Here is a 56632-nt window from a genome sequence, read left to right on the forward strand (position 1 = left end):
CATCAGGCACAAGATCATCCGACACACACAGAACTCTGCCGCCCACCGGCCCAACTGCCAAGCCTGTGAGCCAAACTCATTCTGAAATGATCAGTAAGAACATCGAGGTTCAGGCTCCCGCCTCCGTTGTCCAGGATCTTTCCGACGGCGGCGAGCAACGCCTGGCGGTAGAACTGAGCAGCCTCGATCAGGGCGGTTGCCGCGTCTTCGAGCAGAAGGTGACCAGAGAACGCACGTGTGACCAGGCCGTTCAGTGCGACCACCTGCTTGGGAAAGTCGGTGCGGTCATGCCGCCGCTGAGTACGAATCAGCTCGTCCAGAGTGGCGTTCGCCACCTGTCGCTGTAGGTCGAGCGCGAACACCAGCAGACCGTGCCGGCAGTCCTGTAGTGCCTCCAATGCCATCGCCGGGTCGGGATCAGCGAGCTCGAATAGTTCGCGGGTGCGGTCCAGCAATCCGACCAACTCGTCCACGCCGCCGTACAGCGACAGCCGTTCGGCCGCGAAGGCGCCTGCGAGACCGGCCGGGCGCACAACGTAGCGATCCTGGTGGGCCTTAAGCAGGTACGGTTCCAGGAAGCCCATGTCGATCAGCAGACTGAGGCGGGACTCAACCACGGGCACGGGCCAGCCTCGGCCCGCCGGGCCGAGGAGGTCCAGCAGCTGGGCACGGGTGAGCCCGCTGAGGGCGGAGTGCTCGGCAAAAACCGCCACCACATCTCTCGCCAGTCGCACCGCCTCCGGGTCCTTGACGACCACCTCACGGTGTGCTGCCAGTGGAGCCACAAACGCACGCCAGTTGGCGAACCGGTCGGCCGGCGCGAGCATCACCTCATCGCCTTCGGTGTCGTCCCAGGAGAGCTGGATCCCGCTCACCCCGCAGCCTCCTGGCTGAGCCGGAGCAGGGGCCGCTGAGCGAACTGTTCCAGGACCGAGGGAAGACCAGGAAGGACCGAGGTGTACTGGGTCTCCTGCTCCCGGGACTCTCCACTCGCGGCGATGGCGAGCGCGAGGTCGCGGAGGTCACCGTCCACCCGCTCGGCGAGCTCGGCGGCGAGAAGGCGGTCGCGTTCCCTGTCCTCCTTCGGCTTCTGGCGCTGCCGATAGGGGCCTGCCTCCCACTCGTCGACATGCATCCCCACGGCGTGCACTGGTCTACCCAGCCGCCGCGACAGGTTGTCGACGATCGCGATGCCGTCGGCGTCCAGGTCGCACCACGCAGCAACCGGAAGTGGCGAAAGCCAGTCGAGGACAGCCACTAGCTGGTCCGTGGCGTACCCGCTGCCCCACACACAGAGCCAACGCGACGTCAGTTCCGGCAGACGGCGGCAGACCACTCCGAAGGTGTCCGAGTTTTCCACCACCAGCACGCCCACGGCATCGCAGACAGCATTCCCGAGCAGGCGCAGGCTGTTGGCGGGAAGGCCGACCCACGGCTGGGCCACCGCCGCGGCGGCGGCCACTGAACCGATGTGCCATGACAGCGGGCCTTTGACGCGGAGCGCGGTGTCCTCCTCGTGTACCGCCTCCTCGAACTCCGACCCCACCAGGTTCGCGAACGCTGCCTGCTGCTGTGCGGTCCACCGTTTGGAGCCACCCAGGGCGAGCGCCGCAAGCTGCTTGAGGGTCACCTCCTCCTCTCCCTGGGCCTGGAGAGATCACCAGGAGGCGCCCGCTCGGATCGCGGCCTCGTATACAGACCACGCCTTCGCCGCCGTCTGGCTGCCTGCGGGCACCACGAGTCCGGCGGCCGGGTCCACCGCTGCCAGCAGTTTGCGCTCCGCGGTCAACTGCTCCAGCGGCTCCATCACCTCCATGAGATCGGCTCGGGCACGTCGGGGTTCGCGGGCGCCGCGAAGCTCGGCGATGCGATCCTCTGCCTGGAGTGACCACGCCTGGGACAGCCGCCACTGGGTGGGGGCACCGAGCGCCACCCACTCGTCCACCTCACAGCGCAGCACCACACCGCCGCATCGCACCAGCTCGGTCGCCACCTGCAGGGCGGCCTCTCCGAACCGACCCACCACCGTGCTCCACGCGCGGCGCTCCGCCGCGAGCACCCAAAGCAGGTCGGCAGAGGACAACACGGACGGGGGCTCGAACAGGTCGGCAGGACAGCCCGGGACGAGGTCGACGGCGTGCACCCGCAGGCGCCCGCGACGGTCACGAGGCAGCCGGTCCTCCCTGGACCGCCTGACCGGTACCGTGACTGCACTGACACCGGCTGGAAGGCCGCCGACTCCAATCGAAATACGGCCGTACGCCTCGCCGAACAGCATTCCCTGTCCCGTGTGCTGCCCCACAAGATCCCCCCGTAGCTGCAGTGATCGTCCACGGCACCCAGGAAGTCAGGGCGATCAGCGCACGATATGACACCAAGGGTAGACAGTCAGTGACTGAATTTCACACGATCTGCATCACTGGAACCCGCGAAGGGTTGCAGTCGTCTCACTCTGAGCAACATCTGACGTGGAGTCCGGAGCGGTGGTCGGTGCAGTGCACACGCCCCCAGGGCAGGTGCCGAGCGACTGAGCGCAGTCGTTCGCCCGCCCCGCCACGGACGACCCGAACCGACTGTGGAGCGACAACGGCGGCCCGCCGTCTATCCCCGGTCCAGAACCTGGTCCACGGCGAAAGGGATCCATAACCTGATAGAGGCTCTGATCGCGGGGACCGCCGCCCGAAGTCGGTGGGGCTGGAACTGGTCGGTGTGGACTCGGCTGGCCACGCGCGCACCACGGCTCTGCCGGGCCGGCGGTGGCCCGGCAGACTCTTGAGGCCCTCCAGCAGGCCCTGACCGAGGAAAAGCACTCCGCTTCCAGCGGCAGTTGCCCGTGTGGAGCGTGGTCCAGCGCCAGACCGCGAGTACACCGCCACACCGCAGGGGCGGGCCGGGGCTCAACGTCGGAACGTTCTCAGTTCTTGTGTCCCGCCGCGAAGATCGACGGGACATCTGACCAGCCCCTCAGCTCAACTGACGAACCATCAAGACGAGCGTCAAATGAGCGTCGAGATACCTCCGCGAGCGTCATCTGAGCGTCAAGATATCGCCCGTAACGCTCACACGGCGCATACCGCGTACCCGCGAAACTGCAGGTCAGGCATCCTTCTTCACCGGCTCCAGGATGGCGACACACTCCACATGGTGCGTCATCGGAAACAGATCGAACGCCCGCAGCGTCCGCACCCGGTACCCGCCCTCCCGGAAGTACCCCAGGTCCCGGGCCAGCGCGGCGGGGTCGCAGGCGACGTAGGCGATGCGGCGGGCGCCGAGGGTGGTGAGGTGGGCGACCGTGTTGCGGCCGGCGCCTGCCCGCGGGGGGTCGAGGACGACGAGGTCGACCTCGGTGATTCCGGTGCGCGGCAGGACCGACTCGACCTTGCCCTGCTCGATGCGGACCCGCGGGAAGTCGGCCAGGTTGTGCCGCGCGTCCTCCACCGCCCGCTTGCCGGACTCGATGCCGAGGACCGCGCCCTGCTCGCCGAGGCGGTCGGCGAGGGCGCCGGCGAAGAGGCCGGCGCCGCAGTAGAGGTCCAGCGCCATCTCGCCCTTGCGCGGCAGCAGGCCCTGCATGACCGCCGTGACCAGGGTGTCCGCCGCCTTCGGGTGGACCTGCCAGAAGCCACCGCCGCCCACCCGGTACGTCCGGTCGTCCGCCCGCTCGCGGACGAAGGGGCGGCCGTGGACGCGGTGCACGCCGCCGGACTTCTCGTCCACCCGCAGGACCGACACCGGCCGGTCCAGCTCGACCAGCGGCAGCCGGCCGCCGGGACGCGGGGTGAGGACCACCTGGCGGTCCTGCGAGCCGGTCGCCGCGATCGCCTCGACCGACTCCATGCCGGTCCAGTCCCGCTTCTCGATGCCCAGCTCGCTGACGCCCGCCGCCGCGATCATGCAGTGGTCGATGCGCTCGACCTCGTGCGAGCGGTGCCGGCGCAGACCGGCGTGGCCCTCGGCGTCGACGGCGTACTGAACGCGGGTGCGCCACTGCGGGACCTGGCCTGCGGGCAGCTTGTCGCCCTCGGCCGGCACCACCGTGCCGTCCCAGCCCGCCTCCTCGGGAGTGAGGCCGGCGAGCCGCTGGAGCTGTTCGGCGATCACCTCGCCCTTGAGGCGCCGCTGGGCGCCCGGCTTGGCGTGCTGCCAGTCGCAGCCGCCGCAGCGGCCGGGGCCGGCGAAGGGGCAGGGTGCCTCGATGCGGTCCTTGGACGCCTCCAGGATCCGCACGGCGTCCGCGCGCAGGAAACGCGCGCCCTCCTCGCCCTCGGTCACCCGGGCCACCACCCGCTCGCCGGGCAGCGCGTGCCGGACGAACAGCACCTGGCCCTCGGACGTGCGGGCGATGCAGTGGCCGCCCTGGGCGACGGGGCCGATCTCGACCTCGTACTCCTCACCCACCAGAGACTTGGTCGGTTCTGCCTGCATGGTGGGATTACTCCAGATCGAAGAGGGTGCGGGGGAGGACGGGGTAGGACGGGAGGGGCCGGCAGCCGGTGGGCCGGTCGGCAGCCCACCAGTCTACGTCCTCCCCGTCTCCCCCCGGTCCCTGCCGGACGCCCCGCCTCACTCCTTGCCCGAAGGCTCCTTGGGCCGCTCAACGGCCGGGCCCCGGCGGACCGCGCCGGGGGCGTTCCACTCCTGCCGCTTGCGGGCGCGGGCCCGGGCGGCCTCGGAGGAGGCGAGCTGGTAGGGGACGGAGGTGACCATCACGCCGGGCGTGAAGAGCAGGCGGCCCTTCAGGCGCAGGGCGCTCTGGTTGTGCAGCAGGTGCTCGTACCAGTGGCCGACCACGTACTCGGGGATGATCACGGAGATCGCGTCGCGCGGGGATTCCTTGCGCAGGCTCTTGACGTACTCGATCACCGGCCGGGTGATCTCCCGGTACGGCGAGTCCAGGACCTTCAGCGGTACGTCGATCCCGCGCCGCTCCCACTCCTCGCGCAGCGCCTTCGTCTCGGCCGGGTCGACGTTGACGGTCAGCGCCTCCAGGGTGTCCGAGCGCATCAGCTTGGCGTAGGCCAGGGCGCGCAGCGTGGGGCGGTGGATCTTGGAGATGAGGACGACGGAGTGGACGCGGGAGGGGCGGACCATGTCGTCGCTCGGGCCCTCGGGCGCGGCGATCTCCTCGGCGACCCGGTCGTAGTGCTTCCGGATCGCGGTCATCGTCGCGTAGAAGATGCACATGCCGAGCAGGGCCACCCAGGCGCCGTGGGTGAACTTGGTGACCAGGACGACGACGAGCACCAGGCCGGTGAAGAAGGCGCCGAACGCGTTGATCGCGCGGGAGCGGATCATGTGGCTGCGCTTGGCCGGGTCCTTCTCGGCGGCGAGGTGGCGGTTCCAGTGCCGGACCATGCCGGTCTGGCTGAGCGTGAAGGACACGAACACGCCGACGATGTACAGCTGGATCAGGCGGGTGGAGTCCGCGCCGTAGATGAACACCAGCAGCATGGCCGCGCCGGCGAGCAGCACGATGCCGTTGGAGAAGGCGAGCCGGTCGCCGCGGGTGTGCAGCTGGCGGGGCAGGTAGCGGTCCTGGGCGAGGATCGCGCCGAGCAGCGGGAAGCCGTTGTACGCGGTGTTGGCGGCCAGGAACAGCACCAGCGCGGTGGCGGCGGCGAGCAGGACGAACAGCAGGCTGCCCTTGCCGAAGACCGCCTCGGCGACCTGGGAGATCACCGGGTTCTGGACGTAGTCGGGGCCGACCGGGATGCCGTGGTGCAGCAGGTCGGTGGCCGGGGTCTCGGCCATGCGGACCTTCGTCGTCATCGCGAGGGCGATGATGCCGCAGAACATGGTGACGGCGAGCAGGCCCATCATCGCGAGCGTGGTCGCCGCGTTCTTCGACTTGGGCTTGCGAAAGGCCGGGACGCCGTTGGAGATGGCCTCGACGCCGGTGAGGGCCGCACAGCCGGAGGAGAAGGCGCGCAGCAGCAGGAAGACGAGCGCGAAGCCGGCGAGGCCCTGGTGCTCGGCCTTGATGTGGTAGTCGGCCGTCGGGGCGCGCATGGTGTCGCCGAGGACCAGGCCCCGGAAGGCGCCCCAGAGGATCATGATGAAGACGCCGCCGACGAAGACGTAGGTCGGGATGGCGAAGAGTTTTCCGGACTCCTTGACGCCGCGCAGGTTCATCAGCGTCAGCAGCACGATGACGGCGGCGGCGCAGAGCACCTTGTGCTCGACCACGAAGGGGATCGCGGAGCCGAGGTTCTCGATGCCGGAGGCGATGGAGACGGCGACGGTCAGGACGTAGTCCACCAGCAGGGCACTGGCCACGGTGAGGCCGGCCTGGGGGCCCAGGTTGGTGGTGGCGACCTCGTAGTCGCCGCCGCCGCTCGGGTAGGCGTGCACGTTCTGCCGGTAGGAGGCGACCACGGTGAACATCAGCACGACGACCGCGACGGCGATCCAGGGGCTGAAGTGGTACGCCGACACGCCCGCGATGGACAGGACCAGCAGGACCTCCCCCGGCGCGTAGGCGACGGAGGACAGCGGGTCGGAGGCGAAGACGGGCAGTGCGATGCGCTTCGGCAGGAAGGTCTCACCCAGCCGGTCACTGCGCAGTGCGCGCCCGATCAGGATCCGTTTGGGCACGTCGGTCAGTTTGGACACGAGAGAGGATCGTAAGCCTTCGAACTGGCACCCGCCCACCCGGCGTGCTGCATCTGCCTCACGAGTGAATTCGGGGGCACGCGGAACTTCGGAATCCGTGGTGTGGGTGCCCGCCGCCCGCGGGTGGCAAACACCGTCTGCCGCCGCAGTCCCGGGGTGTGCCGTCCGTGCCCGTGGTGCTGTTCGGGGCGCCGCCCGTCCCGGCGGGCCTCGGAATCCTGACCGTGCGGGGCGTGCGCAGTATCACTTCGCGGTGGCGCGCACCACGCCGGGGCGGGGGGTGCCGGGTGCGCGCCGCCCGTGTGTAGCTTTGGGCCCCGGTCTGAGACCCTGATGCTTGAGCAGTAACTTTTGGACACCGGAAGGACGGTCGTGCACATCGTCATCATGGGCTGCGGAAGAGTGGGTTCCGCTCTTGCCCAGACCCTGGAGCAACAGGGCCACACGGTCGCCGTGATCGACCAGGACCCCACCGCCTTCCGCCGGCTGGGCCCGGGCTTCGGGGGCCGCCGGGTCACCGGCGTCGGCTTCGACCAGGACACCCTGCGCGAGGCGGGCATCGAGGAGGCCGGCGCCTTCGCCGCCGTCTCCAGCGGTGACAACTCCAACATCATCTCCGCGCGCGTGGCCCGGGAGATGTTCGGCGTGCAGAACGTGGCGGCCCGCATCTACGACCCCCGTCGCGCCGAGGTCTACCAGCGCCTGGGCATCCCCACCGTGGCCACGGTCCGCTGGACCGCCGACCAGATGCTGCGCCGGCTGCTGCCCTCGGGTGCCGAGCCGCTGTGGCGTGACCCCACCGGCGGGGTGCAGCTCGCCGAGGTGCACGCCTCCCCGAAGTGGGTCGGCCACAAGATCAGCAAGCTGCAGGAGGAGACGGGCGTCCGGGTGGCGTTCCTGACCCGGCTGGGCGAGGCGGTCCTGCCCACCTCCCAGACGGTGCTGCAGGAGGGCGACCTCGTGCACGTGATGATGCGGACGGACGACGTGGACAAGGTCGAGGCGGCGTTCGCCGGTGGCCCGGAAGAGGAGGGCGGTCACTGATGAGGGTCGCCATTGCCGGGGCCGGCGCGGTCGGCCGCTCGATCGCGGGCGAGTTGCTGGAGAACGGCCACGAGGTCCTGCTGATCGACAAGGCGCCGACCGCCATCTCGGTCGAGCGCGTCCCGCAGGCGGAGTGGCTGCTCGCCGACGCCTGTGAGATCACCTCCCTGGACGAGGCGGCGCTCCAGCGCTGCAACGTCGTGATCGCCGCGACCGGCGACGACAAGGTCAACCTGGTCGTCTCGCTGCTCGCGAAGACGGAGTACGGCGTCCCGCGCGTCGTCGCCCGGGTGAACAACCCCAAGAACGAGTGGCTGTTCAACGAGGCCTGGGGCGTGGACGTGGCCGTCTCCACCCCGCGCCTGATGTCGGCGCTGGTCGAGGAGGCGGTGAGCGTCGGCGACCTGGTCCGGCTGCTGCGCTTCAGCCACGGCGACGCCAACCTGGTCGAGCTGACCCTGCCCGAGGAGTCGGCCCTGGCCGGCACCCAGGTGGGGGACGTGGAGTGGCCGGAGGACACCTCCCTGGTCACGATCATCCGCGGCACCCGTGTGCTGACCCCCTCCAAGGAGGACTCCCTGGAGCCGGGCGACGAGCTGCTGTTCGTGGCCGCCCAGGCGCGGGAGGAGCAGCTGGAGGAGCTGCTCTCGGTGCGGCGCGAGGGCTGATCCCCAACACGCGGAAGGGCGCCCTTGGCGACAAGGGCGCCCTTCTCGTCGTGGGACGGCTGCCTGCCGGCGACCGGCGCCGCCGTACGACGGCCGCTCGTCGCCGTACGACCGTCGCGCCCGGTACGGCGGCCGCTCAGGCCTCCCGGCGGTGCCGGCCCCCGCTCGCGTCGCCGGTGCCGGTGTCGGCGGTCGTCGCGGTCCCGGCGGCGAGGGCGGCCTTGCGCTCCTCCTCGGCCTTCTCCTCCGCCTCCATCTCCGCGAACACGTCGATGGGCGCGGGCGCCTTCGCCAGGAAGACCCAGGTGAGCCATACCGCGAGCAGGAACGGCGGGATCTTCAGGGCGACCAGGACCCAGCCGAGCTGGGTGGTGTCGGCCCACCAGTACAGCGGGAAGAGGATCGCGCACTTGGCGAGCAGGATCAGGCCCCAGGCCCAGCTCGCCTTGGCGTAGGCCTTCTTGCGGCCCGGGTTGCGCGTGCGCCAGGAAAGGTTCTCCTTGAAGACCGGGCCCAGGATGAGGCCGATCAGGGGCACCCCGGCGAGGGTCGTGACGATGTACGCCACCGCCAGGCCCAGGGTGTAGAGCATGCCGGGGAGGTAGAAGTCCTTGGCGTTGCCGGTGAACATCGCGAAGACGACACCGAAGACCACGCCGAAGACGCCGCTGAAGGCGTGCTTGACGGTGTCGCGCATGGCCAGCCGGACCACGACCAGCAGCAGGGACACCGCCAGCGCGGCGATCGCGGACAGGTGCAGGTTCTTGTTCAGCGTGAAGATCGTGACGAAGAGCAGACCCGGCACGACCGTCTCGACCATGCCGCGGACCCCGCCGAAGGCCTCGAAGAGCGCCGCCTCGGTCACCGCTCGGGCGTCGCCGGGCTGGGGCTGGTCGGTGTCTTCGGTCGGCTTGTCGAGGGACGTCACCGGCTACTCCCGTCCGAGGGGTCGCAGTTCGTATTTGGGGTTGAACAGCACCCGGCGGCCCCGGCTCATGGAGATCCGGCCCGATGCGATCAGCTTGCGCCCCGGTTCTATCCCCACGATGGAGCGCCTGCCGAGCCACACCACGTCCAGCGCGGCGGAGCCGTCGAAGAGTTCGGCCTCCAGGGCCGGGACTCCGGCGCGCGGGCGCAGGGTGACCGTGCGCAAGGTACCAGTTACCGTGACGATCTGCCGGTCGTGGCAGTCGCCGATCTTGATGCAGCCCGCCGTCTCCGCGTCTTCGCGCAGCTCCTCCGACTCCAGGTCCTCCTGCGAAGAGGAGAGCCGGTCGAGCATGCGCCGGAACCGGCCGGCCGGCTTTTCGGAACGAGGAACAGCAGTCATATGTGAAGCGTACCGGGGGCGCCGAGGGGGCCGACAGGGCGCTGGGAGCGCCCGCCGGCTCACTTCTCGAACCGGTATCCCATCCCCGGCTCCGTGATGAAGTGCCGCGGGCGCGACGGGTCGGTCTCCAGCTTGCGCCGCAGCTGGGCCATGTACACGCGCAGGTAGTTGGTCTCGGTGCCGTACGACGGCCCCCACACCTCCTGGAGCAGCTGCTTCTGGCCGACGAGGCGGCCGGTGTTGCGCACCAGCACCTCCAGCAGGTGCCACTCCGTCGGGGTGAGCCGGACGTCCCTGCCGCCGCGGTGGACCTTCTTCGCGGCGAGGTCGACGGTGAAGCCCTCGGTCTCCACGAGCGTCAGGTCGTCCTCGCCCGGCCCGGCCGGTTCGGCCCGGCGCACCGCGGCCCGCAGCCGGGCCAGCAGCTCGTCCATGCCGAACGGCTTGGTCACGTAGTCGTCGGCGCCCGCGTCCAGCGCCTCGACCTTCTCGTCGGAGGAGTGCCGGGCGGACAGCACCAGGATCGGCACCCGGGTCCAGCCGCGCAGGCCGCGGATGACCTCCACGCCGTCCATGTCGGGCAGGCCCAGGTCGAGCACGACCACGTCGGGGTGGCGGGAGGCGGCGAGTTCGAGCGCGGTCCTGCCGTCGGGGGCCGCGTCCACCTCGTACGCGCGTGCCTTGAGGTTGATCACGAGGGCGCGCACGATCTGCGGCTCGTCGTCGACCACGAGCACCCGGGTCATATGGTGTGCCTTTCCGGTTCGGTGCGGGGCTCCCCGGCGGGGAGCGGCTCGGGGCGCGGGCCCGCCGCGCGCAGGCTCAGCACCATGGTGAGCCCGCCGCCCGGCGTGTCCTCCGCGGTGAGGGTGCCGCCCATGGCCTCGGCGAAGCCCCGGGCGACCGCGAGGCCGAGCCCGACGCCGGCCCCGCGCGGAGCGTCTCCGTAGCGCTGGAAGGGCTCGAAGATCCGCTCCTTGGCCTCGTCCGGCACGCCCGGCCCGCGGTCCACCACGCGCACCTCGACCCGGTCGGCGATGGCGCTCGCGGCCACCAGGACGCGCCGTCCGGGTGGACTGTACTTGACGGCGTTCTCCACCAGGTTGGCCACCGACCGCTCCAGCAGCCCGGGGTCGACGGCGACCATCGGCAGCGTCTCGGGCACGTCCAGGCCGACGCTGTCCTCGGGTACGCCGCCCAGGGCCATGGGGACGACCTCGTCCACGTCGATCTCCCGGATCAGCGGGGTGACCGTGCCGGTCTGGAGCCGGGACATGTCCAGGAGGTTGCCCACGAGGTGGTCGAGCCGGTCGGCGCCCTCCTCGATGCCCTCCAGCAGCTCCGCGCGGTCCTCCTCGGACCAGGCCACGTCGTCGGAGCGCAGGGAGGACACGGCGGCCTTGATGCCGGCCAGGGGGGTGCGCAGGTCGTGGCTGACGGCGGCGAGCAGCGCGGTGCGGATGCGGTTGCCCTCGGCGAGCGCGCGGGACCGGTCGGCCTCCTCCTGGAGGCGCCGGCGCTCCAGGACGACGGCGGCCTGGGCGGCGAAGGCGGCCAGGACCCGGCGGTCCGCGGCGGGCAGCACCCGGCCGGTGAGGGCGAGCGCCATGTGGTCGCCGACGGGCATGTCCACGTCGGCGTCCTCGGGGCGCTCCAGCGGCGGCCCGAAGCCGGCCCGGCCCGCGCAGGTCCAGGGCGCCACGTCGCCCTCCCGCTCCAGCAGGGCGGCCGACTCCATGGCGAAGGTCTCGCGGACCCGTTCCAGCAGTTCCTCCAGGCTGGTCTCGCCGCGCAGCACGTTCCCGGCGAGGAAGGAGAGGATCTCCGACTCGGCGCGCAGCCGGGCCGCCTGGTCGGTGCGCCGGGCGGCGAGGTCCACCACCGAGGAGACCGCCATGCCGACCCCGAAGAAGATCGCGATGGCGACGATGTTCTTCGGGTCGGCGACCGTCAGCCGGTGCAGCGGCGGGGTGTAGAAGTAGTTCAGCAGCAGGGAGCCGAAGGCCGCCGAGGCCAGCGCGGGCAGCAGGCCGCCGAGCAGGGCCGCGGCGACGGTGACGGCCAGGAACAGCAGCATGTCGTTGGCGAGGCCGAGGCCGGCGGTGTTCAGGCCCAGCGCGAGGACGACGGGACCGGCCAGGCCGACCGCCCAGCCCCACAGGATCCGGGCCCGTCCGAGCCGGCCGCCGCGGGCCACGGGCAGTCCCCGGCCCTTGGCGGCCTCCTCGTGGGTGACGATGTGCACGTCGAGGTCGGGGCCGGAGTCCCGGGCGACCGTGGCGCCGACGCCGGGCCCGAAGACGTACTGCCAGGCCTTGCGGCGCGAGGAGCCCAGCACGATCTGGGTGGCGTTCACCCCGCGCGCGAAGTCGAGGAGGGCGGCCGGTATGTCGTCGCCGACCACATGGTGGAACGTTCCGCCTAGGTCCTCCACCAGGGTGCGCTGGACGGCCAGCTCCTTCGGGGAGGCCGAGGTCAGCCCGTCGCTGCGGGCTATGTAGACGGCCATGACCTCGCCGCCGGCGCCCTTCTCGGCGAGCCGGGCGGCCCGGCGGATGAGGGTGCGCCCCTCGGGGCCGCCGGTCAGGCCCACCACGATCCGCTCCCGGGAGCCCCATATCGCCGAGACCCGGTGGGCGTTGCGGTACTGGGTCAGGTACTCGTCGGCCCGGTCGGCCACCCACAGCAGCGCCAGCTCGCGCAGGGCGGTGAGGTTGCCGGGCCGGAAGTAGTTGGACAGGGCCGCGTCGACCTTGTCCGGCGCGTAGATGTTGCCGTGCGCCATGCGGCGGCGCAGGGCCTGCGGGGACATGTCGACCAGCTCGATCTGGTCGGCCCGGCGTACGACCTCGTCCGGGACGGTCTCGCGCTGGCGCACCCCGGTGATCGACTCGACGACGTCGCCGAGTGACTCCAGGTGCTGGATGTTGACGGTGGAGACGACGTCGATGCCGGCGGCGAGCAGCTCCGCCACGTCCTGCCAGCGCTTGGCGTTGCGGGAGCCGGGGACGTTGGTGTGGGCCAGCTCGTCCACGAGGGCGACGGCAGGGGCCCGGCGCAGTACGGCGTCGACGTCCATCTCCTCGAAGACGGTGCCCCGGTACTCCAGCCGTCCGCGCGGCACCTGCTCCAGGCCGTGCAGCAGCACCTCGGTGCGCGGCCGGCCGTGGTGCTCCACGAACGCGACCACACAGTCCGTGCCCCGCTCCACCCGGCGGTGCGCCTCGGCCAGCATGGCGTAGGTCTTGCCCACGCCCGGTGCCGCGCCGAGGTAGATCCGAAGCGTGCCGCGTGCCATGCCCATATTGTCTTTCCGTGCCTGAGGTGTACGCAGCGTCGACCTTACGGCCGGCCGCCACCGCGATCAGGGCCGGAGCGATGAGTGGGGACCAACCTTGACGCAACCCTGACGGGACGCGCCCCCGAAGGGCGCGGGGAACCGCGCGCGACCACGACGGCCCCGCGCCCCGCGGCGGACGGGCGTCCCGTCGGCGCCGACACGCGAAAAACGGGCCGCGCCCCTCGAAGGCACGGCCCGTCCGTCCGGCGAAGCCGTCAGCGGACTTCCGTGATCTCCGGACCCCGCTGCAGCTGCCCCATGCCGCCGGAGAAGCGCGAGCCCTCCTCCTGCTGGACGCCCTCGGGCACCATCTGCGCGTCGTTCGGCAGCTTCAGGACGATCGGGTCGCGCGGAGCCATCGGACCCTCGCCGCGGACCACGACCGTGTCGCGGAAGATCTGCTCCAGCAGTCCGGCGGCCTCCGGCTGCACCGCGCCCTGCCCGGAGATCACACCGCGCAGGAACCAGCGCGGGCCGTCCACGCCGACGAACCGGACGACCTGGAAGCCGCCGGTGCCGTCGGGCAGCTGCACCGGCACCCGGGCGCGCAGCTCCCAGCCGAGCGGGCCCTCGACCTCGTCGACGATGCCACCCTGCTGGGTGATGCCGGAGGCGATCTCCTCGCGGACCTCGCCCCAGATGCCCTCGCGCTTGGGCGCGGCGAACGCCTGGAGCTGGACGGCGCTGTCGCGCAGGACGACAGTCGCGGCGACGATGGCGTCACCGGCCACCTCGACCCGCAGCTCCATGCCGTCGACGCCCGGCACGAACAGCCCGCCGAGGTCGACGCGGCCCTCGGCCGGGTCGCGGACCTCGCTGCTGTCCCACGGCCCGTCGGGGCGGGGTCCGGGCTCCAGCCGGAGCCGCTCGCGCCCGCCCTCCTCCTCGTCCGCCTCGGTGTCGACGCTGTCGACGACCTGCTCGGCCTCGCCGGCCGCGTCCTCGGCGGCACCCTTCTTCTTGCGACGTCCGAACACGTCACTGTCCTTCCCGGTCGGATACGACCGAAGCGTATCGATTCCCACCCGTCGGACCGCCTACGGCGGCCTGACCGCTTGTGCCGCTGTCGCCGCCCACCGCGGCATGGCCGCCGGTGGACCCGAAGCCCCCCTCGGCCCGGGCCGAGCCGGGAAGTTCCGCGACCTCCTGGAAGCGGACCCTCTCGACCTGCTGGACGACCAGTTGGGCAATCCGGTCGAAGCGCTCGAACCGCACGCTCTCGCGCGGGTCGAGATTCACCACGATCACCTTGATCTCCCCACGGTACCCGGCGTCAACCGTCCCCGGGGCATTCACGAGGGCGACACCGCAGCGGGCGGCCAGACCGGATCGCGGGTGCACGAACGCCGCGTACCCCTCCGGGAGGGCGATCGACACCCCGGTGGGCAGTACGGCCCGCTCCCCGGGCGCCAGCTCGCACGCCTCGGTGGTGCGCAGATCGGCTCCGGCGTCGCCCGGGTGCTCGTACGCCGGGAGCGGTACGTCAGGGTCCACCCGGCGGATCAGCACGTCGAGGGGGCTACGGCTCACGGGTTCACCTCGAAGGCGCGGGTGCGCCGGATCTGGTCCGGGTCGTTCATGGCGGCCTGGATCTCCTCCCGGCGGCCGTGGGCGACGAAGTGGTCCACCTTGACCTCCACGAAGAGGGCGTCGGCGCGGACCGCCACCGGTCCGTCCGGGCCGCCGACGCGCCCGGTGGCGGTGCAGTAGATCTTGCGTCCGGCGACGGCGGTGACCTCGGCCGCCAGGAACAGCGTGGCACCCACGGGCACCGGCCGCACGAACTCCGTCTCCAGCCGTCCGGTCACGGCGATGGTGCGCAGCAGCCAGTTCAGCGAGCCGAGGGTCTCGTCCAGGGCCGCGGTGAGCACTCCGCCGTGCGCGAGGCCCGGGGCGCCCTGGTGCGCGGGCCGCACGGTGAACTCGGCGGTCAGCGAGACGCCCTCGCCGGCCCGCGCCGCCAGGTGCAGCCCGTGCGGCTGACCGGGTCCACAGCCGAAGCAGTGTTCGTAGTGGGCGCCGAGGAGTTCCCCGGGCGCGGGCGCGTCGGGGTGCCGTATGGGCTTGCCCGCGTCGGCGGGAGGCTGAAGAGCTGCGGAACTACCACTCACAGGCGCAGACCTTACCCGCGCATCGGCCGACTGCGGATCCCATGCCAAGCTAGGTTTCATGCAGCTCTCCGCCACCCCCTACGAAGAACGTCTCACGGCTCCCCGCTCGTGGTGGGTGATCAGCCTCCTGGTGGGCGTCTCGTTCGCCCTGATCCTGCTGCCGTTCGGCACCCTGCCCCTGCTCGGCGGCCTGGTCGGCGGTACGGCCGCGGCGGCGGTGGTGGCCAGCGCCTACGGCGCCCCGCGCATCCGGGTCGTGGGGGACTCACTGATCGCGGGCGAGGCGAAGATCCCGGTGTCGGCGCTGGGCACGGCGGAGATCCTGGACGCCGAGCAGGCCCGCGCCTGGCGGACGTACAAGGCCGACACCCGCGCCTTCCTGCTGCTGCGCGCCTACATCCCGACGGCGCTGCGCGTGGAGGTCACGGACCCCGAGGACCCGACGCCGTACCTGTACCTGTCGACGCGGGAGCCCGAGAGGCTGGCGGCGGCGATCGACGCGGCCCGCGAGGCCGCCGTCTGAGGCACGCCCCGGCGCCTACGGGTTCTCGGAGGTCCCCGGCGCCTCGGGAAGCTCCGGCAGTTCCAGCGGATCCGCCGGCCTCTCCAGCGGCGGCAGCTCCGGCAGCTCCTCCCAGGGCACCTGCGTCTTGCGCAGATCGGCCCGGATACGGGCGGCGAGCTTTCTGGTCTCCCGGCGGTTCATGACCGCCCCGACCGCGGCTCCGACCAGGAACGGCATCAGGTTCGGCAGGTCGCGGACCATCCGCTTCATGATCCGCTGGCGCAGTTCGCGTTTCATGCGGCCGCCGAGGGCCGTGTCGTACGTCGACGGCTTCATCACGTCGATCCCGCGCTCCCCCGACCAGGAGGACAGATACGCGGCGGTACGCGTCTTGAGGCCGCCGGGCGGGCGTACGCCGTAGACCTCGTGCAGTTCGGCGATGAGCTTCAGCTCGATCGCGGCGACCCCGGTGATCTCCGCGGCCAGCTCCGTCGGCATGGCCGGGGGCACCGGCAGCATCGCCGCCGCCCCGACTCCGGCGCCGACCGTGGAGGTGCCGGCCGCCGCGCCCGCCACCAGCTTGTCGGCCAGTTCCTCGGGTCCCAGGCCGGGGAACTGGCGGCGCAGGGCCGCGAGGTCGCGTACGGGGATCCGCGGGGCGATCTCGATGATGCGGTCCGCGAGGTACGTCAGGCCCGCACGGGCCCGGCTGCCGCCCCTGCGGGCGCCTTCCCGGGCCAGGTCCCGGGCCTTCTCGCGGATCACCGCCACCCGGCGCCGGGCGACGGGTGCGGGGTGCTGGGACGGCGCCGGGAGGCCGTCCCGGTCCGCCGCCGGTCCGAGTGGGGCTCCCGTTCCGGGGGAGCCCCGCTCGTCGTCACGCGCGCCGTGCGGGCCGTCGAGCGGCCCTTGGTCCGCTTTCCCCAAGGGGAAGCGGCGCTTCCGGGGAGGGGTCGAGCCAGACACGGCCGACCCCGCCTCAGTCGCAGTCGCGGCAGATCGGCTGGCCGTTCTTCTCCCGGGCCAGCTGGCTGCGGTGGTGCACCAGGAAGCAGCTCATGCAGGTGAACTCGTCCTGCTGCTTGGGCAGGACCCGGACGGCCAGTTCCTCGTTGGAAAGGTCCGCGCCGGGCAGTTCGAGGCCCTCTGCGGCCTCGAACTCGTCGACGTCCACGGCGGAGGTGGACTTGTCGTTCCTCCGGGCCTTCAGCTCTTCAAGGCTGTCCGAGTCGACGTCGTCGTCGGTCTTGCGTGGAGTGTCGTAATCGGTTGCCATATCGCTCTCCCCCTCTGGGTGTCTGCGGTGTCTCCAGCGCACGTAACGCGTGAGAGGCCGGACTTGTGCCCGACCTGAAGCGGAGATTTTGCCTCACATCAAGGTCTGTTACTCAATCGACACCCAATCCGACCCCTCAGGAGTGATCGGCTTGGATGGCGGTGAGGACCGTACACGGTCCGAACGCCGCACCTCAAAGGCGCCTCCCCGTGTACTTCCCGTGATCAAGTGCCCTGAAAACCAGGACATTCCCGTCTTTCCACCCTCTGTCATGATCACTCTGCGTACATGGCCGGAAATCCGCCCATGTGATCGATCACACAGGAAGACGTCCGTTCGGCCGCCGGAAAATTCCGCGTAGAGCGAACAGCGGCCGCGTGTGTCCTCCCGTGTCACATGGGCAGAGTGACACGCATCTCCAGTCCGCCCCCCTCCCGGGGACGGGCGTGGATGTGGCCGCCGTGCGCCCGGGCCACGGACCGGACGATGGACAGGCCGAGGCCCACGCCCTTGTCGCTGCCCGTGCGCTCGGTGCGCAGCCGGCGGAAGGGCTCGAAGAGGTTGTCGATCTCGTACGCCGGCACCACCGGTCCGGTGTTGGAGACCGTCAGTACCGCCTGCCCGTGCTCGACCTCGGTATTCACCTCCACCCATCCTCCCTCCGGCACGTTATAGCGCACCGCGTTCTGCACCAGGTTCAGCGCGATCCGTTCCAGCAGCACGCCGTTGCCCCGCACCACCGCCGGTTTGCGCTCCCCCCGGACGCGCACGCCCTTGGCCTCCGCCTCCGCGTGCACCTGGTCGATGGCCTGCGTGGCGACCTCGGCCAGGTCGACCGGTTTGCGCTCGACGATCTGGTTGTCGCTGCGGGCCAGCAGCAGCAGTCCCTCGACCAGCTGTTCGCTGCGTTCGTTGGTGGCCAGCAGGGTCTTGCCGAGCTGCTGGAGCTCCACCGGGGCGTTCGGGTCCGACAGGTGCACCTCGAGGAGCGTGCGGTTGATCGCGAGCGGGGTGCGCAGTTCGTGCGAGGCGTTGCCGACGAAGCGCTGCTGGGCGGTGAAGGCCCGCTGGAGCCGCTCCAGCATGTCGTCGAAGGTGTCCGCCAGCTCCTTCAGCTCGTCGTCGGGGCCGTCCAGCTCGATCCGGCGGGACAGGTCCGAGCCGGCCACCTGGCGGGCGGTGCGGGTGATCCGGCCGAGCGGGGACAGCACGCGGCCGGCCATCGCGTACCCGAACGCGAAGGCGATCACGGCGAGGCCCAGCAGGGCCAGCAGGGAGCGGCTGAGCAGATTGTCCAGGGCCCCCTGGCGCTGCTGGTCGACGCAGTGGGCGATCGCCTCGTTGAAGTCCGACAGCGGCAGGCTGGTGGTGTTGATCGCGGTGATCGCGGGGCAGTTGTCGCTGGCGACCCGGATCGACGTACCGCTCACGATCTTGAACAGCGGCTGGTTGCCGGTGCTGATCGCCTGCGCGGCCAGCAGGTAGATGATCGACAGCAGCAGGATGCCGGCGATCAGGAACATGCCGCCGTACAGCAGCGTCAGCCGTATGCGGATGGTCGGTCGCAGCCACGGGAAGGGGGGCTGCGGCCTCCTGGGGTCCCAGGTGGGCTTCGGCGGCGCCTGGGGAGGCGCGGGTGTCGCGGCCACCGGGATCAGATCCGGTAGCCGGAGCCGGGGACGGTGACGATGACCGGCGGCTCGCCGAGCTTGCGGCGCAGGGTCATCACCGTCACCCGCACCACGTTCGTGAACGGGTCGGTGTTCTCGTCCCACGCCTTCTCCAGCAGCTGCTCCGCCGACACGACGGCGCCCTCGCTGCGCATGAGCACCTCCAGCACCGCGAACTCCTTGGGAGCCAGCTGGACCTCCTTGCCGTCGCGGAAGACCTCGCGGCGGTTGGGGTCGAGCTTGATGCCGGCGCGCTCCAGGACCGGCGGCAGGGGCACGCTGGTACGACGGCCGAGGGCCCGCACCCGCGCGATCAGCTCGCTGAACGCGAACGGCTTGGGCAGATAGTCGTCGGCGCCGATCTCCAGGCCCTCGACCCGGTCGCTGACGTCGCCGGAGGCGGTGAGCATCAGCACGCGCGTGGGCATGCCCAGCTCGACGATCCTGCGGCAGACGTCGTCGCCGTGCACGAGCGGGAGGTCGCGGTCGAGGACGACCACGTCGTAGTCGTTGACGCCGATGCGCTCCAGGGCGGCCGCACCGTCGTACACGACGTCGACGGCCATGGCCTCCCGGCGCAGTCCGGTGGCCACCGCATCGGCGAGCAGTTGCTCGTCCTCGACGACGAGTACGCGCACGTCGCTTGTCCTTCCTGTGTCCGCCCGCGGGGCGCGCCGCGGGCGCGTGCGGGCAGGGGTCTGCGTTGGGGTGTGGCCCCCATCCTGCCCTTTTCGGCCATAAGTCGGCTGTAAGGCGGCCCCGGGGCCGAAGGGACTGGAGTTCCGGGGCGGGAATCCAAGAATTTCTCCTCCGGTCAGGTTTCCCCGGAGGGGAGCTTGGGGAGGACGGCTTTACACCCCGCGATCACGCTCTGCATGTGCCGCAGCACCATGCGGCACTCCGCCTTCCGCTTCCGCAGAGCGGGCGTGGGTGTCCGGCACCGTCGCCGCCCGGCCGGGCAGCGCTGGGCACCCGCGAGAGACGTGATCGCCCCTTCCATACGGCACACCCCCGTGCCACCGACCCACGACCCAGGACGAGGGGGCGCAGCATGGACGCTTTCACCTCAGGACTTCTGCAGCGCATAAGGGCGACCGAGTCCGACCTTTCGCGGGCTCGTGACGAGGGCGACGACTTCCTCGTCGAAGTGGAGCAGGCGGAACTCGACGACCTGCGACGCCTCGCCGCCGAACACGGTGTGGAGGTCGGCGCGTCACGCGTCTGATCGGCCCGAGCGCGACGAGGGACCCCGGCGAATCCAGCGCCGGGGTCCCTTCGCGTGCGGCCGGTGTCCCGGTCAGTCGTGCCAGGCCCCGAAGTCCTCCAGCAGCCGCTGGAGCGGCTCGAAGACGCCCGGCGTGCCCGCGACCGCCAGCTCCCGCGAGGGCCGCTCACCGGGCCGTCCACCGGTCAGCGCGCCCGCCTCCCGGGCGATGAGGTCCCCGGCCGCGTAGTCCCACGGGTGCAGGCCCCGCTCGTAGTACCCGTCCAGCCGGCCGCAGGCCACGTCGCACAGGTCGACGGCCGCCGAGCCGCCGCGCCGGATGTCCCGCAGCAGCGGGATCAGCCGGGCGGCCACCTCGGCCTGGTGGGTGCGGACCTCGGCGACGTAGTTGAAACCGGTGGAGACCAGGGCCTGGTCCAGTGGGGGCGCGGGCCGGCAGGCGAGCTCCCGTTCGCCCTCCCACGCGCCCGTGGCCCACGCGCCGCCGCCCCGCACGGCGTGGTACGTCTCGCCGCGCATCGGTGCCGCGACGACCCCGACGACGGTCCGGCCGTCCTGCTCGGCGGCGATGGACACCGCCCAGGTCGGCAGCCCGTACAGGTAGTTGACCGTGCCGTCCAGCGGGTCGATCACCCAGCGGACGCCGCTCGTGCCCTCGGCCGAGGCGCCCTCCTCGCCGAGGAAGCCGTCGTCGGGGCGCCGGCCGGAGATCAGGTCGGTGATCAGCTTCTCGGCCGCGATGTCCATCTCGGTGACGACGTCGATGGGGCTGGACTTCGTCCGGGCCACGGCCAGGTCGCTCGGGCGGCCGTCGCGCAGCAGTTCGCCGGCCCGGCGGGCGGCCTCCCGGGCGAGTGCGAGCAGGTCCCGGTGCAGGGGGTCGGTCACGGCTCTCCTCATGCGTAGGGGCTGTCGGCGCCCGCGGCGGCGGGGCGGGGGGCGCGGGCCGGGCAGCAGCCGACCGGGCACAGGTCGTGGCTCGGGCCGAGGGCGCCCAGGGCGCAGGGGGCGACCTCCTGGCCGCGCTCGGCGGCGGCCCGCTCCAGGATCAGCTCGCGGACGGCGGCGGCGAACCGCGGGTCGGCGCCGACGGTGGCCGAGCGGCGCACGGGCAGGCCCAGTTCCCCGGCCTTGGCCTTCGCCTCGGTGTCGAGGTCGTAGAGGACCTCCATGTGGTCGGAGACGAAGCCGATGGGGGCCATGACCACGGCGGGGACGCCGGCCGCGTGCCGCTCCTCCAGGTGGTCGCAGATGTCGGGCTCCAGCCACGGGATGTGCGGGGCGCCGGAACGGGACTGGTAGACGAGCTGCCAGGGGTGGTCGACGCCGGTGCGCTCGCGGACGGCGTCGGCGATCAGCCGGGCCACGTCCAGGTGCTGGGCGACGTAGGCGCCGCCGTCGCCGTGGGCCTCCACGGGGCCGGAGGTGTCGGCGGCGGAGGTGGGGATGGAGTGGGTGGTGAAGGCGATGTGGGCACCCGCGCGGACGTCCTCGGGCAGGTCGGCGAGGGCGCGCAGCACGCCGTCGATCATGGGCTCGACGAAACCGGGGTGGTTGAAGTAGTGCCGCAGCTTGTCGACGGCCGGCGGCTCCAGGCCCTCGGCCCGCAGGGCGGCCAGCGCGTCGGCCAGGTTCTCCCGGTACTGGCGGCAGCCCGAGTAGGAGGCGTAGGCGCTGGTGGCGAGGACCAGGACGCGGCGGCGGCCGTCGGCCGTCATCTCCCTCAGGGTGTCGGTCAGATACGGCGCCCAGTTGCGGTTGCCCCAGTAGACGGGCAGGTCCAGGCCGTGCGCGGCGAAGTCCTCGCGCAGGGCCCCGAGCAGGGCGCGGTTCTGGTCGTTGATGGGGCTGACCCCGCCGAAGAGGAAGTAGTGCTGCCCCACTTCCTTGAGGCGTTCCTTGGGGATGCCGCGCCCGCGCGTGACGTTCTCCAGGAACGGGACCACGTCGTCCGGGCCTTCGGGACCGCCGAAGGAGAGCAGGAGCAGGGCGTCGTACGGGGTGGGATCGAGCGCGTCTGGCATGGGTCGATCCTGCCACCCGGCACCGACAGCCGGGCAACAGCGGGGTGACGAGTCGGACCGGCACCGTTTCGGGCGGTTTGTCCCCGCACTCGAATCGGCGCTTTCCGGGCTGTCGCCCCCAGGTCGATTAGGGTGCCCTTATTTGTAAGCTGTATCGGCGATATTCGCGCCTTACCGAGCCGCTTCGGAGACCCCGTGCCCAGCCCTTACAGAGCCTTGTTCGCCGCGCCCGGCACCAAGGCCTTCTCCGCCGCCGGATTCCTCGGCCGGATGCCGCTGTCGATGATGGGCATCGGCGTGGTCACGATGGTCTCCCAGGTCACCGGGCGGTACGGCCTCGCGGGCGCCCTGTCGGCCACCCTGGCGCTGTCCGCCGCCGCCGTCGGGCCGCGCGTCTCCCGGCTGGTGGACCGGCACGGTCAGCGCCGGGTGCTGCGCCCCGCGACCCTGGTGGCCCTGACCTCGGCGGCCGTGCTGCTGTGCGCGGTCCGCTTCCGGTGGCCGGACTGGGTGCTCTTCGTCTGCGCCGCCGGGACCGGCTCGGTGCCGAGCCTCGGCGCGATGATCCGGGCCCGCTGGGCCGCGCTGTACCGGGGCACGCCCCGGCTGCACACCGCCTACTCGTTCGAGTCGGTGGTGGACGAGGTGTGCTTCATCTTCGGGCCGATCATCTCCATCGGCCTGTCCACGGCCTGGTTCCCGGAGGCGGGCCCGCTGCTGGCGGCCTGCTTCCTCGCGGCCGGCGTCTTCTGGCTGACCGCCCAGCAGGCCACCGAACCGGCGCCGCACCCGCGCGAGGCGCACGACGGCGGCAGCGCCCTGCGCTCGGTGGGGCTGCGGGTGCTGGTGGCCACCTTCGTGGCGACCGGATCGATCTTCGGCGCCGTGGACGTGGTGACCGTCGCCTTCGCCGACGAACGCGGCCACAAGGGCGCCGCGAGCGTGGTCCTCGCGCTGTACGCGGCCGGTTCCTGTGTGGCGGGCGCGGTCTTCGGGCTGCTGCGCTTCGGCGGGGCGCCGGAACGCCGCTGGCTGCTGGGCGTGGCGGCGATGGCCGTGAGTATGATCCCCCTCCTACTGGTCGGAAACCTGCCGCTTCTGGCCGTGGCGCTGTTCGTTGCGGGGCTGTCCATCGCGCCGACGATGATCACGACGATGTCCCTCATCGAAGAGCACGTACCTCGCGCGCGGCTCACCGAGGGCATGACCTGGGTGAGCACCGGCCTGGCGGTCGGTGTCGCGCTCGGCTCCTCCGCGGCCGGCTGGGCGATCGACGCGGCCGGGGCACGGGCCGGGTACGGGGTTCCGGCCGTGTCCGGGGCCGTCGCGGTCGTGGTCGGTTTCCTCGGGTTCCGCCGGCTGCGCAGGCCGCCGGCGGCGGGGCGGGGAGGCACCGTTGAGCAGCACGGCGAGCGGGACGTACGGAACCTGGCGTAACTGGGGCGGCAACGTCTCCGCACGGCCCGCCCGGCAGGTGGCGCCGGCGTCGGTGGAGGAACTGGCCGCGGCGGTGCGCCGGGCACGGGAGGACGGCCTGAAGGTGAAGGCGGTCGGCACCGGGCACTCCTTCACCTCGATCGCCGCCACCGACGGCGTCCTGATACGCCCTCACCTGCTGACCGGCATCCGCGGGATCGACCGGCGGTCCATGACGGTCACGGTGGAGGCGGGCACCCCGCTCAAGAGACTCAACGCCGCCCTGGCGCGCGAGGGTCTGTCGCTCACCAATATGGGCGACATCATGGAGCAGACCGTCTCCGGGGCCACCAGCACCGGCACCCACGGCACGGGCCGCACCTCCGGCTCCCTCGCCGCGCAGATCAGGGGACTCGAACTCGTCACGGCCGACGGTTCCGTCCTCACCTGCTCCGAGCAGGAGAACCCCGACGTCTTCGCCGCCGCCCGGCTGGGCCTCGGCGCCCTGGGCGTCGTCAGCGCGATCACGTTCGCCGTCGAACCCCTCTTCCTCCTGACCGCGCGGGAGGAACCGATGCCCCTGGAACGGGTCCTGTCCGAGTTCGACCAGCTGTGGGCGGAGAACGAGCACTTCGAGTTCTACTGGTTCCCGCACACCGGGAGCACCAACACCAAGCGCAACAACCGCAGCGCCGGTCCCGAGCGCCCCGTGGGGCGGCTGGCCGGCTGGTTCGAGGACGAGTTCCTCTCCAACGGCGTGTTCCAGGCGGCCCAGTGGGTCGGCCGCGCCGCGCCGGCCACCGTCCCCGGCATCGCGCGGATCTCCAGCAGGGCCCTGTCCGCGCGGACGTACACCGACATCCCCTACAAGGTGTTCACCTCGCCGCGCCGGGTGCGCTTCGTGGAGATGGAGTACGCCGTCCCGCGCGCCGCCCTGGTGGAGACCCTGCGCGAGCTGCGGGCCGTGATCGACCGCTCCGGGCTGCGGATCAGCTTCCCGGTGGAGGTGCGCACCGCCCCGGCCGACGACATCACCCTGTCCACCGCCTCCGGCCGGGACAGCGCCTACATCGCCGTGCACATGTTCCGGGGCACGCCCTACCAGGCGTACTTCACCGCCGCCGAGCGGATCTTCACCGCGCACGAGGGGCGCCCGCACTGGGGCAAGGTGCACACGCGGGACGCGGAGTACCTCTCCCGGGCGTATCCGCGCTTCGGCGAGTTCACGGCGCTGCGGGACCGGCTCGACCCGGATCGGCTGTTCCGGAACGACTATCTGCGGAGGGTGCTGGGGGCGTGACGGGCGTCGTGGCGGACGTGCCGGGCGCGCTGGGCGTGGGGCTCGGGGTGGCGGGAGCGGACGGGGCGGTCGGGGTGGCCGGGGTGCTGCCCGGAGTGCCGTCCGAGCCGGTGCCCGGCCCGGCGCCCGCCGAACCACCGGGCGTCGGGGAGGACGTGCCGGGGGCCGTCGCGCCGCCGCCGGCCGGTGTGTGCCGCGGGGACGGCGTGTCCGACGGGGACGGGGTGTCGCCGGGCCGCGAGCCGGAGGAGTGCCGGCCGGTGACGGCGTCGCTCACGGTCGTGCCCTTGCCGCCGCTGAAGCTGTCGCCGGAGACCAGTTCGTACACCGTGATGCCCGCCATCGTGACCCCGAAGACCAGGGCCGCGGCGACCAGCGGGCGGCGCCGGCTCCGCACCCGCGCGCGGTAGACGGTGCCCTCGGTGAACTCGCCCGGCGCCTGTGCCGGTGACGCCCGCTCCCGCGGCCGGGCCGCCACCACCGTCTTCTCCCTCAGCTGCTCCCCGGTCCGCTTGAAGAAGTGCTGGAACACGGAGCCGCCGCAGGTGGCGAGGACGCTGACGACCCCGGCGCCGAGGATCGTGCCGTACACCCCGAAGTACGAAGCCAGTTTGGCCGCCACGACCGCCGCCAGGGCGCTGCCCGCGACCTGGGGGACGTTCAGATCGATCCGCTTCCGCCCCGTATCGGGTGTCTCACGCATACCCGGACCTTGCCTGCCTTTCCCGTACTTGATCGACATTGACCGACCGACTGCACGAGAAGGGGACGTACGGACGAAACCATTAGTTCCGTTTCTGGCGATTGCGTGAACTTCACCACGTTCATGATCGACAAAACCGGTTGCGAACGGCCAAGTCGCACCCCTTGCGAGAAGTTGGCCAGCGCGCCAATCCACGCACGTGGCCCGAATGGAGTACTGTTGCCAGCCCTGGGTCAGGTCTCCCACCAGGGTGTCCGTGACCACGCGGGATCACCGGGAGGGAACTAGTTGCACAGGGTGACGGAGTTGGTCACTTAGCGTGGCGAACAGGTAACCGTGCCATAACGGCGATCCCGGGCCCGCGCCCGACACGCCGGGCAACTCGGCAAGGTTGTGGCAGGCTGCACCCGGGCAGGCCACACTCGACTAGCGGAAGCAGCGACGCACGTGACGTCGGCAGGCACCACCCGGGAGGTCCCCATGCCCGAACTGCGTGTCGTGGCCGTCTCGAATGACGGCACACGGCTGGTGCTGAAGGCTGCCGACTCCACGGAGTACACACTTCCGATCGACGAACGGCTGCGCGCCGCCGTGCGCGGCGACCGGCCGCGTCTCGGCCAGATCGAGATCGAGGTCGAGAGCCATCTGCGCCCGCGCGACATCCAGGCGCGGATACGGGCCGGAGCCACCGCGGAAGAGGTCGCGCAGCTCGCCGGCATCCCCGTCGACCGGGTGCGGCGCTTCGAGGGGCCCGTGCTCGCCGAGCGCGCCTTCATGGCCGAGCGCGCCCGCAAGACCCCGGTCCGCCGGCCCGGCGAGAACTCCGGCCCGCTGCTCGGCGAGGCCGTGCAGGAGCGGCTGCTGCTGCGCGGCGCCGACAAGGACACCGTGCAGTGGGACTCCTGGCGCCGCGACGACGGCACCTGGGAGGTACTCCTCGTCTACCGCGTCGCGGGCGAACCGCACTCGGCGAGCTGGACGTACGACCCGCCCCGCAGGCTCGTCCAGGCCGTCGACGACGAGGCGCGCTCGCTGATCGGCGAGTCCGACGACCTCGCCGCCCCGGAGCCGAGCTTCCCGTTCGTCCCGCGGATCGCCCGGCTGCCCCGCGAACGCTCGATGGACCGTGCGCTCGAACGGGTGGACCGGGAGCGGCCCGGGCTGCCCGCTCAGCCGTCGGAACCGGCCGAGGAGGGCGCGGGCGAACGCGACTCGCTGACCAGTCTGCTGGAGGCCGTGCCGAGCTTCCGGGGCGATCTCGTCGTCCCGGAGCGCCCGTCGGAGTCCGCCGAGGAGCCCGGCGACGAGCCCGCCGCCGAGGAGCCGCCGGCGCCCGCCGCCTCGGCGGGTTCCGCCTACGCGGACGTCCTCATGCCGCGCTCCGTCGGCAGCCACCGCGACCGGCTCGTCGGCGCGACCGACCGCCAGGCCGAGGCCGACGGCGTCCGCCCCGGCCGCCGTGCCGCCGTGCCGAGCTGGGACGAGATCGTGTTCGGCACCCGCCGCAAGAAGCAGGAGTAGGCGGACGAGAAGGGGGGCACGCGCGCGTGCCCCCCCTTTTTTCCGGCCAGGACGGTTATCGCGGGTCCGCGCCGACCGCGACCGGACGCGACGGGTCCGCGGACCACTGCGACCAGGAACCGACGTACAGGGCCGCCGGGATGCCCGCCACGGCCAGCGCGAGCACCTCGTGGGCGGCGGAGACGCCCGAGCCGCAGTACACGCCCACCTCGGTGTCCTCGCGGACCCCGAGGGCCTTGAACCGGTCCCTCAGCTCCGCCGCGGGCAGGAAACGGCCGTCGGGGCCCACGTTCTCCGTCGTCGGCGCCGACACGGCGCCCGGGATGTGCCCGCCGACCCGGTCGATCGGCTCCACCTCGCCCCGGTACCGCTCCCCCGCGCGGGCGTCCAGCAGCACACCCGTGCGGGCCAGTGCCGCGGCCCCGTCCGCGTCCAGCAGCCCCCCGGCCGCCGGCACCGGGACGAAGTCGCCCTCGGCCGGGACCGGCACCTCGGTCGACAACTCACCCCGCCAGGACGGCAACCCGCCGTCGAGGACCCGCACGTCCGGGTGACCCGTCCAGCGCAGCAGCCACCACGCGCGCGCCGCCGCCCAGCCCTGCCCGTCGTCGTACACGACGACCGGCCGGGCCGCCGACACGCCCGCGCGGCGCATCGCGGCGCCGAACTCCGCGAGGTCGGGCAGCGGGTGCCGGCCCCCCGCGCCCGGCGTGCCGGCCAGATCCCGGTCCAGGTCGACGAAGACCGCGCCGGGGAGGTGTCCGGCCGCGTACTCGGCCCGGGCGTCGAAGGCCGGCGCCCCGGCCGCCCGGGCCAGGCCGAGCTGCCAGCGGACGTCCAGAAGTAGGGGCGGGTTGTCGCCGGCCAGCGCGGGCGCCAGGTCGGATGCGGTGATGATGACTGTCATGGCGTCCATCCATACGCCAGGGGTGGCCGCGGCGTCCAGGTCCGGCTACTCTGCTCGGCCGGACAGGCTCGATCACGGGGCGTGCGGGATCGGGCACGTGGTGTACAAACGGCGGACACCCCTCGGCCATCGTCGAGAAGCGGTGAAAGACGGCAGATCGGGCATCCTCTCGTGGGTACGGCGAGCGGCGCGGTACGACCCCGCGGCACCCGGAGGATGCGGGAGCGGCACGGGCGTACGCGCCGACGGCGTGGACGCCCCTTCCGGACGGCGGAAGCGACACGGCCACCGCGAGGGGCCGGGGAGAGAGTGATCGATGACCGAGGCACGGGAGCCGGCCGGTCCGCATGCGCGGCGTCTGCCCGGCACACCCTGCTGGGTGAGCCTGATGGTGCACGGGCTGGAGGCCACCGAGGAGTTCTACGGCGAGCTGTTCGGCTGGGAGTTCCGGCCGGGTCCGCGGCAGCTCGGCCCGTATGTGCGGGCGCTGCTCGACGGGCGGGAGGTGGCGGGCGTGGGCCGGCTGCCGACGGGCCGCCGGCTGCCGGTCGCCTGGACGCCCTACCTCGCCTCGGACGACGTGAACCGCACGGCCGACACGGTGCGGCTGTGCGGCGGCACGGTGGCCGTCGGCCCGCTGGACGCCGCCGAGGCCGGGCGGATGGCGATCGTCTCCGATCCCTCCGGGGCGGTGTTCGGGATCTGGCAGGGCGCCGCGCATTCCGGAACGGCGGTCACCGGCGTGCCCGGCACCCCGGTGTGGAACGAACTGCTCACCTTCGAGACGGAAAGCGTCGCGAAGTTCTACAAGAGCGTCTTCCGCTACGAGGAGGAGCCGGTGGCCTCACCCGGCGTCGACGCGCTGACCCTGCTGCTGGACGGCCGTCCGGTGGCCGGGCTGCGCGGGGTGGGCCAGGGACTGCCCCCGGGCCGCGGGCCGCACTGGCGGACCTGGTTCCGGGTCGACGACCTCGACGCGGCGCTGCGGCAGGTCGCCGGGCTGGGCGGACGGGTGCTGGCAGCGGCGCACGACGGCCCGCACGGGCGGGTGGCGACGGTGGCGGACCCGGAGGGCGCGGAGTTCTCCGTGGTCCAGGATCCGCGCTGAGGTCTCAGGGGGCCGGGACGGGCAGCACGTCCGGGGACAGGGCCGCCGCCCGGGCCGTGGCGGCGGTCATCCGGCGCCGGTGGTGACGGCGGCACAGCACCTCGTAGCCGACCTCGCCCGCAGTCTGGTTGACGTCGCCGACGACCACCTGGGCGCCCTCGACCACCATCTCGCCGCCGATCGTGCGGGCGTTGTGCGTGGCCCGGGCGCCGCACCAGCACAGCGCCTCCACCTGGAGCACCTCGATCCGGTCGGCCAGCTCCACCAGCCGCTGCGAGCCGGGGAACAGCTTGGAGCGGAAGTCGGTGGTGATGCCGAAGGCGAAGACGTCCAGACCGAGATCGTCCACCACGCGCGCGAGCTGGTCGATCTGCTCGGGCGCGAGGAACTGCGCCTCGTCCGCGATCACGTAGTCGGCCCGGCCGCCCTGGGAGAGGTGGTCCACGAGGTACGCGTACAGGTCCTGGCCGTCCTCGACCTCCACCGCGTCGGTGACCAGGCCCAGCCGGGAGGACAGCTTGCCCTCGCCCGCGCGGTCGTCACGGGTGAAGATCATGCCCGCCAGACCGCGCGCGGACCGGTTGTGCTCGATCTGCAGAGCCAGCGTCGACTTCCCGCAGTCCATCGTTCCGGAGAAGAACACCAGCTCGGGCATGAGGAGTTGAGCACCTTTCGGCGAAGGGGGGCAGGGGGTCAGGAGCGTACTTCGAGCAGCGGGACGAGCTGTTCCGCCGGGGTCATCGAGCCGTGGTTGCCGACCAGCGCCGACTCCTTGGGCTCCCGCTCGGAGGCGATGATCAGCACGTCGTCGTGCGCGGCGGCGACCACGTCCCCGATCCGCGGGTACACGCGCTCGTCGCATTCGCCGGGCCGCCCGAACCAGCCCGCCGCGATCGCCTCGTCCCGCGACGCCACCCAGAACTGCTCCCCGAGCACCTCGCGCCACACGGTGAGCACGTCGTTCCCGGCGCCCGGGACCGCGTACACGTGCCGGGCCCGGCCCTCGCCGCCGAGCAGCGCGACGCCGGCCCGCAGCTCCCAGTCCTCGTCGAAGTCGATGCGGTGCCGCTCGTCGAACGGCACGTCGACCATGCCGTGGTCGGCGGTGACGTAGAGGGCGCTGCGCGGGGGCAGTTGCTCGGCCAGCCGCTGGGCGAGCCGGTCGACGTACATCAGCTGGCCGCGCCAGGTGTCGGAGGCGATGCCGTAGCGGTGTCCCGAGCCGTCCAGCTCGGCGTAGTACGTGTACACCAGCGAGCGGTCGCCCGCGGCCAGCTGCTCGGCCGCGAGGTCCATGCGCTCCTCGCCGGTGAGCCGCCCGTGGAAGGTACCGCCGCTGAGCGCGACCTTGGTGAGCGGGGTGTGCTCGAAGGCGGGCGAGGTCACCTGGGCGGTGTGCACGCCGGCGTCGTGGGCCAGCCGGAAGACGGTGGGGTACGGCTGCCAGGCGGCCGGGTCGGTGTACGGCTGCCAGCGGAGCTGGTTCATCAGCTCGCCGGTGGCCGGGTTGCGCACCGCGTATCCGGGCAGGCCGTGCGCGCCGGGCGGCAGGCCGGTGCCGACGGAGGCGAGGGAGGCCGCGGTGGTCGCCGGGTAGCCGGCGGTGAGCGGGCGGCCGGTGCCGCCGCGGGAGCTGCCGAGCAGGGAGGTCAGGAAGGGCGCCTCGTCCGGGTGGGCGGCGAGCTGCTCCCAGCCGAGGCCGTCGACCAGGAAGACGCAGACCCGGTCGGCCGGGGTCAGCTCCCCGATCGAGGCGGTCAGGCCGGGGACGCCCAGGCCGGCGGCGAGGGTGGGCAGCAGGTCGGCCAGGGAGCCGCTGCCGTACTCGGGCAGCGGCGCGGTGGCCAGGGCGAGGGGCTCCGGGTGGTCCCAGGCGGAGAGCGAGGACATCAGCGGGTGAGGTCCGCGGTCGCCTCCGAGATGGCCTGCGCGAAGGCGAGCGCCTGGCGCACCGTCTCCGGGCCGTCCCCGGCCTCGCTGACGCGCAGGCTCAGGTCGTCCGCCGTGGAGCTGCCCGTGTAGCCGTGGTCGGCGTCGCAGTTGGGGTCGCCGCAGGCGGCGGGCTCCAGGTCGATGCGGTTGACCGCGCCCCAGCCGATGGTCAGCACGACCTCGCGGGGCAGCGTGCCCGGCGTGTACTGCTCCGGGTTCGCGACCACCCGGCTGACCACGACGGACGAGATCCGGTCGAGCTTCACGGACTCGGTGGAGGTGGTGGCGTAGGGCGTCGGGGAGGTGCTGTCGGCGGCCTGCTCGTCGGTGTGGCTGACGATGAAGCGGTTGCCGGTGAGGACCAGCACGGTGACGTGCCGGCGGACCTCGTTCTGGTCGAACGTCGTCTCCTGGTGGACCAGGTACGACCGGACGGGCTCGCCGCCCACCGCGGCCTCCACCGCCTCGGCCACGAGGGCCGGGTAGTAGCCGCTGCGCTCGATCGCCGCGCGCAGCCCCTGGGTCGTCGTACTGGTCTTGGCCATGGCGTCCATCCTAATCCGTGGGCAAGGGCACTCCGGGCCAGTCGGACGGACCGGGGGCGGGACGGCGCACCGGTCCGGGGGCGGGCCGGGGCGCACCTGCGGAGCCCCGGGGACGGGTCCCGGCGGGGCCGCCCGCCGGTACGGGCGCGAGCCGGGACGCGCCTGCGGAGCCCCGGGGACGGATCCCGGGCGGGTCTCCGGCTGAGCGCGGGGGCGCTCGGGCGGGGGACGGGGCCGCGAGCCGGTGCTCGGGTGCGGGAAACCCGGGGAACGGGCCCTGGGCGGGACTCCGGATGGACGGCGGCGGTCGGGCAGGGGGGCGGGGCCGGGGCCGGCTGCGTCCGTCTCGCGGGCGGTGCCGACGGCGGGGGTCCCGCCCGGCGCCTGCCGTGACAACGCCTCCCCGGCGGTGTGCTCGCGGAAGACACGGGGGTCCGGACGGCGGCGGTCGGGCAGAGGGCGGGGCCGGGGCCGGCTGCGTCCGTCTCACGGGCGGTGCAGACGGCCGGGGTCCCGCCCGGCGCCTGCCGTGCCCCTGCCTCCTCGACGGTGTGCTCGCGGAAGACACAGGGGTCCGGGGGGCGGCGGGCACGTGGCGCAGGCCGGGCCGGGGAAGACCGCCTCCGGGCCGGAGCGGCGGGGAGGTCGCGGCCGGCGGCGAGTCCGAGCCGGCCGGCGCCCCCGCCGGTCACCTCCCGGCCCCGCCGCGGGCAGCGGGCGGCCCGCGCTCCCGACGGGGTCCTGCGCCTCGTCAGTAGGCCGGCATCGTGCGCGGGCCGAGGTCGTCGCGGGCGGGCGGGGGCGCGAGCCGTACCGTGGCGCCGAGGACGCTCGCCCCGTGCGGGGCGACGACGACGGGCTCCAGGGTGACCGCGACCACCTCCGGGTGGTCGTCGACCAGCCGGGACACCCGCAGCAGCAGCTCCTCCAGCGCCGGGGTGTCCACGGGCGTGGAGCCGCGCCAGCCGAACAGCAGCGGCGCGGTGCGGATGGACCGCACCAGCGAGGTCGCCTCCCGGTCGGTGACGGGGATCAGCCGGTGGGCCATGTCCCCGAGCAGTTGGGAGGCGGCGCCGGCCAGGCCGAAGGACAGCACGGCGCCGGCCGCCGGGTCGATCACCGCGCGGACGACGGTGTCCACGCCCCGGGGCGCCATCGCCTGCACCACCGGCCGCAGTTCCTCCGGCCGGCCGAACAGCTCGGTCAACTCGGTGTACGCCCGCAGCAGTTGCTCCTCGTCCGCGAGATCGAGGCGGACGCCGCCCAGGTCGGCGCGGTGCCTGAGGTGCGGGGCGGTCGCCTTGAGGGCCACCGGGTAGCCGAGCGCCCGGGCGGCCTGCACGGCGGCGTCCGGGCCGGGCGCGGGCAGGGCGCGGCGCACGGGGACGCCGTACCGGCCGAGCAGCTCGCAGGTGTGCTCGGCGGACAGGGTGAGCCCCTCGCCGCGCGCGAGCAGCTCGCCGATCAGCCGGGCGGCGCCCTTCTCGTCGATGTCGTCGAACTCCGGCACCTTCCCGGGGTCGGCCGCCTCCCGCCGCCACTGCCCGTACTTCACGGCCTCGGCGAGCGCCCGCACCGCGCGTTCGGCGGCGGGGTAGGCGGGGATGAGCCGGGTGCCGTCCTCGGGGCGTGCCCGGGGTTCCCCGCCGGGTGCGGGCGGGGTGGCGGGCCGTATGCGCGCCGCTTCCGGGCCGGCCGGGCCGGGCGCCCTGTCCGCGGCCCCGGGCGCGGTGCTCGTCGCGGCCGACAGTGCCTGCGCCAGTCCGCCCAGCTCGACGTGGACCACCAGCACCGGCTTCCCCGGCACCGCCGCCGCGGCCGACCGCAGCGCCTTTGCCAGCTCCGCGTCCCCCGGCGAGCCTTCCCCGATCGCGGGGATCGCCGTGACGACGACGGCGTCGTTCGTGTCGTCGGCCAGCGCGGCGGCCAGTGCCCGGTGGAAGTCCTCCGCCGTCGCCCCGGTGGTCAGGTCCACCGGCCGGTCCGGCCGCAGCCCCTCCGCCACACACCGGTCGTACGTCAGCACGCCCAGCGACTCGGAGTTGCCGAGGATGGCCACGCGCGGCCCGGCGGGCAGCGGCTGCCGGGCGAGCAGCAGTCCCGCGTCGACCAGCTCGGTGATCGTGTCGACCCGGATCACCCCGGCCTGCCGCAGCAGCGCGGACACGGTCGCGTGCGGCAGCCGGGTGGCGCGCACGGCGTGCCCCTGCGGGGCGGCGCCGGTGCCCTGCACGACGACCAGGGGCTTCGCCGCGGCCGTCCGCCGGGCGAGCCGGGTGAACTTGCGGGGGTTGCCGATGGACTCCAGGTACATGAGGACGACGTCGGTGTCCGGGTCGTCGTACCAGTACTGGAGGACGTCGTTGCCGGAGACGTCGGCGCGGTTGCCGGCGGAGACGAAGGTGGAGACGCCCGTGACCCCGGTCACCCCTCCCCCGCGCCGGTGCAGCCGGGACAGCAGGGCGATGCCGATGGCGCCGGACTGGGCGAAGAGCCCGATGCGGCCGGGGCGGGGCGGTTCGGGCGCGAGCGAGGCGTTCAGGCGGACGCCGTCGGCGGTGTTGATGACGCCGAAGGCGTTGGGGCCGATGAGCCGCATGCCGTAGGCCCGTGCGGCCCGGACGAGCGCGCGCTGCCGTTCGCGTCCCTCGGGCCCGCTCTCGGCGTACCCGGCGGAGAGCACGACCAGCCCCTGGACGCCGTGTTCGCCGCACTCGGCGACCACGGCGGGCACGTGCTCGGCCGGTACGGCGACGACGGCGAGGTCCACGTGCCCGTCGATGTCGCGCACCGAGCGGTGCGCGGGCACCCCGTCGATCTCCTTGAGGTCTTCGGGGAAGGCCTTGTTCACGGCGTGCAGCGGGCCCGGGTAGCCGGCCGCACGGATGTTGCCGAGGACGCCGCGGCCCACCCCGCCGGGGGCGCGGCCGACGCCGACGACCGCGACCGAGCCGGGTGCGAGGAGCCGCCGTACCGAGCGGGCCTCGGCGCGCTGTTCCCGGGCCTGCTGCACGGCCACGGAGCGGTCGGTGGGTTCGAGGTCCAGTTCCAGGCGTACGACGCCGTCCTCGAAGCTGCGCTTCTGGGTGTAACCGGCGTCCGTGAACACCTTGATCATCTTGGTGTTGGCGGGCAGCACCTCGGCGGCGAAGCGGCGGATGCCCCTCTCGCGCGCGACGGCCGCGATGTGCTCCAGGAGGGCGGAGGCGACCCCGCGGCCCTGGTGGGCGTCCTGGACCAGGAAGGCGACCTCGGCCTCCTCGGCGGGCGCGGTGGCGGGCAGGCCGTCCGCGCCTGTGCGGTCGTAGCGCACGGTGGCGATGAACTCGCCGCCGATGGTGGCCGCGAGTCCCACCCTGTCCACGAAGTCGTGGTGCGTGAAGCGGTGGACGTCCTTGGCGGACAGGCGGGGGTACGGCGCGAAGAAGCGGTAGTACTTCGACTCGTCCGAGACCTGCTCGTAGAAACTGACCAGGCGGTCGGCGTCATCGACGGTGATGGGCCTGACGCGCGCGGTGCCGCCGTCGCGCAGCACCACGTCCGCCTCCCAGTGCGCGGGGTACTGGTGCCGCTCCTGCCGGTCCGCCGAGGTCTGCATGGGCCCCAGCGTAAGGCTCGCGTACGACGACGGCGCGAGGCAGTCTATGGGGGGCGAACGCCGGACCGAGGCCGCGGTCCGGTGTCGCTCCGGGGCGGGTCCTCGAGGTCTGCTCCGGGCACGCTCCACGGTATGGGAAACTGGTCTAGACAACCCTGAGCACTGAAGGGCAGCAACACATGGCTGAGCGCCGCGTCAACGTCGGCTGGGCCGAGGGTCTCCACGCCCGCCCCGCCTCCCTCTTCGTCCGAGCCGCCACGGCCACAGGCGTCCCGGTGACGATCGCCAAGGCCGGGGGCGACCCCGTCAACGCGGCTTCGATGCTGGCCGTCCTGGGCCTGGGTGCCCAGGGTGGCGAGGAGATCGTCCTCGCCTCCGACGCCGAGGGCGCCGACGCCGCCCTCGACCGTCTGGCCAAGCTGGTCTCCGAGGGCCTGGAGGAACTGCCCGAGACCGTCTGAGCGCAGACCGGGAAGCCGCGTCGCCCCTGCCGGGCGGCGCGGCTTTCGCGTATGCGCGGCCCCGCGCGCCCCGAGGCTTCCCGCCGGCCGAATTCGTTGTCGCCGGTTGAAGGGCGCGAGCCGATAATTCCCGGCATCGCGAAAGGGCAGCGGAAAACGCCCCGCCGCCGAATAACACCTTGTTTGTATACGGCGGCTGTTAATGCCGCGCACCCTACATGTTTACGGCATGTTGCGAAGTCCTCACACGTTCCCCGGGGCCGGAGAAGCGGAGCCGGTGCGCGCCGGTCGCGCGTTCGGCGTGCAGGGCGGTCAGCACCCGCGCGCGTTCACCGTCGCCGCGCGCCACCGCGTCCACGATCGCCCCGTGCTCGGCCCAGGACTCCACCGGGCTCACCGGCGCCTCCACCGCGTACATCCACGCGACCTTGTGGCGCAGCTGGGTCAGCACCGAGGTGAGCGAGGGGCTGCCGCAGGCCTGGGCCAGCGTCTCGTGGAACCAGCCGCCCAGCGAGCGCAGATCCTCGCTGTTGCCCTTTCTGGCCCGCTCCTGGCCCAGCCGGACCAGGCCGCGCAACACCTTCAGATGGGCCTCCGTGCGCCGCTGGGCGGCGCGCGCGGCGCCCAGCGGCTCCAGCAGCGTCCGCATCTCCAGCACGTCGGCGGCCTCCTGCTCGGTCGGCTCGGCCACGCACGCGCCCGCGTGCCGGCGCGTCACCACGAAGCCCTCGGCCTCCAGCGTGCGCAGCGCCTCGCGCACGGGGACGCGCGAGACGCCGTAGCGGCGGGCCAGGACTTCCTCGGTCAGCCGGCTGCCGCGCTCGTAGACACCGGCGACGATGTCGTCCCGGACAGCGGTGCACACCGAGTGCGCCGGAATACGCATGACCGACCTCCGCCTTAATCCCCGTTAAACGCCGATGATGGACGTGTGTTCCGTGACTCTATTCCAGTCGGCCGGAATTTCCGATGGCGGGCCGTAATCCATGGATATTTTTTGGACAACGGGTCCCGCGGAGAACATGGAAAACGGCGAAAGCCCCGGCTCGGGGAGCCGGGGCCGTCGGGGAAGGCGCGAGTGCGTCAGATGCGCACGCCGTGCGAGCGGAGGTAGGCGACGGGGTCGATGTCGGAGCCGTAGTCCGGGCTCGTGCGCGCCTCGAAGTGGAGGTGCGGGCCGGTGACGTTGCCCGTGGAGCCGGAGAGCCCGATCTGCTGGCCCGGCACGACCTTCTGGCCCACCGTGACGCCGATGGACGACAGGTGCCCGTACTGCGTGTACATGCCGTCGGCCATCCGGATCACGATCTCGTTGCCGTACGCGCCGCCCCAGCCGGTGGAGACGACCGTGCCGGAACCCACCGCGTGCACGGTGGTGCCGGCGGCCGCGTGGAAGTCGATGCCGGTGTGCGAACCGGAGGACCACAGCGAGCTGGACGCCTGGTAGGCCGTGGAGACGTAGGAGTGCTCGATGGGGGCCACGAAGGCGTTCAGCCGGCGGCGCTCGGCCTCGCGCGCGGCGCGGGCCCTGGCCTCGCGCAGCTCCTCGGCGCGCTCGGCGGCGGCCTTCGCGGCGGCCTCCTCGGCCGCCTTGCGGTCCGCGGCCTGCTGCTGGGCGGTGGCCTGCGCGTCGATCTGGGCGGCGACGTCGTCCGTGGCGGCGAGGACCGGGGTGAGGCCGGTCTGGTCCACGGGGTTGCCGGCGGCGAGGGCCGGGGAGGCGGCGAGGGTGCCGATGACACCGGTGGTGGTCAGGGCCGCGACGCCGGCCGCCTGCGCTGTGGTTCGCTTGACCCGTCCGGGCTTGCGGTGCTTCCCGGTGGCGCACATGAACGCCATGAAGTGGCTGGTCCTTTCCTTCCCTCTCGCCTACCGGGTTAGCTGACGGGTTCGGAGCAGGAAGGTCTCCTACGGGCTCCCTCGCGGTCGCCCGATTCACCCCAGGGACGATGGGTCCCCGGCTCCCCTGGCTCGCGCCGTACGGGGACTCGGCGATGGCTGTCCGGTGCCGCGGGTGCGGCGCACTGCCTGACGAACAGCCCGGACGACGCTACGGCGGCCCGCTTCCGATCCTCAAACGGATCCGGCTTTTTGTAGCGCATCCCACAGGTCAGACAGGCAACCTCCGCCCCAAAACGGGCACCTGAGGGACCGAGTGGAACAGCGTGGGGCCTGACGGCTCGTAAACCGTCAGGCCCCACGCGCGCGTGCGCCGGATGGGTCGGCCTCGCCGCTACTCGGCCGACACCACGCTCACCGGGCCGATGCCGAGCGCCTCGACCGGTGCCTTGATCCGGGCGGCGTCACCGACGAGGACGGTCACCAGGCGGTCCACCGGGAAGGCGTTCACGACGGCCGCGGTGGCCTCCACCGTGCCCGTGGCGGCCAGCCGCCGGTACAGCGTCGCCTGGAAGTCGTCGGGCAGGTGCTGCTCGACCTGGTCGGCCAGCGTGCTCGCGACGGCCGCGGCGGTCTCGTACTTCAGCGGCGCCACGCCGACGAGGTTCTGCACGGCGACGTCCCGCTCGGCGTCGGTCAGGCCCTCCGCCGCGACCGTGCGCAGCACCTTCCACAGGTCGTCCAGCGCCGGGCCGGTGTTCGGCGTGTCCACGGAGCCGCTGATGGCGAGCATCGCCGCGCCCGTGCCGTCCGGCGCGGACCTGAGGACCTGCCCGAAGGAGCGCACGCCGTAGGTGTAGCCCTTCTCCTCGCGCAGGACGCGGTCCAGGCGGGAGGTGAGGGTGCCGCCGAGGCAGTACGTGCCGAGCACCTGGGCGGGCCACACCCGGTCGTGCCGGTCGGGACCGATCCGGCCGATGAGCAGCTGCGTCTGCACGGCGCCGGGCCGGTCCACGATGACCACGCGGCCGGTGTCGTCGGCGGTCACCGGCGGCACCGGCCGGGGCTCGCCGGGGGTGCCGGTCCAGGCGCCGAGGGTGTCGGCGAGCAGCGCGTCCAGGTCGGTGCCGGTCAGGTCGCCGACGACGACCAGGGTGGCGGTGGCGGGCCGCACGTGGCGGTCGTAGAAGGCGCGCACGGCCGCGGCGTCGATCTTCTCGACGGTCTCCTCGGTGCCCTGGCGCGGCCGGGACATGCGCGAGGTCGCCGGGAACAGCTCCTTGGAGAGTTCCTTGGCGGCCCGGCGGGAGGGGTTGGCCAGCTCGTGCGGGATCTCGTCCAGGCGGTTGCGGACCAGGCGCTCGACCTCGCCCGGGGCGAAGGCGGGGGCGCGCAGCGCGTCGGCGAGCAGGCCGAGGCCCTTGGCCAGGCGGGAGGCGGGGACCTCCAGGCCGAGCCGGACGCCGGGGTGGTCGGCGTGTGCGTCCAGGGTGGCGCCCGCACGCTCCAGTTCGGCGGCGAACTCCTCGGCGGAGTGCTTGTCGGTGCCCTCGGAGAAGGCCCGCGCCATGATCGTGGCGACGCCGTCCAGGCCGGCCGGCTCGGCGTCCAGCGGCGCGTCCAGCAGCACCTCGACGGCGACGACCTGCTGGCCGGGGCGGTGGCAGCGCAGCACGGTCAGGCCGTTGTCGAGCGCGGTGCGCTCGGGGGCGGGGAACGCCCAGGGCCTGGCCTCGCCGGGCTGCGGCCGGGGGTGGAACTCCATGGTGGCGAGCTCGGTCACTTGGCCGTCTCCTCGTTCTCGGTCTCGTCGCGGCCCGCCTCTACGGTCGCTTCCTGCTCCGGGTCCTCGGGGACGTCGGCGTCCGGGGCGGCCTCCGGGGATTTGGGTTCGTAGACGAGGACCGCGCGGTTGTCGGGCCGCAGGCGGGCCGCCGCGACCTCCCGGACCTCCTCCGGGGTGACCTCCAGGACGCGCTTGACGGCGGTCAGGGCGAGCTGCGGGTCGCCGAACAGGACGGCGAACCGGCACAGTTCGTCGGCGCGGCCGGCGACCGTGCCGAGCCGGTCCAGCCACTCGCGCTCCAGCTGCGCCTGGGCGCGCTCCATCTCCTCGCTGGTGGGGCCCTCCTCGGCGAACCGGGCCAGCTCCTCGTCGATGGCGGCCTCGATCACCGGCACCTCGACGTCACCGGAGGTCTTCACGTCCAGCCAGCCCATGGAGGGCGCGCCGGCCAGGCGCAGCAGGCCGAAGCCGGCGGCCACGGCCGTACGGTCGCGGCGCACCAGGCGGTTGTACAGCCGGGAGGACTCGCCGCCGCCGAGGATGGTCAGGGCGAGGTCGGCCGCGTCGCACGCGCGCGTGCCGTCGTGCGGGAGCCGGTAGGCGGCCATCAGCGCGCGCGCCGGGACCTCCTCCACGAGGACCTCGCGCTTCTGCTCGCCGATGACGTCCGGCAGGGTGCCGTCGCGGGGCGCGGGCTTGGCGTCGTGGGAGGCGATGGAGCCGAAGTACTTCTCGATCCAGGCGAGGGTCTGCTCGGGGTCGATGTCGCCGACCACGGAGAGCACCGCGTTGTTCGGCGCGTAGTAGGTGCGGAAGAACCGGCGGGCGTCCTCCAGGGTGGCCGCGTCCAGGTCCGCCATCGAGCCGATCGGCGTGTGGTGGTACGGGTGGCCCTCCGGGTACGAGAGGGCGGTCAGCTTCTCGAAGGCGGTGCCGTAGGGGACGTTGTCGTAGCGCTGGCGGCGCTCGTTCTTGACGACGTCCCGCTGGTTCTCCATGGACTCCTCGTCCAGGGCCGCCAGCAGCGAGCCCATGCGGTCCGCCTCCAGCCACAGGGCCAGCTCCAGCTGGTGGGCGGGCATGGTCTCGAAGTAGTTGGTGCGCTCGAAGCTGGTGGTGCCGTTCAGCGAGCCGCCGGCGCCCTGCACCAGCTCGAAGTGTCCGTTGCCCTCGACCTGTGCGGAGCCCTGGAACATCAGGTGCTCGAAGAGGTGAGCCAGGCCGGTACGGCCCTTGACTTCGTGGCGGGAGCCGACGTCGTACCAGAGGCAGACCGCCGCCACCGGGGTCAGGTGGTCCTCGGAGAGCACCACGCGAAGACCGTTGGCCAGGCGGTGCTCGGTCGCTGTCAGGCCCCCGGAGCCTGCCTCGGCTGTGGTCGTGTGACCCATGGGCATGTACGTCCCTTCGCGAGCGGAGGCGGTTGATCGAACCGCGGTTTTGCTGCCGTTCCCGCCACTGTATGCAAAGCGTGCGGGGCCTTCGCGAAGTTCCCGCGCGCGTACGCCGACAGCGGATCGCGTACCCTGCGTCGGACCCCCTCCCGGACGGTTCTCCGGTGCCAGGGGCGGGCCGCTCCCCGGTGCCGCCCGGACCGGGTCGCGGCACGGGTTGTCAGTGCCTCGGTCCACAATGGTCCGCGTCAGATCCGTCAAACGCTTCAGCAAGAGCGCCCCGTAGGCGAGCGACCAGATCAGAAGGAGCCAGGCAGCGATGGCCCGCCGCAGCACGAAGACCCCGCCGCCCGACGATTCGTTCGAGGAGAGAATCCTCGACATCGACGTCGTGGACGAGATGCGTGGCTCCTACCTCGAGTACGCGTACTCGGTCATCTACTCGCGCGCCCTGCCGGACGCCCGTGACGGCCTGAAACCGGTGCACCGCCGGATCGTCTACCAGATGAACGAGATGGGCCTGCGCCCCGAACGCGGCTATGTGAAGTGCGCGCGCGTCGTCGGCGAGGTCATGGGCAAGCTGCACCCGCACGGCGACGCGTCGATCTACGACGCCCTGGTGCGCATGGCGCAGCCCTTCTCCATGCGCGTGCCGCTCGTCGACGGCCACGGCAACTTCGGTTCGCTGGGCAACGACGACCCGCCGGCCGCCATGCGGTACACCGAGTGCCGGATGGCCGAGGCGACGGGCCTGATGACGGAGTCGATCGACGAGGACACGGTCGACTTCGCACCGAACTACGACGGCCAGGAGCAGGAGCCGGTGGCCCTGCCCGCCGCCTTCCCGAACCTGCTGGTCAACGGCGCCTCGGGCATCGCGGTCGGCATGGCGACGAACATGCCGCCGCACAACCTGCGCGAGGTCGTCGCCGCCGCCCGCCATCTGATCCGGCACCCGAACGCCGACCTGGACGCGCTGATGAAGCACGTCCCCGGCCCCGACCTGCCCACCGGGGGCCGGATCGTCGGCCTGGACGGCATCCGGGACGCCTACGCGACCGGCCGTGGCACCTTCAAGATCCGCGCGACGGTCTCGATCGAGGACGTGACCGCCCGCCGCAAGGGCCTGGTGGTCACGGAGCTGCCGTTCACGGTCGGCCCCGAGAAGGTCATCGCGAAGATCAAGGACCTGGTCAACGCGAAGAAGGTCCAGGGCATCGCCGACGTCAAGGACCTCACCGACCGCGAGCACGGCCTGCGCCTGGTCGTCGAGATCAAGAACGGCTTCGTGCCGGAGGCGATCCTGGAGCAGCTCTACAAGCTGACGCCGATGGAGGAGTCCTTCGGCATCAACAACGTCGCCCTGGTCGACGGCCAGCCGCTCACCCTGGGGCTGAAGGAGCTGCTGGAGGTCTATCTGGACCACCGTTTCGACGTGGTCCGGCGGCGCAGCGAGTTCCGCCGCGGCAAGAAGCGCGACCGGCTGCACCTGGTCGAGGGCCTGCTGACCGCGCTCGTCGACATCGACGAGGTCATCCGGATCATCCGCTCCAGCGACAACTCCGCGCAGGCCAAGGAGCGCCTGATCGAGCGCTTCTCGCTGAGCGAGGTGCAGACGCAGTACATCCTCGACACGCCGCTGCGCCGGCTCACCAGGTACGACCGGATCGAGCTGGAGGCGGAGAAGGACAGGCTCACCGCGGAGATCGAGGAGCTGACGCGGATCCTGGAGTCCGACGCGGAGCTGCGCAAGCTGGTCTCGGCGGAACTGGCGGCCGTGGCGAAGAAGTTCGGCACCGACCGGCGCACGGTCCTGCTGGAGTCCGCGGCCACCCCGGTCGCCGTGCCGCTGCAGGTGGCCGACGACCCGTGCCGGGTGCTGCTGTCCTCCACGGGGCTGCTGGCCCGTACGGCGACCGACGCGCCGCTTCCGCGGGCGGCGGGCGGCAAGCGGGTCAAGCACGACGTGATCGTCTCGGCGGTGCGGACGACCGCGCGCGGGGTGATCGGGGCGGTGACCTCGGCGGGCCGGCTGCTGCGGATCAACGTGGTCGACCTGCCGCAGCTGCCCGAGCCGGTGTCCGCGCCGAACCTCTCCGGCGGGGCGCCGCTGGCGGAGTTCGTGTCCCTGGAGGACGACGAGACGGTGGTCTGCCTGACCACGCTGGACGAGTCGTCGCCGGGTCTGGCGCTCGGCACCGAGCAGGGTGTCGTCAAGCGGGTGGTGCCCGACTACCCGTCCAACAAGGACGAGCTGGAGGTCATCACGCTCAAGGAGGGCGACCGGATCGTCGGCGCGGTGGAGCTGCGCACCGGCGAGGAGGACCTGGTCTTCATCACGGACGACGCGCAGTTGCTGCGCTTCCAGGCCTCCATCGTCCGTCCGCAGGGCCGCCCGGCGGGCGGCATGGCGGGCATCAAGCTCACCGAGGGCGCGAAGGTGCTCTCGTTCACGGCGGTCGACCCGGCCGCCGACGCGGTGGTGTTCACGGTGGCGGGCTCGCGCGGCACGCTGGACGACTCGGTGCAGACGACGGCCAAGCTGACCCCGTTCGACCAGTACCCGCGCAAGGGCCGGGCCACGGGCGGGGTGCGCTGCCAGCGGTTCCTGAAGGGTGAGGACTGCCTCTCGGTGGCCTGGGCGGGCCCGGCCCCGGCCCGGGCTGCGCAGAAGAACGGCACCCCGGCCGAGCTGCCGGAGCCGGACCCGCGCCGCGACGGCTCGGGCACGTCGCTGCCGAAGACGGTGGCGGTGGTGGCGGGACCGGTGCTCTAGGCGGTCGGCGCGGGGGTCCGGCGGAACGGTCCGGGCGGGAGGCTCCACGGGGCGGCCCGGGCGGGCGCCCGGCGGGTGCGGTCCGCGCGGGATCCGGCGGGGCGGTCCGGGCGGGGCTAGAGGGGCGGCTCCGCGAGGTCGGCTTCCGTCTCGTCCTCGTCCGGCCCCTGTACGTAGCGCAGGACGCCCCACATGCCGTGCTCGTCGGCGTGCGGGGCGTCGTTCGCGCAGGCCTCCAGTTCCTTGCGGAGGGCGGCCGCGTCGATGCCGGAGCCGATCAGCACGAGCTGGGTGAGCCGGTCGTCGCCGCTCGCCCAGGGCTCCGGGTAGAAGCGCAGGAACCGACCGACGGCGTGCACGGAGTAGCGGTTGACCGTGTCGTACGGCCCGAAGTCGACGTACCCCTTGATCCGGTACAGCCCCTCGGGCCGGCTGTCCAGGAACCGCATGAGCCGCCGGGGCTCCAGGGGGACGGCGGAGGTGTGGGACAGGCTGTCGTAGCCGGTGTGCAGGTGTCCGGCCCCGTCCGCATCGCCGTGGTCGTGCAGGTCGTCGAAGGACAGCTGGCCGACGCGCTCCTCGGTGGGCCGGCAGTCGAAGAGGAACTCGGGGTCGATCCGGCCGTAGGTGGCGGGCACGACGGCCGCGCGGTCGGTGAGCGAGCGGACGAGTCCGAGGACCCGGTCGGCGTCGTCGGCGCGGTCGAGCTTGTTGACGACGACCAGGTCGGCGAGGGCGAGGTGCCGGTCGATCTCCGGGTGCTTAGCGCGCGTGTCGTCGAACTCGGCGGCGTCGACCACCTCGACCAGGCCGCCGTAGACGATGCCGGGGTGCTCGCTGGCGAGGACCATGCGCACGAGTTCCCGGGGTTCGGCCAGTCCGCTGGCCTCGATGACGATGACGTCGATGCCTGCGGCGGGCGCGGCGAGCCGGTCCAGGTACAGGTCGAGTTCCCCGGCGTCGACGGCGCAGCACAGGCAGCCGTTGCCGAGCGAGACGGTGGAGTCGCCGAGGGCGCCGGCGACGGCCATGGCGTCGATCTCGATGGCGCCGAAGTCGTTGACGACGGCCCCGATGCGGCTGCCTCCGCTGCGGTGCAGCAGGTGGTTGAGGAGCGTGGTCTTCCCGGAGCCCAGAAAACCGGCGAGCACGACGACCGGGATCTGCCGCGGACCTCCGCCGCTTCCGCTTCCCATGCTGTTCCCCAACGGGCGACCTCTCAGACGTACCAGCGCGCACCGGCTCGCGCCCGGGGCGCGGACGGACATGGACGGTCCAGGATACGAGTGGGGGGAGACGCCCTGTGGGTGCCGGCCGGCTCGCTCGTCACCCGGCCGTGGGCACCGCCGCGCCCGGCTCCGGGCCCACGTACCGCGCCACCGGCCGGATGATCTTGGGATCGGCGGCCTGCTCCAGGATGTTGGCGCTCCAGCCCACCACCCGCGCCGCCGCGAAGGTGGGGGTGAACATCTCCCGGGGCAGGCCGCACAGTTCCATGACCACGCCGGCGTAGAACTCGACGTTCGTGTGGAGTTCGCGGCCCGGCTTCAGCTCGGCGAGGATCGCCTCCACCCGGCGCTCGACCTCGGTCGCGAAGCGCACCCGCGGGCCGCCGAAGCCCAGCGCGATCTCGCGCAGCATCCGCGAGCGGGGGTCCTCGGTGCGGTAGACGGCGTGCCCGAAGCCCATGATCCGGTCGCCGGCGAGGACCCGCTCGCGGATCCAGGGGTCGATCCGGTCGGGGGTGCCGATCGCGTCCAGTGTGTCCAGGGCGCGGCTGGGCGCGCCTCCGTGCAGCGGTCCGGACAGGGCGCCGACGGCTCCGGTCAGGCAGGCCGCGACGTCGGCGCCGGTGGAGGCGATGACGCGCGCCGTGAAGGTTGACGCGTTGAATCCGTGGTCAATGGTTGAGATCAGGTATTGCTCGACGGCACGGGCCCGGCGCGGATCCGGTTCCGAACCGGTCAGCATGTACAGGTAGTTGGCCGCGTACGGGAGGTCTTCGCGCGGCTCCACCGGGTCGAGGCCCCGGCCGAGCCGGTACAGCGCGGTGAGCAGGGTGGGTACGGCCGCGCAGGCGGCCACGGTCTCGGCGCGCCGGCGGTCGGCGTCGGTGTCGTAGACCGGCCGGAAGCCGTGCGCGGCGCCGAGCAGGGACAGGGCCGTGCGCAGTCCGGCCAGCGGCCCGGAGGGCCCTGCGGCCTCCGCGAGGGCGGGCAGGGCCTGCCGGACGTCGTCGGGCAGGCGTCGCAGCGCGGCGGTCTCGGCGGCGAACTCCGGTCCGCGCCGCGCGTCGGGGAGCGTGCCGTGGACCAGGAGGTGCCAGACGTCCTCGAAGCCGCGGGTGCGGGCCAGGTCGACGGCCGAGTACTGGCGGTAGTGGTAGAAGCCCTCCCTGCCGCGGACGTCGCCGACCTCGGTCTCGGCGACGACGACGCCCGCGAGGCCGCGCGGGGCGTCGATGAGCGGGGTGGCAGCACTGTTGACGGTCATGGTCTTCCTCCCTGGACTTGATCCGACTGTCCATCCTTGACTAATTTTCTGTCAATATTGATTCCATCAATGCATGCCGATCAAGATGTGCAGCGGCCGCTACGGTGGCCCTCATGCGCGATCACGACACCGCTCCCCACCGCCTCGGGCGCCGGCTGACCACCAAGGAGACCGCCGAACTGCTCGGAGTGAAGCCCGAGACGGTCTACGCGTACGTGAGCCGCGGCCTGCTCAGCAGCAGGCGTGAGCCCGGCGGCCGGGCCAGCACCTTCGAGGCCGGCGAGGTCGAGGCGCTCGCCCGCCGCAACCGGCGCGAGGCCGCCGGCAGCCCGGGCACCGGCGGCGACCTGTCCGTCCGCACCCGCATCACGCTGATCGAGCGGGACCGGTACTACTTCCGCGGCGTCGACGCCGTCGAGCTGGCCACCCGCCAACCGTACGAAGAGGTCGCGGAGTGGCTGTGGACCGGCCGGCCCGCCCCGGGAGCGGCGTTCACCGCGCCCCCGGCCACCGTCGAGGTCGCCCGGCGCGCGGTGGACGCCCTGTCTGAGCACGCCTCCCCGATCGACCGGCTGCGGGTGGCGGCGATCGCCGCGGCGGCCGAGGACCCACTGCGCTTCGACCTGTCCGAGGAGGCCGTGCTGCACACGGCGCGCACCCTCATTCCCACCCTCGTCGCCGCGCTGCCGCCGGCCCGGTACGACCGCGGGGACGACGGCCCGCTGGCCCACCGCCTGTGGGGCCGGCTGACCGGCCGCCCGGCCGACGATGCCTCCCTGCGCGTCCTGGACACCGCGCTGGCCCTGCTGGCCGACCACGACCTGGCCGCGTCCACGCTCGCGGTCCGGGTCGCCGCCTCGGCCCGGGCGCACGCGTACGCGGCCGTCTCCGCCGGGCTCGGCGTGCTGGAGGGTCCGCTGCACGGCGCGGCCAGCGGCCTGGCCCACCGGATGCTGCTGGACGTGCTCGACCAGGGCACGGCCGTCCCGGTGATCGCCGAGGAGCTGCGCGCGGGGCGCCGCGTCCCCGGCCTCGGCCACCGGCTGTACACCGGCGAGGACCCCCGCGCGCGGGCGCTGTTCGCCCTGCTGGAGCAGGTCCCGCGCGCGGAGCCCGCGCTGCTCGCGGCCCGGGACGTGGTCGCCACCGCCGCCCGGCACACCCCGCTGCACGCCAACGTCGACCTGGCCCTCGCGGTGTTCACCGCCTCCAGCGGCATGCCCGCCGCCGCCGGCGAGACGATCTTCGCCGTCGCCCGGACCGCGGGCTGGATCGCCCATGCCCTGGAGGAATACGGCGAGCGGCCGCTGCGCATGCGCCCGAGCGGCCACTACGTCGGTCCGCGCCCGCCCCGGGCCCTCCCGGAGTAGGACACGGCGGGGCCGGAAGTCGCCACGAGGCGAGTCAGGTTAGGCTCACCTGTGTGAGTAGGTGTGCGACCGTCTCCCACAGCCTGGACGAGCCGGTGACCGGTACGGCCGCCACGGCGACCACGTGGCTGCTGCTGGAACAGCCCGGACCGTGGGGCGCCAAGGCCCTCACGTCCAGCCATCTCGACCCCGCGCTGGGCCGGGCGCTGGAGGCCGCCGCCGACGGAACCGGCGTGCGTGTCGCGCTCATCCGCCGCCCCGGGCGCCACGCCGACCCCGGCCCGCCCCCGGTGCGGCAGGTGTACGCCGCGCACACCGTTCCCGGGCGTCTGTGGCTGCACGGTGCCACCACCCGCGATCCGCGGCGCCTGCTCGACCTGGACTTCGCCGCCCTCGGGGCGGGCGACCACCGGTCCTTCGGCGCAGCGCTCGGCGGCCGGCCCCATCGGGGCGACCCGCTGGCGCTGGTGTGCACCAACGGCAAGCGCGACCGCTGCTGCGCCCTCCTGGGCCGCCCCCTGGCCACCGAGCTGGTCGCGTCGGGGGTGCGCGGCATCTGGGAAGTCACCCATCTGGGTGGACATCGGTTCGCGCCCACGGTGCTCGTCCTGCCGTACGGCTATGCCTACGGCCGTGCCGGGGCCCACACCGTCGAGGAGGCCCTGCGCGGCGCCCGGGAGGGGCGCGTGCTGGTCGAGGGGTGCCGGGGGTGCTCCGCGTGGGAGCGGCCCGGCCAGGCGGCGGAGCTGGCCGTGCGGACGGCGGCGGGCGAGTACCGGGCGGGTGTGCTGAGCGTCGTACGGACCGCCGGCGCGGCGCCGCGCTGGGAGGTCACCGTCGCCCACGCCGACGGCCGCCGGTGGCGGGTCGCCGTGGCGCAAGGCGCGGCGCTGCCGCCCCGCCCGGAGAGCTGTGGCGCGGCGGTGCTCGGCACGCCCGCGCGGATGGACGTGGTCGAGGTGCGCGAGCTGAGGCCGACGGCTCTGGCGAGCTGACCCGGCGGCGAGGCGCCGCGAACGTTGATCAATGGTGGATCCGGAGATCCGTGCCACACCCGCTGGGGGCTCCCGGCCGTCCCACGTACCGTCATGGGTATGCGCTCCACCGTCCCCGTACGCCGTCTGCGCCTCGGCCTGCCCCGGCGGATGTTCTCGCAGGTGCTGCTGATGCAGGTGGCGATCGCCGCGGGGGTCGCGGTGCTCGCGACCGGGCTCTTCCTGGCGCCGCTGAGCGAACAGCTGGACGAGGAGGCGATGCGCCGCGCCCTGGCCATCGCCGAGACCACCGCGCAGGACCCGCAGATCGCCGAGGGTGTCCGTACCACCGCGCCGGACAGCGACGGCCCGGTGCAGCGGGAGGCGGAGCGGATCCGCCAGGCCACACACGCCGAGTACATCGTGGTGCTGGGCCGGGACTGGGTGCGCTGGTCGCACCCCACCCCCGCGGAGGTCGGCCGGCGTGTCTCCACCGACCCCTCCGACGCCCTGGCCGGCGAGGAGGTCATGGAGATCGACAAGGGCACCCTGGGCCGCTCCGCGCGCGGCAAGGTGCCGCTGTACGACGCCCGCCACCGCGTCGTCGGCGCGGTCTCGGTCGGCATCGCCTACGACAGCGTGCGGGCGCGGCTGATCAACGCGATCCCGGGGTTGTTCGCGTACGCCGGCGGAGCGCTCGCGGTGGGCGCGCTGGCCGCCTGGCTGATCTCCCGGCGGGTCCAGCGGCAGACCCGGGACCTGGCCTTCTCCGACATCTCGGCCCTGCTCGCCGAGCGCGAGGCGATGCTGCACGGCATCCGGGAGGCGGTGGTGGCACTGGACCGCGGCGGGCGCATCCGCCTGCTCAACGACGAGGCACGGCGGCTGCTGGGGATCGGGGACGAGTCCCTCGGCCGGACCCCGGACGAGGCACTCGGCGCGGGCCGTACGACGGATGTACTGGCGGGCCGGGTGACCGGCACCGACCTGCTCACCGTGCGCGGCCAGCGCGTCCTGGTCGCCAACCGCATGCCCACCGGTGACGGCGGTGCCGTCGCCACCCTGCGCGACCGCACCGAGCTGGAACAGCTGGGCCGCGAACTGGACTCCACACGCGGGCTGATCGACGCGCTGCGCGCCCAGGACCACGAGCACGCCAACCGCATGCACACCCTGCTGGGGCTGCTGGAGCTGGAGATGTACGACGACGCCGCCGAGTTCGTCGGCGAGGTGGTCGGGGACCACCGGGCCACCGCCGAGCAGGTCGCGGAGCGGATCCGGGACCCGTTGCTGGCCGCGCTGCTGGTGGGCAAGGCGACGGTGGCGGCCGAGCGCGGGGTCGCCCTGTGGGTGTCGGAGCGCACCCGGCTCCCGGACCGGCTGGTCGATCCGCGCGGGCTGGTCACGGTGGTGGGCAACCTCGTGGACAACGCCCTCGACGCGGTCGCGGGCGCCCCGCACGCGCGCGTGGAGGCAGAGTTGCGCACGGCGGGCCGTACGGTCGTCCTGAGCGTGCGCGACACGGGGCCCGGGGTGCCGGAGGACCAACGGGAGCTGATCTTCACGGAGGGCTGGTCCACCAAGGAACCGCCCGCGCACGGCAAGCGGGGCATCGGACTGTCCCTCGTCCGGCGGCTCGCCGAACGGCAGGGCGGCAGCGCGACCGTGGGCCCGGCGGCCGGCGGGGGCGCCGAGTTCACCGTGGTGCTGCCGGAGGCACTGACCGAGCCGGAACCGGTGCCCGCGGGTCCCGGGGAATCCGCCGGGGGCGTCGCCGTCGCCGAGGAGGAGGCGCGGTGATCGAGGTCCTGGTCGTGGACGACGACACCCGCGTGGCCCGTGTCAACGCCGCCTACGTGGAGAAGGTGCCCGGTTTCCACGTGGCCGGCGAGGCGCACAGCGCGGCCGAGGCGCTGCGCCGGGTGGAGAGCCTGCCGCGGCTCGATCTGGTGCTGATGGATCACTACCTGCCCGACGGCACCGGTCTCGCGGTCGTCGGGGAGATGCGCCGGCGCGGCCACCAGGCCGACGTGATCATGGTGACGGCGGCGCGGGACGTGTCGACCGTGCAGGCGGCCATGCGGCAGGGCGCGTTGCAGTACCTGGTGAAACCGTTCGCCTTCGCGGGTCTGCGCGCCAAGCTGGAGGCGTACGCCGAGCTGCGACGCACGCTGGACGGCGGCGGTGAGGCCGAGCAGGCGCAGGTGGACCGTATCTTCGGCGCACTGTCCGCCCCGTCGGAGCCCGAGTTGCCCAAGGGCCACTCCCCCACGACCGCCGAGCTGGTGCGCCAGGCACTGCTGAGCGCCGAGCACCCGCTGTCCGCCCAGGAGATCGCCGAGCGGACGGGGGTGAGCCGGCAGACCGCCCAGCGGTACCTGAAACTGCTGGAGCGCACCGGCCGGGCGCGACTGACCCTCAAGTACGGCGACGCGGGCCGCCCGGAACACCGCTACGTGTGGGCGACCCGGGGCTGAGCGTGATGCGGGCCGCGATCACTTGACCACGTTGACGAACTCTCTTCTCTTCACCCCATCGGCTGAGTCACCGAGCGGGCGGCTTCGCCAGCCCCTTGCTGTAGGCGTACCGCACTGCCTGCGCCCGGTCCTTGAGGCCCGCCTTGGCGAAGAGGTTGTTGATGTGGGTCTTCACGGTCGCTGTCGACACATGCAGCCTGCGGGCGATCTCCTGATTGCCGAGCCCTTCGGCGATCAGCACCAGGACCTCGGTCTCCCGTGTGGTGAGCCCGTCGGGCGGCTGACCGAGGGGCGGTGCGGGTTCGGGTTCCGGTCGCGACAACCGCTCCAGCAGCCGTCTTTGGACGCTCGGCGACAGCCCCGCCTCCCCCGACAGCACATCGTGTACGGCACGCACGATCTCGTCACCGCCCGCGTCCTTGGTGAGGTATCCCCGGGCGCCGGCCCGCAGCGCCGGGAACAGCGACTCGTCGTCCGAGAAGGTCGTGAGCACCACGACCTGGGTTCCGGGGTACTTCGCCCGGATCCTCCGGGTGGCCTCCACACCGTCGCAGCGCGGCATCCTGAGGTCCATCAGGACGACGTCCGGCGCGAGTTCGCCGACCAGCCTGACCGCCTCCTCGCCGTCGCCCGCCGCCCCCACGACCTCCACACCGGGCAGCAGTCCGAGCAGCATCACGATGCCCTCGCGGACCACGGTCTGGTCGTCGGCCACAACCACTCGCGCGATCTTGTTCGGCCCCTCCTTCCCGGTCATACGGGCACCTTCAGTGTCACCACGAACCCTTCTTCGTCCGGCCCCGCGTCCAGCGAACCGCCCAGCAGTTCGGCGCGCTCGCGCATGCCCAGCAGACCGTACCCGCCGCCGGCTCCGTCAAGTTCGCCCGGCCGTCCGCCCGAGTCCCGCACGTTCAGCGTGACTTCGTGCTCGTCGTAGTCGAGCCGCACATCCACTCTGGCGCCATGGGCGTGCTTGCGGACGTTCGTCAGCGCCTCCTGCGCCACCCGCCGCACGGCCTGGGACGCCTCGGCCGGCAGAGGTCTGCGTTCACCTGTGACGGTGACCTCGGCACCGTCGGCCGTGCTGACGAGTTCGGTCAGGAAGTCCTCCAGCGGGGTCAGCTCACCCCGCAGCGCGGACAGCGCCTGCCGGGTCTCGGCGAGTCCGTCGCGGGCCATCCCGCGGGCGGCCACCACGCGCTCCAGGATCCGGTCCCGGTCCGCCCCGTTCTCGATCAGCAGCCGGGCCGCCTCCAGGTGCACGAGCTGCGCCGAGAGGCTGTGGGCCAGTACGTCGTGGATCTCCCGTGCGATGCGGGCCCGCTCGGCGAGCGCGGCCGACTCGGCCTCGGCCGCGCGGGCGGCGCGCTCCTGGGTGAGCAGCCGCTGCGCATTGCCGCGGGCTTCCGCGTCCAGCCGCAGGACGTACCCGGCGAGGGCCAGGCCGGCCACGGTGGCGGCCGTGGTCAGCCAGACGTCGTTGGTGAACGCGGAGTAGGAGGCCAGCGCCACCGACGCGACGGGCACCGCGGCGCCGAGCGGCAGCCGTTCCAGCGCGCCGACCCCGCAGCCGCACCAGATCACGAGGGCCGGCCCTCCGAATCCCGTCGCCTCGGCGGCGACCGCGATGCCGAGGAGCACGCCCATGAGCGCGAGGGACGGCACCAGCCGGTGCTCATAGGTCGTGCGGAAGAAGGCCCAGGAGACGACCGCGGCGAGGGCGACTCCCACGGCTGCCGCGAGCGCTCCCCAGACGCCGACGTGGCGCTGGCTGAAGGCGGCCCACAGCAGTATCGACAGCACGAGCAGGCGGACGGTCCAGGCGAGCAGGCGCCGGGGCCGGCTGAGGCCCAATGGGCCGAGCGCTTCGCGCGACGGCCAGCGTGTCCAGGCGTTCTCCGTCACACGCGCTCCTTCCAGGCCGACGGGTTGTCGCCACCGTACGCCGGGGTGAGACGGCTCTCGGGGCCGAAGGACTGGGCCCGCCACATCAGGGTCCCGCCGCGGACCAGCAGGGTGCCGGCGAGGCCGAGCATCAGCGCGGCACTCTCCTGGTGCAGGCCGAGGGCGGTGCCGAGGGCGAAGACGCCGGCTCGCAGGGCTATACCCACGATCCATACGGCGATGCCGGCCGTGGTGCCCTTGGCCCACACGGTGCCGTCCGGCGTCGTCCAGAGCCGGGTGGTCATGCCCCAGCCGATGCCGGTGGCCAGGCCGATGACCAGTTCGATCGCGAGCAGGGCGGCGGATTCCGCACCGTGGTGGGCGTCGAGTATGCCGGGTTCGCGCAGCGCGACGAGGGTGAGGATCAGCGGCAGCAGCCACCAGCGCCGGTCCGTGTCGATCGCGCGGGCGCGGGACTGCCGCACGATCACCACGGCGACGACGGCCACGATCGCCAGCGCGTTGACGAACCCGGGCATCAGCGCCTCCGTGAGCGAGAAGGTGGTGCGGGAGCGAGCGCTCCCGACACCATCCAAGCTACGGAGAATCGCAGGTCGGAGGATCGGAGCAGGGGTGGATCACGGGTGGAACATCGACGCGGTCCGCCTCCACCCACGGGTGGAGAAACAGTTCGGGGGCGGGGGCGGGGGCGGGGGCGGAGGGGTGGGAGCCGGTCGGCGAGGCAACCAGGCAAGGGCGGACGGGCCCCCCTGCGGCGTAGTGCGCTGGGTGACGGGAGCAGGCGCGTCTGTCCGCCGGGCAGCTCCGCTGTGCCGCGGGGTGACCCGCCGGCACGGTCCTCTCCGGGTTCTCGGACCAGACCGTTTCGTCCCTGCCGATCATGGTGGCAGACAGCTCGGCACGCGGGGAGCGACGGCCGGTGCCGGGTGGCTCGTGGACCGGCGGCCGATGGCGGGCGGCGCCGGTACCGACACGCAAGGACGCCCGGCCCGCATCGGCGGCCGGGGCCGACACCGGCTGAGGGGGCCGACCAGCCGGCCGAGTCGAGCCGCACCGGGGGTGCGGCTGACCATCCACCCGGTACCGCGGGGCCGGCCGACGAGCACGGCCCCCGTTCGCGGGCGCCCGGCCCCGAGCCGATGTCCCTGCCGGTCGACCGCTCCTCCCGGTAGGACCCCGCCGGGAGCTGCCGGCCGCTTCCAGCCCGGGCGGCTTCAGCACCACCCGGCCCCGGCGCCCGGGCCCACACCCCTAGCCGCTCCTGCGCAGCCACCCGCCGGCCCCGGCCTCCCGGCACGCTTCCGACCCTTCGGCCGAGGTCCAGTGGCAGCGGCTACGCGTCGATGCGGGACCGGTCCAGCGTCGCCGCCGAGCTGGAGATGAACTCCTTGCGGGGAGCCACGTCATTGCCCATCAGCAGGTCGAAGACCTGCTCGGCGGCCTCCAGGTCGGAGAGGTTGATGCGGCGCAGGGTGCGGTGGCGCGGGTCCATCGTGGTCTCGGCCAGCTGGTCGGCGTCCATCTCGCCGAGGCCCTTGTAGCGCTGGATCGAGTCCTTGTACCGGATGCCCTTGCTCTGGAACTCCATGAGCTTGTCGCGCAGCTCGCGGTCGGAGTAGGTGTAGACGTACTTCTCCTGGCCCTTCTTCGGCTGGACCAGCTCGATGCGGTGGAGCGGGGGCACGGCGGCGAAGACCCGGCCCGCCTCCACCATGGGCCGCATGTAGCGCTGGAACAGCGTCAGCAGCAGGCAGCGGATGTGCGAGCCGTCCACGTCGGCGTCGGTCATCATGATGATCTTGCCGTACCGGGCCTGGTCGATGTCGAAGGTGCGGCCCGAGCCGGCTCCTATGACCTGGATGATCGCCCCGCACTCGGCGTTCTTGAGCATGTCGGTCACCGACGACCGCTGCACGTTCAGGATCTTGCCGCGGATGGGCAGCAGGGCCTGGAACTCGGAGTTCCGCGCCAGCTTGGCCGTACCGAGCGCGGAGTCGCCCTCGACGATGAACAGCTCGCTGCGGTCGACGTCGTCGCTGCGGCAGTCGGCGAGCTTGGCCGGCAGGGACGAGGACTCCAGGGCGGTCTTGCGGCGCTGGGCGTCCTTGTGCTGGCGGGCCGCGACCCGGGTCCGGGCGGCGGCGACCACCTTCTCCATGACGACCCGGGCCTGGGCGGCGGCGTCGCGCTTGGTGGCCGTCAGGAACGCCTTCAGCTCGTTGCCGACCACGTTGTTCACGATGCGGCGGGCCGCCGAGGTCCCGAGAACCTCCTTGGTCTGCCCCTCGAACTGCGGCTCGGCCAGGCGGACCGTGACGACGGCGGTCAGACCCTCCAGGGCGTCGTCCTTGACGACATTGTCCTCGGCCACGCGCAGCAGCTTCTTGGCGCGCAGCACGTCGTTCATGGTCTGCGTGAGCGCCTGCTCGAAACCGGCGACGTGGGTGCCGCCCTTCGGGGTGGCGATGATGTTGACGAACGACCTGACCGTCGTGTCGTAGCCGGTTCCCCAGCGCAGCGCGATGTCGACACCCAGCTCGCGGGTGACCTCGGTCGGGGTCATCTGGCCGTGTTCGTCCAGGACCGGGACGGTCTCCTTGAAGGTGCCCTTGCCCGAGAAGCGGAGGACGTCGCAGATCGCCCTGTCGTTCGCCAGGTACTCGCAGAACTCGCTGATGCCGCCGTCGAAGCGGAAGGACTCCTCGCCCTTGCTTCCGCCCTCGCCGAGGCCGAACTCGTCTCGGACGACGATGGTCAGGCCAGGCACCAGGAACGCGGTCTGCCGGGCACGCTGGTGCAGGTTCTCCAGGGAGAGCTTGGCGTCCTTGAGGAAGATCTGCCGGTCGGCCCAGTAACGCACACGCGTGCCGGTGCGCGTCTTGGGGATCTTCTTGGTCTTGCGCAGACCGCTCTTGGCCTCGAACTTCGCCTCGGCGCCGTCGGCGGCGAATGCCCCGGGCACGCCCCGCCGGAAGCTGATCGCGTGCGTGTGGCCGCCGCGGTCCACTTCGACGTCGAGACGGGCGGAGAGCGCGTTGACCACGGAGGCGCCGACGCCGTGCAGGCCGCCGGAGGCCGCGTAGGAGCCGCCGCCGAACTTGCCGCCGGCGTGCAGCTTGGTCATGACGACCTCGACGCCGGACAGGCCGGTCCGCGGCTCCACGTCCACGGGGATGCCCCGGCCGTTGTCCCGCACCTCCACCGAGCCGTCGTCGTGGAGGATCACCTCGATGCGGTCGCAGACGCCCGCGAGGGCCTCGTCCACCGAGTTGTCGATGATCTCCCACAGGCAGTGCATCAGACCGCGGCTGTCGGTCGAGCCGATGTACATACCGGGGCGCTTGCGCACGGCCTCGAGGCCCTCGAGGACGAGCAGGTGCCGCGCGGTGTAGTTGGAACCGTCGCGGTCTGCTCCTGCCAGCAGCGCTGTGGACGGCACGGACGTCTCGGCGGTCACGCGGTTCGCTCCTCGCTGAATTTCAGATGGCCCCCTTCTGGGTAAGGGGGCGGCTTCGGTCGCCGCTCAGAGGGTACCGAGCCCTGGTAGAGCCGGTGTAACGCCACCCTCGGCGGCCCTTCACACTAGTCCAGCCTCGCATGCCTGTTCGATCCCTCGATGGAGTGAAGCACATATCACGTTCCCTTTGGGGCATGAACCATTTAGGCTCCGGGCACGTCCTCATGAACAACCGGCAACCCAGCCGGGAGGACGAGACAGCAAGAGCGCGAACCCGTACGCACACAAGACACGCAATACGGCACATTCGCCGCCAACCGGCAGCAGACAGCCGTCCCCGGAAAAAATTTTTCGCGGAAAGGCCACGAGCGGGAACGTTTTCGGGCTGGTTGGATGTTGACCCTGGTACGACAGCTCGTCGAGCTAGAGAAGAGGCGACGTGACTACTGTTCTGACCCCCGCGAGCCCGCTGACGGCCGCCGATCGCTGCGACCGCTGCGGCGCCCAGGCATACCTGCGCGTCGTCCTGCTCAGCGGCGGAGAACTGCTCTTCTGCGCCCACCACGGTCGCAAGTTCGAGCCGGAACTCAAGAAGATCGCCGCTGAGATACAGGACGAGACCGAGCGACTGACGTCCGTTCCGGGTACCGCTACCGAAGAAGAGCGCTGAATCTCGCACACACGACGAGCCAGCCCCGGCACAGGCCGGTGATCGGGCGGCCGCTCCCCACCAGGAGTGGCCGCCCGTGCTCATGCCCGCCCACGCCGCTCAGGAGCGACCGTGGGACCGGTTCCCGACCCCTGCGCCCGGCTGCAGAGCCCGTTTCCTGGCCCCCACGGCCGGCTCCAGAGCCCGTACGACCTC

50 protein-coding genes and 1 riboswitch (1 of these 51 cut by a window edge) are annotated in these 56632 nt (G+C 72.6%); of the genes, 15 read left to right on the plus strand and 35 right to left on the minus strand.

Annotation, left to right across the window (positions count from 1 at the left end):
- Window positions 1–14: 14 nt before the first annotated feature.
- From ACZ63H_RS10400 to ACZ63H_RS10420, 5 genes are all read right to left on the minus strand, one after another.
- Window positions 15–875 carry a hypothetical protein gene (locus ACZ63H_RS10400; RefSeq protein ID WP_469863487.1) on the minus strand — a complete coding sequence of 287 codons (861 nt, stop codon included), beginning with the start codon at window positions 873–875 and terminating at the stop codon, window positions 15–17.
- Window positions 872–1630 (minus strand): Wadjet anti-phage system protein JetD domain-containing protein, encoded by a 759-nt coding sequence (locus tag ACZ63H_RS10405; RefSeq protein WP_469863489.1) that lies wholly within the window; start codon window positions 1628–1630, stop codon window positions 872–874. The genes ACZ63H_RS10400 and ACZ63H_RS10405 overlap by 4 nt, the downstream gene beginning before the upstream one ends.
- Before the next feature lie 27 nt (window positions 1631–1657).
- Window positions 1658–2023 carry a hypothetical protein gene (locus tag ACZ63H_RS10410; protein WP_469863490.1) on the minus strand — a complete coding sequence of 122 codons (366 nt, stop codon included), beginning with the start codon at window positions 2021–2023 and terminating at the stop codon, window positions 1658–1660.
- 1073 nt (window positions 2024–3096) lie between these two features.
- Window positions 3097–4425, minus strand: coding sequence for a class I SAM-dependent RNA methyltransferase (locus tag ACZ63H_RS10415; RefSeq protein WP_469863492.1), 1329 nt, complete (start codon window positions 4423–4425; stop codon window positions 3097–3099).
- A gap of 138 nt (window positions 4426–4563) precedes the next feature.
- Window positions 4564–6612, minus strand: coding sequence for an APC family permease (locus ACZ63H_RS10420; protein WP_469863494.1), 2049 nt, complete (start codon window positions 6610–6612; stop codon window positions 4564–4566).
- 372 nt (window positions 6613–6984) lie between these two features.
- On the opposite strand from ACZ63H_RS10420, the gene ACZ63H_RS10425 reads away from it, so the two are divergent.
- Together ACZ63H_RS10425 and ACZ63H_RS10430 are read left to right on the plus strand one after the other, a co-directional pair.
- Window positions 6985–7656 carry a potassium channel family protein gene (locus tag ACZ63H_RS10425; protein WP_318200848.1) on the plus strand — a complete coding sequence of 224 codons (672 nt, stop codon included), beginning with the start codon at window positions 6985–6987 and terminating at the stop codon, window positions 7654–7656.
- Window positions 7656–8324 (plus strand): potassium channel family protein, encoded by a 669-nt coding sequence (locus ACZ63H_RS10430; RefSeq protein ID WP_467943062.1) that lies wholly within the window; start codon window positions 7656–7658, stop codon window positions 8322–8324. Before ACZ63H_RS10425 ends, ACZ63H_RS10430 begins: the two co-directional genes overlap by 1 nt.
- Before the next feature lie 136 nt (window positions 8325–8460).
- On the opposite strand, the gene ACZ63H_RS10435 is transcribed toward ACZ63H_RS10430, so the two are convergent.
- The 7 genes from ACZ63H_RS10435 to ACZ63H_RS10465 all read right to left on the minus strand — a co-directional run bounded on the left by ACZ63H_RS10435 (window position 8461) and on the right by ACZ63H_RS10465 (window position 15105).
- Window positions 8461–9252: a DUF3159 domain-containing protein gene (locus tag ACZ63H_RS10435; protein ID WP_469863496.1), complete on the minus strand. Its 792-nt coding sequence runs from the start codon at window positions 9250–9252 to the stop codon at window positions 8461–8463.
- A 3-nt stretch (window positions 9253–9255) separates the two neighbouring features.
- Complete coding sequence (locus tag ACZ63H_RS10440) at window positions 9256–9654, minus strand: OB-fold nucleic acid binding domain-containing protein (RefSeq protein ID WP_078844252.1); 399 nt, start codon at window positions 9652–9654, stop codon at window positions 9256–9258.
- Between the two features lie 59 nt (window positions 9655–9713).
- Window positions 9714–10400, minus strand: a complete 687-nt coding sequence (locus ACZ63H_RS10445; RefSeq protein WP_469863498.1) for a response regulator — start codon at window positions 10398–10400, stop codon at window positions 9714–9716.
- Entirely contained in the window at window positions 10397–12952 is a 2556-nt protein-coding gene (locus ACZ63H_RS10450; protein WP_469863500.1) for a DUF4118 domain-containing protein, read from the minus strand. The genes ACZ63H_RS10445 and ACZ63H_RS10450 overlap by 4 nt, the downstream gene beginning before the upstream one ends.
- Before the next feature lie 257 nt (window positions 12953–13209).
- Window positions 13210–13971, minus strand: coding sequence for a DUF3710 domain-containing protein (locus ACZ63H_RS10455; protein ID WP_469863502.1), 762 nt, complete (start codon window positions 13969–13971; stop codon window positions 13210–13212).
- A gap of 1 nt (window position 13972) precedes the next feature.
- Window positions 13973–14524 carry a dUTP diphosphatase gene (gene dut / locus ACZ63H_RS10460; RefSeq protein ID WP_469863504.1) on the minus strand — a complete coding sequence of 184 codons (552 nt, stop codon included), beginning with the start codon at window positions 14522–14524 and terminating at the stop codon, window positions 13973–13975.
- Window positions 14521–15105, minus strand: a complete 585-nt coding sequence (locus ACZ63H_RS10465) for a PaaI family thioesterase (protein WP_469863506.1) — start codon at window positions 15103–15105, stop codon at window positions 14521–14523. The genes dut and ACZ63H_RS10465 overlap by 4 nt, the downstream gene beginning before the upstream one ends.
- 58 nt (window positions 15106–15163) lie before the next feature.
- Here ACZ63H_RS10465 and ACZ63H_RS10470 point away from each other — a divergent pair, with 58 nt between their 5' ends.
- Complete coding sequence (locus ACZ63H_RS10470) at window positions 15164–15628, plus strand: DUF3093 domain-containing protein (protein WP_469863508.1); 465 nt, start codon at window positions 15164–15166, stop codon at window positions 15626–15628.
- A 15-nt stretch (window positions 15629–15643) separates the two neighbouring features.
- Here ACZ63H_RS10470 and ACZ63H_RS10475 read toward each other — a convergent pair whose 3' ends face one another.
- The 4 genes from ACZ63H_RS10475 to ACZ63H_RS10490 all read right to left on the minus strand — a co-directional run bounded on the left by ACZ63H_RS10475 (window position 15644) and on the right by ACZ63H_RS10490 (window position 19194).
- Window positions 15644–16576, minus strand: coding sequence for a hypothetical protein (locus ACZ63H_RS10475; RefSeq protein ID WP_469863510.1), 933 nt, complete (start codon window positions 16574–16576; stop codon window positions 15644–15646).
- Window positions 16577–16589: 13 nt separating this feature from the next.
- Complete coding sequence (locus tag ACZ63H_RS10480) at window positions 16590–16886, minus strand: DUF4193 domain-containing protein (protein ID WP_005481602.1); 297 nt, start codon at window positions 16884–16886, stop codon at window positions 16590–16592.
- 392 nt (window positions 16887–17278) lie between these two features.
- Window positions 17279–18535 carry a sensor histidine kinase gene (locus tag ACZ63H_RS10485; protein WP_469863512.1) on the minus strand — a complete coding sequence of 419 codons (1257 nt, stop codon included), beginning with the start codon at window positions 18533–18535 and terminating at the stop codon, window positions 17279–17281.
- Window positions 18536–18540: 5 nt separating this feature from the next.
- Window positions 18541–19194 (minus strand): response regulator transcription factor, encoded by a 654-nt coding sequence (locus ACZ63H_RS10490; protein WP_007387794.1) that lies wholly within the window; start codon window positions 19192–19194, stop codon window positions 18541–18543.
- 413 nt (window positions 19195–19607) lie between these two features.
- On the opposite strand from ACZ63H_RS10490, the gene ACZ63H_RS10495 reads away from it, so the two are divergent.
- A complete protein-coding gene (locus ACZ63H_RS10495; protein WP_167345744.1) occupies window positions 19608–19781 on the plus strand; it encodes a hypothetical protein in 174 nt (57 codons plus the stop codon).
- Between the two features lie 72 nt (window positions 19782–19853).
- On the opposite strand, the gene ACZ63H_RS10500 is transcribed toward ACZ63H_RS10495, so the two are convergent.
- Both ACZ63H_RS10500 and ACZ63H_RS10505 read right to left on the minus strand, forming a co-directional pair.
- On the minus strand, window positions 19854–20669 hold the full coding sequence (locus ACZ63H_RS10500; RefSeq protein ID WP_469863514.1) for an inositol monophosphatase family protein: 816 nt from the start codon (window positions 20667–20669) through the stop codon (window positions 19854–19856).
- Window positions 20670–20677: 8 nt separating this feature from the next.
- Window positions 20678–21805 carry a ferrochelatase gene (locus ACZ63H_RS10505; protein WP_469863516.1) on the minus strand — a complete coding sequence of 376 codons (1128 nt, stop codon included), beginning with the start codon at window positions 21803–21805 and terminating at the stop codon, window positions 20678–20680.
- A 195-nt stretch (window positions 21806–22000) separates the two neighbouring features.
- On the opposite strand from ACZ63H_RS10505, the gene ACZ63H_RS10510 reads away from it, so the two are divergent.
- Together ACZ63H_RS10510 and ACZ63H_RS10515 are read left to right on the plus strand one after the other, a co-directional pair.
- Window positions 22001–23242: an MFS transporter gene (locus ACZ63H_RS10510; protein ID WP_469863517.1), complete on the plus strand. Its 1242-nt coding sequence runs from the start codon at window positions 22001–22003 to the stop codon at window positions 23240–23242.
- Window positions 23202–24521, plus strand: a complete 1320-nt coding sequence (locus ACZ63H_RS10515; protein WP_469863519.1) for a D-arabinono-1,4-lactone oxidase — start codon at window positions 23202–23204, stop codon at window positions 24519–24521. The genes ACZ63H_RS10510 and ACZ63H_RS10515 overlap by 41 nt, the downstream gene beginning before the upstream one ends.
- Here ACZ63H_RS10515 and ACZ63H_RS10520 read toward each other — a convergent pair.
- Complete coding sequence (locus tag ACZ63H_RS10520) at window positions 24445–25224, minus strand: hypothetical protein (protein WP_469863521.1); 780 nt, start codon at window positions 25222–25224, stop codon at window positions 24445–24447. The two genes, ACZ63H_RS10515 and ACZ63H_RS10520, sit on opposite strands and share 77 nt — an antisense overlap.
- Before the next feature lie 480 nt (window positions 25225–25704).
- Between ACZ63H_RS10520 and sepH the strand changes: the two genes are divergently transcribed.
- Window positions 25705–26745: a septation protein SepH gene (gene sepH / locus ACZ63H_RS10525; RefSeq protein WP_467943027.1), complete on the plus strand. Its 1041-nt coding sequence runs from the start codon at window positions 25705–25707 to the stop codon at window positions 26743–26745.
- Window positions 26746–26800: 55 nt separating this feature from the next.
- Here the strand turns inward: sepH and ACZ63H_RS10530 are convergent, their stop codons facing one another.
- Window positions 26801–27652, minus strand: a complete 852-nt coding sequence (locus ACZ63H_RS10530; RefSeq protein ID WP_469863523.1) for a sulfurtransferase — start codon at window positions 27650–27652, stop codon at window positions 26801–26803.
- A 316-nt stretch (window positions 27653–27968) separates the two neighbouring features.
- Between ACZ63H_RS10530 and ACZ63H_RS10535 the strand changes: the two genes are divergently transcribed.
- Complete coding sequence (locus ACZ63H_RS10535; RefSeq protein WP_469863525.1) at window positions 27969–28760, plus strand: VOC family protein; 792 nt, start codon at window positions 27969–27971, stop codon at window positions 28758–28760.
- A gap of 4 nt (window positions 28761–28764) precedes the next feature.
- Here ACZ63H_RS10535 and ACZ63H_RS10540 read toward each other — a convergent pair whose 3' ends face one another.
- The 4 genes from ACZ63H_RS10540 to ACZ63H_RS10555 form a co-directional block, all read right to left on the minus strand.
- A complete protein-coding gene (locus ACZ63H_RS10540) occupies window positions 28765–29415 on the minus strand; it encodes a thymidine kinase (protein ID WP_469863526.1) in 651 nt (216 codons plus the stop codon).
- Window positions 29416–29453: 38 nt separating this feature from the next.
- Window positions 29454–30650 (minus strand): alkaline phosphatase family protein, encoded by a 1197-nt coding sequence (locus ACZ63H_RS10545; protein WP_469863528.1) that lies wholly within the window; start codon window positions 30648–30650, stop codon window positions 29454–29456.
- A complete protein-coding gene (locus ACZ63H_RS10550) occupies window positions 30650–31237 on the minus strand; it encodes a DUF5998 family protein (protein ID WP_223283776.1) in 588 nt (195 codons plus the stop codon). The genes ACZ63H_RS10545 and ACZ63H_RS10550 overlap by 1 nt, the downstream gene beginning before the upstream one ends.
- A gap of 751 nt (window positions 31238–31988) precedes the next feature.
- On the minus strand, window positions 31989–34835 hold the full coding sequence (locus ACZ63H_RS10555) for a bifunctional acetate--CoA ligase family protein/GNAT family N-acetyltransferase (protein ID WP_469863530.1): 2847 nt from the start codon (window positions 34833–34835) through the stop codon (window positions 31989–31991).
- Window positions 34836–35014: 179 nt separating this feature from the next.
- On the opposite strand from ACZ63H_RS10555, the gene ACZ63H_RS10560 reads away from it, so the two are divergent.
- Window positions 35015–35296 carry an HPr family phosphocarrier protein gene (locus ACZ63H_RS10560; protein WP_467943012.1) on the plus strand — a complete coding sequence of 94 codons (282 nt, stop codon included), beginning with the start codon at window positions 35015–35017 and terminating at the stop codon, window positions 35294–35296.
- Window positions 35297–35510: 214 nt separating this feature from the next.
- Here the strand turns inward: ACZ63H_RS10560 and ACZ63H_RS10565 are convergent, their stop codons facing one another.
- From ACZ63H_RS10565 to ACZ63H_RS10580, 4 genes are all read right to left on the minus strand, one after another.
- Complete coding sequence (locus tag ACZ63H_RS10565) at window positions 35511–36182, minus strand: GntR family transcriptional regulator (protein ID WP_469863532.1); 672 nt, start codon at window positions 36180–36182, stop codon at window positions 35511–35513.
- A gap of 197 nt (window positions 36183–36379) precedes the next feature.
- Window positions 36380–37135 carry a M23 family metallopeptidase gene (locus ACZ63H_RS10570; RefSeq protein ID WP_469863533.1) on the minus strand — a complete coding sequence of 252 codons (756 nt, stop codon included), beginning with the start codon at window positions 37133–37135 and terminating at the stop codon, window positions 36380–36382.
- Window positions 37136–37147: 12 nt separating this feature from the next.
- Window positions 37148–37300: riboswitch (cyclic di-AMP (ydaO/yuaA leader) on the minus strand.
- A gap of 229 nt (window positions 37301–37529) precedes the next feature.
- Window positions 37530–38918 (minus strand): M16 family metallopeptidase, encoded by a 1389-nt coding sequence (locus tag ACZ63H_RS10575; protein ID WP_469863534.1) that lies wholly within the window; start codon window positions 38916–38918, stop codon window positions 37530–37532.
- Window positions 38915–40318, minus strand: coding sequence for a M16 family metallopeptidase (locus tag ACZ63H_RS10580; protein ID WP_469863536.1), 1404 nt, complete (start codon window positions 40316–40318; stop codon window positions 38915–38917). The genes ACZ63H_RS10575 and ACZ63H_RS10580 overlap by 4 nt, the downstream gene beginning before the upstream one ends.
- Window positions 40319–40634: 316 nt before the next feature.
- Here ACZ63H_RS10580 and ACZ63H_RS10585 point away from each other — a divergent pair, with 316 nt between their 5' ends.
- Window positions 40635–43091 carry a DNA gyrase/topoisomerase IV subunit A gene (locus tag ACZ63H_RS10585; RefSeq protein WP_469863537.1) on the plus strand — a complete coding sequence of 819 codons (2457 nt, stop codon included), beginning with the start codon at window positions 40635–40637 and terminating at the stop codon, window positions 43089–43091.
- A 116-nt stretch (window positions 43092–43207) separates the two neighbouring features.
- On the opposite strand, the gene ACZ63H_RS10590 is transcribed toward ACZ63H_RS10585, so the two are convergent.
- Both ACZ63H_RS10590 and ACZ63H_RS10595 read right to left on the minus strand, forming a co-directional pair.
- A complete protein-coding gene (locus tag ACZ63H_RS10590; protein ID WP_469863538.1) occupies window positions 43208–44287 on the minus strand; it encodes a CobW family GTP-binding protein in 1080 nt (359 codons plus the stop codon).
- 130 nt (window positions 44288–44417) lie between these two features.
- A complete protein-coding gene (locus tag ACZ63H_RS10595; protein ID WP_469863540.1) occupies window positions 44418–45584 on the minus strand; it encodes a citrate synthase/methylcitrate synthase in 1167 nt (388 codons plus the stop codon).
- Between the two features lie 113 nt (window positions 45585–45697).
- Here ACZ63H_RS10595 and ACZ63H_RS10600 point away from each other — a divergent pair, with 113 nt between their 5' ends.
- The 4 genes from ACZ63H_RS10600 (at window position 45698) to ACZ63H_RS10615 (ending at window position 50405) form a co-directional block, all read left to right on the plus strand.
- Window positions 45698–46954: a citrate/2-methylcitrate synthase gene (locus tag ACZ63H_RS10600; RefSeq protein WP_469863541.1), complete on the plus strand. Its 1257-nt coding sequence runs from the start codon at window positions 45698–45700 to the stop codon at window positions 46952–46954.
- Between the two features lie 53 nt (window positions 46955–47007).
- Window positions 47008–47949 (plus strand): sucrase ferredoxin, encoded by a 942-nt coding sequence (locus ACZ63H_RS10605; RefSeq protein ID WP_469863543.1) that lies wholly within the window; start codon window positions 47008–47010, stop codon window positions 47947–47949.
- Between the two features lie 99 nt (window positions 47950–48048).
- Window positions 48049–49728, plus strand: coding sequence for an ATP-binding protein (locus ACZ63H_RS10610; protein ID WP_469863544.1), 1680 nt, complete (start codon window positions 48049–48051; stop codon window positions 49726–49728).
- Window positions 49725–50405 carry a response regulator gene (locus ACZ63H_RS10615; protein ID WP_469863545.1) on the plus strand — a complete coding sequence of 227 codons (681 nt, stop codon included), beginning with the start codon at window positions 49725–49727 and terminating at the stop codon, window positions 50403–50405. Before ACZ63H_RS10610 ends, ACZ63H_RS10615 begins: the two co-directional genes overlap by 4 nt.
- A gap of 67 nt (window positions 50406–50472) precedes the next feature.
- Here ACZ63H_RS10615 and ACZ63H_RS10620 read toward each other — a convergent pair whose 3' ends face one another.
- The 4 genes from ACZ63H_RS10620 to ACZ63H_RS10635 all read right to left on the minus strand — a co-directional run bounded on the left by ACZ63H_RS10620 (window position 50473) and on the right by ACZ63H_RS10635 (window position 55767).
- Entirely contained in the window at window positions 50473–51162 is a 690-nt protein-coding gene (locus ACZ63H_RS10620; protein ID WP_469863547.1) for a response regulator transcription factor, read from the minus strand.
- A complete protein-coding gene (locus ACZ63H_RS10625; RefSeq protein ID WP_469863548.1) occupies window positions 51159–52310 on the minus strand; it encodes a sensor histidine kinase in 1152 nt (383 codons plus the stop codon). The genes ACZ63H_RS10620 and ACZ63H_RS10625 overlap by 4 nt, the downstream gene beginning before the upstream one ends.
- Window positions 52307–52828: a DUF1453 domain-containing protein gene (locus ACZ63H_RS10630; RefSeq protein WP_469863637.1), complete on the minus strand. Its 522-nt coding sequence runs from the start codon at window positions 52826–52828 to the stop codon at window positions 52307–52309. Before ACZ63H_RS10630 ends, ACZ63H_RS10625 begins: the two co-directional genes overlap by 4 nt.
- 815 nt (window positions 52829–53643) lie before the next feature.
- Entirely contained in the window at window positions 53644–55767 is a 2124-nt protein-coding gene (locus ACZ63H_RS10635) for a DNA gyrase/topoisomerase IV subunit B (RefSeq protein ID WP_467943137.1), read from the minus strand.
- Between the two features lie 439 nt (window positions 55768–56206).
- On the opposite strand from ACZ63H_RS10635, the gene ACZ63H_RS10640 reads away from it, so the two are divergent.
- Window positions 56207–56437: a DUF7455 domain-containing protein gene (locus ACZ63H_RS10640; RefSeq protein ID WP_469863549.1), complete on the plus strand. Its 231-nt coding sequence runs from the start codon at window positions 56207–56209 to the stop codon at window positions 56435–56437.
- Between the two features lie 99 nt (window positions 56438–56536).
- Here ACZ63H_RS10640 and ACZ63H_RS10645 read toward each other — a convergent pair whose 3' ends face one another.
- On the minus strand, window positions 56537–56632 hold the 3' end of the coding sequence (locus ACZ63H_RS10645; protein ID WP_469863551.1) for a serine protease. 798 nt of this gene lie beyond the right edge of the window; only the last 96 of its 894 coding nucleotides appear in the window; the start codon falls outside the window, past its right edge; it ends in the stop codon at window positions 56537–56539.

It is taken from the genome of Streptomyces sp. NPDC104831 (assembly GCF_055583025.1).

What these genes read in the sequence shown, in the direction of transcription:
- ACZ63H_RS10415 (WP_469863492.1), bottom strand. Translation starts at nt 4,425, where the DNA reads ATGCAGGCAGAACCGACCAAGTCTCTGGTGGGTGAGGAGTACGAGGTC.
- ACZ63H_RS10430 (WP_467943062.1), top strand. Translation starts at nt 7,656, where the DNA reads ATGAGGGTCGCCATTGCCGGGGCCGGCGCGGTCGGCCGCTCGATCGCG.
- ACZ63H_RS10440 (WP_078844252.1), bottom strand. Translation starts at nt 9,654, where the DNA reads ATGACTGCTGTTCCTCGTTCCGAAAAGCCGGCCGGCCGGTTCCGGCGC.
- ACZ63H_RS10445 (WP_469863498.1), bottom strand. Translation starts at nt 10,400, where the DNA reads ATGACCCGGGTGCTCGTGGTCGACGACGAGCCGCAGATCGTGCGCGCC.
- ACZ63H_RS10450 (WP_469863500.1), bottom strand. Translation starts at nt 12,952, where the DNA reads ATGGCACGCGGCACGCTTCGGATCTACCTCGGCGCGGCACCGGGCGTG.
- ACZ63H_RS10470 (WP_469863508.1), top strand. Translation starts at nt 15,164, where the DNA reads ATGCAGCTCTCCGCCACCCCCTACGAAGAACGTCTCACGGCTCCCCGC.
- ACZ63H_RS10480 (WP_005481602.1), bottom strand. Translation starts at nt 16,886, where the DNA reads ATGGCAACCGATTACGACACTCCACGCAAGACCGACGACGACGTCGAC.
- ACZ63H_RS10495 (WP_167345744.1), top strand. Translation starts at nt 19,608, where the DNA reads ATGGACGCTTTCACCTCAGGACTTCTGCAGCGCATAAGGGCGACCGAG.
- ACZ63H_RS10505 (WP_469863516.1), bottom strand. Translation starts at nt 21,805, where the DNA reads ATGCCAGACGCGCTCGATCCCACCCCGTACGACGCCCTGCTCCTGCTC.
- ACZ63H_RS10520 (WP_469863521.1), bottom strand. Translation starts at nt 25,224, where the DNA reads ATGCGTGAGACACCCGATACGGGGCGGAAGCGGATCGATCTGAACGTC.
- sepH (WP_467943027.1), top strand. Translation starts at nt 25,705, where the DNA reads ATGCCCGAACTGCGTGTCGTGGCCGTCTCGAATGACGGCACACGGCTG.
- ACZ63H_RS10530 (WP_469863523.1), bottom strand. Translation starts at nt 27,652, where the DNA reads ATGACAGTCATCATCACCGCATCCGACCTGGCGCCCGCGCTGGCCGGC.
- ACZ63H_RS10535 (WP_469863525.1), top strand. Translation starts at nt 27,969, where the DNA reads ATGACCGAGGCACGGGAGCCGGCCGGTCCGCATGCGCGGCGTCTGCCC.
- ACZ63H_RS10540 (WP_469863526.1), bottom strand. Translation starts at nt 29,415, where the DNA reads ATGCCCGAGCTGGTGTTCTTCTCCGGAACGATGGACTGCGGGAAGTCG.
- ACZ63H_RS10545 (WP_469863528.1), bottom strand. Translation starts at nt 30,650, where the DNA reads ATGTCCTCGCTCTCCGCCTGGGACCACCCGGAGCCCCTCGCCCTGGCC.
- ACZ63H_RS10550 (WP_223283776.1), bottom strand. Translation starts at nt 31,237, where the DNA reads ATGGCCAAGACCAGTACGACGACCCAGGGGCTGCGCGCGGCGATCGAG.
- ACZ63H_RS10555 (WP_469863530.1), bottom strand. Translation starts at nt 34,835, where the DNA reads ATGCAGACCTCGGCGGACCGGCAGGAGCGGCACCAGTACCCCGCGCAC.
- ACZ63H_RS10560 (WP_467943012.1), top strand. Translation starts at nt 35,015, where the DNA reads ATGGCTGAGCGCCGCGTCAACGTCGGCTGGGCCGAGGGTCTCCACGCC.
- ACZ63H_RS10565 (WP_469863532.1), bottom strand. Translation starts at nt 36,182, where the DNA reads ATGCGTATTCCGGCGCACTCGGTGTGCACCGCTGTCCGGGACGACATC.
- ACZ63H_RS10570 (WP_469863533.1), bottom strand. Translation starts at nt 37,135, where the DNA reads ATGGCGTTCATGTGCGCCACCGGGAAGCACCGCAAGCCCGGACGGGTC.
- ACZ63H_RS10580 (WP_469863536.1), bottom strand. Translation starts at nt 40,318, where the DNA reads ATGCCCATGGGTCACACGACCACAGCCGAGGCAGGCTCCGGGGGCCTG.
- ACZ63H_RS10585 (WP_469863537.1), top strand. Translation starts at nt 40,635, where the DNA reads ATGGCCCGCCGCAGCACGAAGACCCCGCCGCCCGACGATTCGTTCGAG.
- ACZ63H_RS10590 (WP_469863538.1), bottom strand. Translation starts at nt 44,287, where the DNA reads ATGGGAAGCGGAAGCGGCGGAGGTCCGCGGCAGATCCCGGTCGTCGTG.
- ACZ63H_RS10595 (WP_469863540.1), bottom strand. Translation starts at nt 45,584, where the DNA reads ATGACCGTCAACAGTGCTGCCACCCCGCTCATCGACGCCCCGCGCGGC.
- ACZ63H_RS10600 (WP_469863541.1), top strand. Translation starts at nt 45,698, where the DNA reads ATGCGCGATCACGACACCGCTCCCCACCGCCTCGGGCGCCGGCTGACC.
- ACZ63H_RS10610 (WP_469863544.1), top strand. Translation starts at nt 48,049, where the DNA reads ATGCGCTCCACCGTCCCCGTACGCCGTCTGCGCCTCGGCCTGCCCCGG.
- ACZ63H_RS10620 (WP_469863547.1), bottom strand. Translation starts at nt 51,162, where the DNA reads ATGACCGGGAAGGAGGGGCCGAACAAGATCGCGCGAGTGGTTGTGGCC.
- ACZ63H_RS10630 (WP_469863637.1), bottom strand. Translation starts at nt 52,828, where the DNA reads ATGCCCGGGTTCGTCAACGCGCTGGCGATCGTGGCCGTCGTCGCCGTG.